Source organism: Companilactobacillus huachuanensis (assembly GCF_005404815.1).
GTDB lineage: Bacteria > Bacillota > Bacilli > Lactobacillales > Lactobacillaceae > Companilactobacillus > Companilactobacillus huachuanensis.
In genome coordinates this window covers 1-46,802 of the sequence record NZ_BJDF01000020.1, presented here as the reverse complement: position 1 = coordinate 46,802, position 46,802 = coordinate 1, and the positions used below count along the sequence as shown (strand labels likewise).

Genomic DNA, 46,802 nt, shown 5'->3' with positions numbered 1-46,802 from the left:
CAATGTAATGAAATAAACACAATCTGCCTAACTCCAGTAACTGAAAATCCCTTGGAATCAGTATTTTAAAAAGTGGCTAACTTGTTCTTGCAATTTGCGGATTAATTTCTATTTAGAAAACAATAAGTTATTGTGAATGAAAGAATTTACTTATCTTTTAATCAAAATATATCTTCTTTATTAAAATCAAACACCCTTCATGAAAAAATATAAAATTTTAAAAAATTTGTTCATTTACTGATTCAATGCGTTTTAGTTCTCAGTAATTAATTGATTTTTTTGGATAGAAATTAAAAGAACTCAATTGTCGGAATATTTGCATCCGGCGATTGGGTTCTTTTTCTTTTCTTAATCATATAGTAAATTACATTCGTTTTAAAAGATTCAAATTTATAGACGTTGCGCTGCATGAAGGGCACAACCCTGTAAAGCAATTAGATTAGCATCTAGATCTGAATTTTTAACTCCATATTTAACAAAACGCATTGTTGTGGGGTCTAAGTACCTCTGCAAGTGTTTTATATACCAACCTCCTGTAAGGACGCCTCCTCCAAAGCGAATTGCTCTAGGGTTAACAGCCTTTGTTAAATTCATAACCATGTTTGCAGTAGCCTTTAATGATTGGGAGACAACAGCTAAAGCAAGGGGATCATTAGAATCATAAGCATCGAATAATTCTTTACCGTTAACACGTTTTCCAGTTTGAATATCTAATATTGATTGGTACTTATTTTTTAATTCATGAGCTCTATTGGACATCCCTAATCCTGAAGCGAGTGGTTCTACACAACTGTAGCGTCCACAAATACATTGGACATCGCTTCCTGAGTCAACCACCATATGACAAAACTCACCGGCATCATAATCTTTCCCAAGAATAATTTGTCCGTTAAAAACGATTCTTCCAGCAATACCAGTACCAATACTTAAATAGATAAAGTTCTTTGTTTCTGTCCCTATCCCTAATTCCTTTTCTGCAACTGTGGCAGCAGCTAAATCATTAATAATAAAACAGGGAAGTCGGTATCTTTCTTTAATAAGTTTTGAGACATTGATAACCTGTGCATTTTCAGGATCAATTTCATACCATATTCCATCAAGATTATTAACCCTACCAACCATATCAATACCAATAGCAATAATATTACCTATTTGATGATTTTCTAAGTATTCGTCAATTACTTGATATATTTGTTTCATAGCATTTTCTTGGGTAGAGATATCGGAAGGACACTTGATTTTAGTCAATACATCGCCTGAAGGACTAACTTCACCTATAAGAATTTTAGTTCCACCAACATCTACAGTTAATATTGTATTTTCTTGCATTTAAATAGACCCCTTTTCATATAAAACGGATAACATTTCAATTAAATAAATTATTTGAAACGTATTTTAGCGACTCTTATGATCCAATTTGTTCCATAATTAAACCCTGAAGCATCAAAGGTTAATGCTCCAGTTTCGGTATCTTGCATAAATTTTAACTTCTCGTTATCGTCCATCCAAGTTATCGAAGAAATAGGCTTGTGTATATTGGTAAATGATTTTAAATGGGAGCCTTCACCACCCAAAACAACGTTATCATTTCCTACGTTTGTTAAACCATTAATAAAAGCATAAAGGTTACCTTGATTATCTTGGACCAATCCTAGATTTTCTTTGCTGGATTTAGTTTTTACCGGCCGGACATTATAAATTGAATTACCATATACGTTTATCCACTTACCAATGATATTCATATACATTGAGCTAATATTGGGAATTGACCCGTCACCATTTAATCCAATATTTATTAAGGTATTACTGCCCAGACATCGAGACTTGGCAATTGTTGTTATAATTTCACTTGGAGACTTGTAATTAATATCATTACTTGCAACACCCCAATGTTTATTTAAAGTAAGGGATATTTCACCTGCGACATATTTCTCACCGTTTCCCGTGTGATCGATATAACTTGGGTTGCCACGTTCGTAGGTAAGTACATCTACATTGCGGTTATCCAATTTTCCTTGTTTTTTTAAGCCAGTGTTGTTGATAATAATGGCATTTGGTTGATAATAATTGATGATATTGTAGAGCTTGTCTAGTTCCCAATCTGCGTTCTTTTTATTCCAATTTCCATCAAACCAAAAACCACTAATTTCCCCATAGTTAGTACAAAGAATCTTTACTGATTCTCTAAGGTATTCAAGATATTTTTTGAAATTCTTAACATAATCAGGATTATGCCAATCATATGTTGCCATATAAATAAAAGGCTTAATATTTTCATCCCGACAGGCTTCAACAAATTCTTTTATCAGGTCGCGCTTAGCTGGTGCGTGAGTGATATCAAAAGAGCTTAAGCCTTGTGTATTATAGAGAAAAAAGCCTTCGTGATGTTTAGCCGTTAAGACAATATACTTGGCACCCATTGATTTAGCTGCTTTTACTATTTTTTTAGCATCAAAACTTTTAGCATCAAAATCTTTTATTGTATTTTCATATTCTCTTTTATCGAGGTTATGGATCAGCTCCGTCCACTCTCCTTGCTGCTTTAATGAATAAAGACCCCAGTGAATGAAAAGTCCAAGTCCCATATCTTCATAGTTTTTAATTTTAATACTAGGAAGTAATTCTTCTTTTTTTAACATAATTAATGCATCCCCATCTGTAAATATATAGTTAAAGCATAGAAGGGTAATAGAAAGTATTTTTGACGAATTATAATGAGTCTCGACTTAAACTTTGAGCGAAAAGCTCTGGATTCATATAATCGGAAATAAATTCCAATATCTTACCATCTGGCAAAAATGTGGTTCTCTCTTGATAATATGAGTATTTTAAATACCCGTCCGGATCGAAAGATTTAATTAAAAAATCTTTTGGTAATACCTTTATTGAATTGACCTGTTTAAATGGGAGATTATATGCGTTGATTTTGAAATCTTCAAAATAGAGTTTATAAATTGATGAAAAATCATCAGGAGTTTTAAAATGATTAACTTTTATAAATTCCTTAGGAATATAGGAAAAATTCACATTGGAAATACTATCATTTCCTATGTGATAAATACGTGTGATTTTGTAATAAGAATCTTTGATATGTAATTTATCTAATATTTTAGGATTTGATTCTTCGCTTACAGATTGTATTTCTATGCGTTTGACCAATTCAGTTCTCAATGGTAGGTCTGAGACCATTAGTAATTCATTAGTGTTGTTCTTACTGACAAAGGTACCTTTGCCTTGGAATCTTTCAACTTTTCCAAGACGTACTAAATTATCCATTACTTTGACTGCCGTAGTCGAGCTAACATTATAGACTTGTCTTATTTCTGCTTCACTATAAAATTTGTCACCCTTCTCAAAGAAGCCGGTGGCAATTTTTTTTATCAAATCATCTGTAATTAATTTATATTTTGATTGAATGATGAACACCTTCTTTTTCTTGTTATCATAATAATAAGAGAATTAACGTGTTAAGTCAATGAATTTTATGATAACGCTTGCAATTCGACTAACCATGGTTTATATTAAAGCCATCAAGAGTTAACGCGTTAACACGTTAAATATGGGGGTGAGTTTTATTGAATTATATCGTAAGTTCTCATGGAGAATATGCAATTGAAGCAATAAAAAGTTGTGGAATGATTACAGGTAAAATCGATAATTTTTATGGGTATGCATTTGACGGTGAAAAGAATATACAAGGTGTTGAACATGATTATGAAGAAATTATTAAAAATAAAAAGTTAGATTATAAAGACGTAACGATTCTAACTGATCTTAAATCAGGAACACCTAATAATGCGGCCATTATGTTATCGGCTAAACATAGTATTAAAGACATCTATACAGGAACTTCACTGAGTGATCTGGTATTTCTTGCAATGGGTGAGAATATTGATTCTGTATTTCAATCAAAGCTTGATTATTCAGGCAAAGTTGTTATTGAGGAATCAAATGGGAATGATGAAGAGGAGGAAGACTAATGTCCAAAATGCAAGATTTAGGAATTATTAATATTCGTGTAGATGAGAGATTGATTCATGGACAGGTTGCAACAATGTGGACCAATAGTTTAAGAGCAAGTCGAATCATGATTGTTGGTGATGATATTGTTCATGATGATATTCAAAAAATGGCATTAAAAACAGCGGTTCCTGCTGGGGTTAGGTTAAGTATATTGACAGCTGAAGGTGCTGCAAAAAGAATTTTAAGTAGCAAATATTCAGATCAACGTGTATTTATGATTGTCCAGACACCTAAATATTTAAAAATGTTAGTAGAGAATGGTGTCCCATTAGAAACTGTGAATGTTGGAAATATGTCTACAAAGGAAGGGTCAAAACAAGTAAAGAAATCAGTTGCTGTTACTCCGGAAAATATCGAAGATTTTAATTATTTGAATGAACATGGGGTTTCTTTGATTGCACAGATGGTACCTTCAGAAAATCCTCAAAAATTTATGAAGTTATTGGAGGAAAAATAAATGCATATAGCAATTTGGCAAATTCTTGTTCTTACGGTATTAGCAGGATGGATGATTATTGATCAATTGACACTTGTATTGATTGGTAATTATCCACTCTTAGTCGGTCTCGTTGCTGGGATTATCATGGGTGATATTAAAACTGGACTAGCTGTCGGCGGTACATTACAACTCATGGTATTAGGTGTAGGTACTTATGGTGGTGCAAGTGTTCCAGACTTTATGACAGGGGCAATTGTAGGTACAGCATTTGCTGTAGCCTCGGGTAAAGGATTGAGCTTTGCGATTGGATTGGCTGTTCCGGTTGGTTTATTAATGGTTCAATTGGATGTTTTAGCTAGATTTACCAATACTTATTTTCAACATCGTGTCGATTCAAAAATTGCTGAAGGCGATGTTCCGGGAGTATCGAGAAATATATTGTATGGTAGTATTCCATGGTCATTATCTAGAGCAATTCCAGTTTTCATCATGTTAACTTTAGGTAATAGTGTTATCCAAATTATTTTGAAAGATATGCCAAAGTGGTTAACTAGCGGACTTAGTGTTGCTGGTGGTGTCTTACCAGTTGTAGGTATTGCGATTCTATTAAGATACTTACCAACTAAACAATATGTTAATTATTTGATTATCGGTTTTGTTCTCGCTGCATATATTAAGGTTCCAATGTTAGGTATTGCTTTAGTTGGATTGGCTATGGCAATTGCATACTATAAGAATAACGAAAAATTAAATGAACAAAAATTAGCAACAGCAACTAATAGTAATTCTGATGGGGTGAGTGACGATGACGACGACGAATACGAAGATTGATAAACAAAAAGTAAAAGAATTGCATCAAGCCAATCGTAGATGGCTATGGGGAAGTCAAATAGGTTGGAACTATGAACGTATGATGGCGTCTGGATATCTATATGCTATTTTGCCCGAGTTAACAAGATTATATAAAGATCCTGATGATTTGAAGACAATGATGGCAACACATAATCAATTTTTCAATACAAATCCATTTATCGGTCAATTGATAATTGGTATGGATATGGCCATTGAAGAGGATAAAGGAATTAGTTCCAAAGAGGCAGTTATTGGATTAAAAACAGGATTAATGGGTCCTTTTGCAGGTGTTGGTGACACTATCTTTGGTGTAATCCTTCCAACTATTTTCGGATCAATTGGGGCTTATATGGCCTTGTCAGGTAATGTCTTTGGCGCATTACTATGGTTGGCAGTAAATATTGGATTGCTATTCATGCGTTATCCACTATTAAAATTAGGATATGTTCAAGGTGCTAAATTAGTTGGTGAGTTTGGTGACAAACTTAATATGCTTACTAATTCTGCAATTTTATTGGGTGTTACGGTTGTTGGAGCTTTGATCCCTACAGTTGTAAAAGCAAATGTTCCATTTGTTTATAGATCAGGTAAGGTTACTTTGAAGATGCAAAGTATGCTTAATCAGATCATGCCAAGTTTAGTACCAGTTTTGTTAGTAGCCTTAGTATATTGGCTTCTAGGTAAGAAAAACGTAACTTCAACAAAGATGATTATATTCGTTCTTGTTTTATCAATTGTTTTGGGAGCATTTAAAATTTTAGGCTAATTAGGGAGATAGAGAGTTATGGAATTTTTTGATGAGATTAGTAAATTAGCAAAAGTACTTGAAAAAGACGAGGCTGAAAATATCCATAAAGCTGCTGAAATCGTAGCAGAAGGAATTATGAATGGAGGAGTTACTCAAGCATATGGTGGTGGACATTCATTCTCAGCAGCAGTTGAGATTAGTGGCCGTGCTGGTGGTCTTATTCCATCTAAAGTGATTCAAGATCCAGCTGGTGGAGATTATGAACAATGTGAAGGAGTTGGTACACTTCTTATGCACAGAGTTGATTTACGAAAAAATGATATTCTCTTTTTAATTTCAAATTCAGGACGTAATCCAGAAATTTTGGAAATGGCTGAATATGCAAAAAAGAGAGGCATTAAAATAATTGTACTTACTGCGCTAGAGTCTTCTAAAAAATCAACATCAAGATCATCACTAGGAACTTTGTTGTATCAATATGGTGACGTCGTTCTCGATAATCATTCCGTATTTGGCGATGCAGCCTTAACTGTTGATGGATTTGATTCCAAGGTTTGTGGTACATCATCAGTCGCTGCGGATTTATTGTTACAACAAGTTATTTATGAAGCTATTCAAACCATGGTATCTAAAGGATATAATCCACCAGTTTATAAGAGTGCAAATATTGATGGTGGTCCAGAGTTCAATGAGGCTCTTGAAGATAAATATGCAGATAGAATTTTCCATATCTAGATTTAATTTGAAGAATAGAAAATAACGTTAATTTTTAAGTGTTATCACAATGAATTTTAAAATATAAATCATAATAAAAGAGCACTTCATATTGAAGTGCTCTTTCTGTATAAGAAGGGACAAGAATTGATTGATAACAATGAAGCTATTGATAATTTAATAAAAAATTCTGTTAGAGAGATGAATATTCCAGGAGCTTCTTATTCTCTATTATCGGAAGATGAAATTAGTACCCATTATATTGGATATCAAGAAAATATGCCTAATCGAACCCCTCTCAGACCTGGGATGTTATATGATTTAGCATCTTTAACAAAAGTAGTAGGAACGACTACTAGAATCTTACAATTAGTGGAACAGGGACAGATAAAATTGACAGATCACCTGGATAAATATATTCCAGATACTACTTTTGGAGAGGTTACGATTAAGGAGTTGTTGATGCACAGCTCAGGATTACCGGCTGATATAAAAAATAAACATGATATGAATCAATCTCAATTAATAGGTGCAATTAAAAATAGTAAATTGATAAATGAATCTGGAAAAAAAATACTATATTCCGATATTGGTTATATTTTATTAGGTTTTATTATAGAAATAATTGATGGAAATCTTTCCGAAAGCTTAAGACAGAACGTTTTTTTGCCAATGGACATGATTCATACTACATATAAGCCGAACGCAACAACAAAAGAGTTAATCGTTCCAACTGAATATCAGAAGAGTCGTGGTGGATTACTTAGAGGAGAAGTTAGTGATTATAAAGCTTTTTCACTTAATGGAGTTAGTGGTCATGCTGGTTTATTTTCATCGCTTAATGATATGAATAAATTTGTACAAATGTACTTACACAATGGAGAGTTTAACCATAAAAGAATATTAGATTCTAAAACAATTAATTTGTTTAGTAAGAATTATCAAGATGGGAGAACATTGGGATGGAAACAATGGAATCCTAAGCATTTAGAACTGTGGCATACAGGATTTACCGGAACTTCAATTGCTTTGGATCTAGAACAGAAACGAGGGTTTGTATGCTTGACTAATAGAGTTTATCCGAATCGCCAAGATAAGAAGTGGTTAGATACAAGAAGATTAGCTATTGGCTTGTTTTTTAATCGTCCGGAGGTGATTGGACAATGAATACAATAGACAAAATAGATTGCAGTCTTATTAAAATAAAGTTGAATAAGCCCTTTGTTACAGCGTTACATGAAGTAGATAGTGTGCAAGCTGTTAAGGTAAAGGTGATTTTGGATAATGGGTTATCAGCTATTGGCTCAGGTACACCTAATGAGATGGTTACGGGGGACTCATTGAAAGGTATGCTTGATATTATCACAAATATAATAAGTCCCAAGATCATGGGCAATTCATTAGACAATTGGAATAATCTTATTGATGAATTACAAAATTCTGTTGAAGGAAATTATCCGTCTAAAGCTGCTCTTGAAATTGCATTATTCGATTTAAGGAGTCAATTATTTAAGACATCATTAACAACGTTGCTTGGTGATAAAGACAATTTACCGGTGAAAACTGATTACACCATAAGCATTGGCTCGAACCAGGAAATGATCAAAAATGCTAAGGAAAAAATCAAACAAGGTTTTACTTCGTTGAAGATAAAAGTAGGTGAACGTGAATATTATGACGATGTTAAATTAATTGAAAATTTATCTGAGTCATTGACTGATAATATTACCTTTCGTGTTGATGTTAACCAAGGATGGACAGTCAAGGAAGCGATTGAAGCAGCGAATGAATGGAAAAGTAAAAATATAAAAATTGATTTTATTGAGCAACCTGTAACCAGATATGATTTATACGGGATGAAAGAAGTGACTGAAAATTCACCATATCCAATTATGGCCGACGAGAGTGTTTTTTCATTGAAGGATGCCATAAATGTAATTGAGGCACATGCCTGCGACCTAATTAATATAAAACTGATGAAGACTGGTGGCCTTAGTGTAGCTGAAAGTATTAATAAGATTGCCGAGGCCTTTGGAATCAAATGCATGATTGGTTGTATGATTGAATCTCCAATAAGCATTGCTGCGGCAGTAGATTTTGCCTCGACTCATTCTAATGTTGTATACGCGGATCTTGATTCAATCTTTATGATCGATAATAAAAATCTTGAATTTAAAAAAGATGAATTATTACCAATGCAAAATGGACGTTGGGAGTGATGGACTTTGTTAAAGAATAACCTTATAAATAAGTTAGATTATAGAGTTGATTCAGCAGGTATAGATTGTTCAGTTCTGGTTACGGATAATCACGAGAATATATTGTATCAATATAATGCTGATAAAATTTTCCCCTCAGCTAGTTTGATTAAAATAATCATTGCTAGGTATGCATTGGAATATGAGAAAAGGGATTCCACATTTATGGATCAAATGATTTTAGTGGATCCTGACAATATTGAAAGAGGTGCTGGAGTCATTCGAGGGCTATGGAACCATAAGTGGAAGGTTCATGACTTAATGTATTTAATGCTAAATGCCTCGGACAATACGGCCACTAATGAACTTATCAAGTATTTTGGATTACATAATTTATCAAATTGGACAGAAAGTCATTATACAAATGTTGAAATTAAAAGATATATGATGGAGAGTTCACCAAAAGATAATTTAATAAATTTAAACGAATTTATAAGACCCTGGCGAGAGTTATTTGACTCCAATTCAAAGGTTAGCTATACGATAAAAGAGGCACTAAGACATTCGTTGAATAAGGATAAGCTTCCTGGTTTAATATCTGAAATTCCATTCTCCGGAATCACATACAATAAAACTGGTGAATTATCTAATGCAGAACATGATATTGCCAGATTTGTAAAAGATGACGTTTTTCTTGACTGTGCTGTTTTAACTGGCTTTAAATCAGAAAATGAACGTGTAAAATGTATAAACTTTATCCAAAATGTCGGATTGATTGTAGCAAAATCACTGTAAGATGTCGTGTTTCATCTTGTATCTAGGAGAGAGGGGATATTTATGATTATGGTTTTCCTCAAGGAAAGATAAACAGAATAACTTACTGTATTACTAAATGTATGTGTCCAAGTATAAAAGACTGATAAATTTAATAATAAGAGGATAACCTTAGCTAAAAAATCAACGGCCCAATAGTCGGCATATCTTATTTATTCCAAGTAAATTCCTTATTATCCAAATATTTTGATCTACCCACATACCCACCATCGCAGAAAATAATAGTAGCCAGTCCGTCCATATAAGTAGTTTTATCAAAATTTTTCCAACTGTCTGCTATTCTCAAGGTAAATAATTGGGCCTGATTAACAATATTCTCACGTTGGGTTGATTTTAATTTTTTAAAACTAGACGTAACGTAAACCTCAACTTGATTGTTATTAAGAAACTTGATATTCTTCACGAATTTGGACCAATGATTTGAATCATTGGCTTCAATTTGCTGTTGTTCATATAGTTGATGGCTTAATTTTTGATTAATTTTTCGTAATTTATTATAGGCCTTAACTAGCTTAACCTCATGGTTCGTGTCAGCTTTAACTGTTGTAGTATTGCTCATCGGTATAATTGTTAGAAGCAGTCCTAATAGTGGCATTATTTGTTTTTTCATTGGTCACTCCTCAATATTTGAGTACAGTATAGCCGAGAAGGGGCAAGTGATGCCATTCGAATTTGATATGACGAATTATTGAATGTTTAAAGAAAATTCACTGATAAACCAATAAAAATCCACTGCAATTGGGCAATGGATTTTTTCGTAGGTAGTTAAAGAATTATTTGTTTTGACGGTCATCAAGGTATTCTTTACCCTTTAATTCAATGACATCTTTTCTTAATTTACGATTTTCTTTCTCAATTTTATCTAATTTTAAAAGAATCTTATCAAGTTTATCCTCATTCTTAGCGGTTTTTTCAGTGGTTACGTAATTGGTAATTGTGCTGGTTAAGGTTCCAATGAAACCGATACCAATAATCATTAGCGAGATAGCAGCAAGACGACCAACGAGTGTTTTGGGCGCCACATCGCCATAACCGACTGTTGATGCGGTGACGATTGCCCACCAGAATGAATTACTCAATGACACTCCTTCAGCCAAAGAGTAAGTAATTGCAGCTGTGACCAGAATAATTCCACTGATGATTATCAGGTAAATAAACCCGTTGATTTTGAGAAATTTCTTAGCATTCTTCTGCATTTTTCCAGCAGTTCCAATAAAACGAACCAATGTAAAAATTTTTGTAAAGCGAATTACGTTGATGATTCGGAAAATTCTAAAGGCATTGAATAACGTATTAAAGGGCATGATTGCTAATAAATCGACAATATTGTGGCGGAAAAACTTTGATTTATCTTTTGCTAAATACAAGCGTCCAAAATAATCGAATGAGAATATTAATAATGTTGCAATATCAATCTCTAAGTAAGGTGTTCGAGAAACATTGAATCCAGGAATATAGCTCAGTACCAGAATAGTCAATGAAGCCAGTCCAGCAAGAGCAATTGTGACATAATAACCATTTGAATGAAAAAACTTGTGGAATTTGGACATTTTTAATCAACTCCGTTATTTTTCTTACTAATTTGTAATATAGCACTAACAGTTATGTTAGGTATATTTACATTTGTAAAAAATTTCTTAATAATGTGAATAATACCTTAAGGAGAGATTAATATATGCAGCAATTCACACCTGATAATTCATCGAAGGCGATGAATCGAGAAACGTTTAAAATCATTTTAATGGGGTTGATGGTTTTAGACCATATTACATTTTTTATATCACCATATTTAGCTGATTTCTTTCATATTATTACGAGAGTAGTAGCAGTTGGTTTTGCCTATTTAGTCGTTGAAGGGATGTTTTATACCCACAGCCGTAGAAATTATGTTGGTCGTTTAATTGGTTGGGGAATTTTCATGGCTCTTGGCAACTATCTAATGAATTTATTTGTTTTACGAAAGCAATATCTAATGTCTATTACGGGCGACAATATATTTTTGACCCTTGCAATTGGAGCACTGGTGATTTGGTTATGGGATAATCGACAAGAAGATGGGAAAAAACGTCGAAACTTGAGAATTCTGTCCATAATAGTATTAATACTTGGATGCCTACCTATTTTTGAAGGCAGTTTTGTGATTTTACCATTTATGTTGATCACACAGTTAACATATAAGAACGTGAAAAAACGTGACTTGTGGTATATATTCTTGGCTATTTTGATGGCTGTGGTTGAACTGCCTACAGTTTTTCAAAGTTCGGATCTCAGTCCACTAATGATTTTCGATGGTATTGCAATGAATGCCAGTAATATTTTCTTCATTTTGATTATTCCTATATTGCATTTTTACAACGGAAGAATTGGGAAGTATGGTGCGCAATTAAAATATCTATTTTATATTTTTTACCCGCTACATTTATGGCTGATCCATTTAATCGCTAATTTTCAATAAAAAACGGCGGTACAAGGATGCTAATTTTTCAAACGTTCAAAAAATAAGACAGGCGATCTAAGTTCTAGATTGCCTGTCTTATTGGATTTAAATTAGAGTTATTTTTACTTCATTACCATTATTTCTTAGATTTTTGATAACCAGCATTGATGGCATCTTGTTCGGTATTGAAGTAGACCACGTTTTTAACATTGATCTTATAGTTTTGTTGTCCGGGAAGATGATAAATTTTAGAATCCGAGTTACCGACGATTTTCCCATTGCTTGTGTTTACATTAGGAGTTTTAACTGGTGTTGTGACTGTGGCATTTTTGACAGTCACTTTACCTAAATAATTCGATGCGACCCATTCATTTGTAGCTACACGATAGTATTTCAATCCGTCAGCGCCAATCACTGTTTGATTGTAATACCAAGCTGTATTGGGTGCTAAACCACGATCAGTAATGTTCAAAAAGACATTTCCGTGCAGTCCATTGAGATAGGCCATTTTATTAGTCGTCACGACACCGGTTGCGTTCATATCGATATTACTAGTGGTGGTTGTGCTAGCTTGAGCAATGGCAGGAAAAATTGAGCCAATTAATATTAAACCAGATGCAATAATACTAGAAATAATTCCCTTTTTCATTATGAAATCCCCTTATAAAGATATTTTATAAAATTAATTATATCAAATTAAATTGTCATTTAATATAGAATTCTGCTGTCTGTGATAAACTAATTAGCGTGAATTAATTCTGGAGGGGAGATCATTATGAAACAAATCGTAGCGGGGATTGTAGCACACGTTGACGCTGGAAAAACAACACTTTCTGAGGCAATGCTTTACCGATCGGGCGAACTGCGAAAATTGGGTCGAGTTGATAAAGGCGATGCTTTTTTAGATCCCGATGAATTGGAAAAGAAACGTGGTATTACAATTTTCTCCCACCAGGCTAATCTTAAATATAACGATTTAAAATTAAGTTTATTGGATACTCCGGGACATGTGGATTTTGCATCACAGACGGAGCAAGTCATGAGTGTTCTGGATTATGCAATTTTAGTTATTTCCGCAACTGATGGTGTGCAAGGATATACCAGAACTCTTTGGCATTTGTTGGAATATTATCAAGTTCCGACGTTTATTTTTGTGAATAAAATGGATGCAGATGATGTTGATAAAACTGTAGTTATCAAGCAATTACAAACACAGCTTGCATCTGGATGTGTAGTTTTTAATGGTTCAGATATTGAAAAATCCTATGAAGAAATTGCCATGCAAGATGATGATGTTCTGGAGAGGTTTCTAGATGGAGGAAAAATCTCTGATGAAACTATTCAAAAGATGATTAAAAGCCGTCAAATTTTCCCATGTTACTTTGGTTCAGCCCTGAAAGTTGCAGGTGTCGATGATTTTCTAGCAGGTCTGGAACATTGGACGACTGAACCGGGTTATCAGGCGGATTTTGCGGCAAAAGTTTTTAAAATTTCACATGATGATAAAGGTGAACGATTGACTTGGGTGCGGGTGACAGGTGGGGTTCTGCCCAATAAAGCAGTTTTAGTTAAGAATCAAAAGGCCAATCAACTTCGAATTTACGATGGTGCTAAATTTACAACCGAGCCAAAAATAAAAGCAGGTGGGGTCTGTGCGATTACAGGACTAACTGATACTTATCCTGGCCTAGGACTTGGTCAAGCGCAGAATAGTTTAAAACCAACGATTCAACCGGTATTAAACTATGCCTTGAATCCTAAAGAAAATGATATTCATACTTGTTTAACTGCTCTACGCGAATTGGAAGATGAAGATCCACAGTTACATGTATCATGGTCAAGTCATTTACAAGAAATTCGAATTCAAGTTATGGGTGAAGTTCAGTTGGAGATCTTACAACAATTATTGTTAAAGCGCTTCAATTTAAACGTCGATTTTGGGGAAGGCAGCATCCTTTATAAGGAAACAATTACTCAAAATATTGAAGGTGTCGGCCATTTTGAACCATTACGTCATTATTCAGAGGTTCATCTACTCATGCAACCTTTACCAGCGGGGAGTGGATTAGTTTTTGATACTGATTGCAGTTTGGATGTCATGGCAAGTAATTGGCAACATCAAGTTTTGACGAATTTAAAGTCGAAAGAACATCTGGGTGTTTTAACTGGGTCTCCAATTACGGATATGAAAATCACGCTGATCAATGGCCGTGCCAGTAACGTTCACTCAGTTGGTGGTGATTTTCGTGAAGCAACCTGGCGTGCTGTGAGACAAGGATTAATGATTTCAAAGCAGAATAATGACTGTCAATTACTCGAACCTTGGTACCGTTTCAGATTAGAGGTAACCCAAGATCAGGTCGGACGGGGCATGAATGATATCCAGAAGATGAGTGGTGCTTTCGATGCTCCCAATATTTCTGGAGAACAGGCTGGATTAAATTTGACCACTATCACTGGCTTTGCCCCGGTGTCTGAAATGCAAGGCTACGCTCAGACGGTTAATTCATATACCCACGGGCAAGGTCAGTTAGAAAGCATTGTGGACGGATATCGACCATGTCATAATGCTGAAGAAATAATATCTGCAACGGATTATGATCCAGTATCAGACTTAGAAAATACTCCAGATTCCGTTTTCTGTGCTCATGGAGCTGGCTATCCAGTGGCTTGGGATGAAGTTCCATCGATGGCGCATGTTGGTTATATGAACTAGTATGCTATAAAAAAACTCACTATCCTTAATTGTTTACCTTAAGGATGGTGAGCTTTTTTGTGTCAGAGTAATTTACTTCACAATTAATAAAAATTATCTAATGCATATTCTTGACCAGCACAGTCGAGCATTTCTTGCCATGATGAAAAAATGGTCGATTTTTGGACATGAATTTCCCAAGCATCGATTGGCAGGCGTTCTAAAGCATTTTGACTTGTAACACCCACAGATTCGAAGAATTCTTCAATGCAAAAGAATTTGGTGTTTTTCTCCATGAATTGATTGGTAAAGTAGTGGGTGAATTGGATCTTGTTCAAGTCATTTCTAATTTGACATTCTTGTTCAATGAGCTCCAGTTTCTGTTTAGTCTGCATAATAACTAATCCCCTATAAAAATTATTTACTATTCACAGCTAGTATAACAAAACTTTATTAATTAATTGTCTAAATATTAACATATTTTTCCGTAACTTGGTAAAATTTAGGTAAAGGATACGAATAGGAGGAATTGTTATGTATAAAAAAATATTAGTGGCTATCGATGGTAGCCAAAGCGCTTACAATGCATTAAACTCAGCTATTGATTTGGCTAAGCAGTTTGACTCAGAACTCTATTTGGTATCGGTCGTTAATACAGAGAATTTGCCGATAAATGTTGGTGTTTCGTATGCACCAGGATTGATTGAAGATATGGAGAAAGCTGCCAACAAAGATTTGAAAAAGGCTCATGATGTTGTAAAGGCTACAGGGTTAACCGCAAAGGTTAATTTATTGAACGGTGAGCCTCGTGAGCAATTGGTTCGTTTTCCAAAAGCAAATGGTATTGATTTAATTGTCATGGGGAAGACCGGAACAAGTGCCTTTACCAGAGTCTTTGTAGGTTCAGTAACACGTTATGTATCTGAGCATACTGATATTAGTTTATTAATAGTTGTTTAATGATAGGAAGAGAGTGGAACAAGAGATGTTCAACTTTCGGGTATAAAAACAAATAAGACAGGTAATCCGTTGTTTGGGATCACCTGTCTTATTTGTTTTTGGGAACTTCGTTTAATTTTCTAACATTTTTGAAACTTCACGTTCATTGTGTGCTAACCAACCACAAGCTGCAGCTGCTATAGCACCAACTAAATCGTCCAAAAAGACATTTATTTTACCAGTAGATTTATCATTTAATTTACCAAGGATTCCATGTTTTAATTTATCGACATAGCCATAGTTGGTGACGGAAACTGAACCATAAAGACTGGCCAAAGTAATTGCCATGTTTTCATCAATACCATAAGTCGATTCATCAGTTTGCATAATACGTTGCATTGGGGCAGACAAAAGTCCCTTTTCAGCCAAAACATCGAGTTCAATTCCGGTCATAATAGCATTTTGAGCTTCCCGTTTGTGTAAGACTTTGTTAATTGCGTAGATTGAAACTTCCTCATTTAATCCAGCAACGTAATCTTTTTCCAAAAAAATGACGATTTCCGCAATATCTTTTAATTCGACACCACGGTCCTTAAGGTTTCTGAGAATATGTTCATAGTATTGTTTATCTTGATCTTCATATGATACCAAAATTAATTTCTCCCTCGTTTGTTATTTTTCTGCATCCCATTCAGCCTTGAATTCGTCGAGAAAGTCCAACATATATTGGTGCCGTTGCTCAGCAATTTTCTTAGCAGTAGGGGTATTCATCATAGCAGTTAATTTCAATAATTTCTCGTAAAAGTGATTGATAATTGTTTCATTATTCAAATTACGATATTGTGCCTTATTCATCTGTCGTCTAGGTTCAATATCCGGGTCATAAATAGTTTCAGAATGGGCGCCACCATAATAGACAGCGCGCGTGATACCAATTGCTCCAATCGCATCCAAGCGGTCAGCGTCTTGAACAATCTGACCAGCCAAAGATAATTTAGGAGGATTTTTCGATAGCGATTTGCTGAAGGATAAGTTATGTGTGATATAGATAACTTCAGCAATTTGCTCATTATTAAAATCGATACTCGTCAAAAATTCCTTGATTTCTTGTTCCAAAGCCGCCGGATCATCAACCAATTTGTCATCAGCGACATCATGCAAGTAGGCGGATGCCAGAGTAATTAGAGAATCAGCATTCTCAGTCTGTAAAATTCGTTTGGACGTTTTGATAACACGTTGGATGTGGTCAAAATTGTGTCCGGTAGCATCTCCAGACATTTTTTCAAAAGAGAACTTCTTAATCGCGGTGATTTGTTCGTCATAAGTCATAAAATCAATCCTTCTATATAATAGTAATGGGTTTTCGATAATCTATAATAGACTAAAAGTTGAAAGTTTAATTAAGTATGCCGTTTCCAGAGCTGAGAGTATTCAATTGCTGCGCGGAACGGCCCGAGCCAGAAGGCGGTCTCGAACCTCGGTTGAAGCCTCGCAAAAACCAGCGAGTCTTCAACTCGCCCGGTGGTGTAAGGACTAAAGTCCTAACGCCACTTTCGCTGCAAATGAATACTCTCAGCTCTTCCAACTTGTTGCTTTTTTACTGAAAGGAATAATAAAACAAAACTCCTGATTATTTAAATAAATTAACTCTATGCCAGTAACAACAATGGTTATATTAGTTTTTTACCTTTCAACTTTTAGATAATAGATTAAATAATGTATTCGTTCTTTATATTACATCACTAAAGGATGAAAGTTTAGTGAAGGATACCTATTTCTAGAGCGGTTTGTATTCATTTTTTTGTGGAATCGTCCAAATTAAATTGTAAAAAAAACTAGATCAAAAAGATTAGCTGGAGGTTGAAGAGGATTTGGGAGCAGCAGTGAAGGTGGCGTTATGGCTTTAGCCATTACACCACGGGCGACTTTTGAGACGTGGTCTTCGTCTTAAAAGCGAGGTTCGAGACCGTACTTTGGCTCGAGCCGGCCCTCACAGCAGCTTCCAAATCCTCTTCAACCGGAAGCGGAACAACAATTACACTAATTTTTAAAATTTGTTATGATAGAGTTGTGCAAACAAATCGCATAATATTAGCAATTAGAATATAATTAAGACATAATTTAGGGAGGCCTAATAAATGAACTATATTAATAAAGAAATACCAGACTTTAAGTTAGAAGCATATCAAACAGGCGAGCTGAAAGAAGTAAGCAAGTCTGATCTGCTAGGTAAATGGTCAGTTATCTTCTTTTATCCAGCTGATTTTTCATTCGTTTGTCCTACAGAATTAAGCGACCTACAAGATTCCTATAAGGATTTTAAGGCTGCTAATGCCGAAATTTATTCAGTTTCCGTTGATAGCCAATTTTCACACATGTCATGGGCTGAGACGACTGACACCATTGGAAAGATTGAATACCCAATGTTATCTGATCAAAAACATCAATTAACTGACTTCTTCAATATTTTGGATGAAGAGAGTGGTCAAGCCTATCGAGGCGTCTTTATTGTTAATCCTGAGGGCGTTATTAAGTCATATACTGTTAATGCCATGGGTATTGGTAGAAATGCTCAAGAAATACTTAGAACTTTACAAGCAGCCCAATTTGTTGCCGAGAATGGTGATAAAGTTTGTCCTACTAACTGGCATCCCGGTGAAAAAACTCTGAAACCTGGTGCTGATTTAGTTGGTAAAATTTAAATAATTAACTTTCAATTATTAAAACAAATAATGTTAGATTCTTTCTAGATTTTGGTTATAAAAATACTGTAATATCATTATTGAGTTAGAAATCAAAAAGAGAAGTCATTTTTGTACTTAGGAAAAAATATTTCTAAGCACAAAATGGCTTCTCTTTTTCCTTTGCCAATTATCTATCACATAGCAATATATTATGAAAAATTCTAGCCGTTATAACTATATATAGTGCTACAAAAATAAAAAAGACAACATATTGTATCAAATGATCAATTGTTAATGTGGTGGGTATAGTAAGCGTTTTACAGCGATATAGCGTCATTACATCTGAAATCATTGGTAACATTTATCATCCAATTGGTGGTATGATTTTAGCTGTCGATTAAATTGATATTTTTTCATAAATACAGTTTGAGGGATAAATACAGTTTGGTTGTTTCAGAGTATAAATGCCACAATCATACATTCTGATTTCAACCTAGAGGAGAAGAAACATATGAGTATTTTCGATCCAAGATGGTATGTTGAACAAATGAAACACTGGAGTTTCAGAAGTTACATGCTATTAATGTTTGGCTTGGGGGCCATTACAGCTTCAACAGTTTCACACGCAATTACACCCATCGCAATTTGGACATGGCTAGCTGCCGTGCTAGGTTTTACATGTACCATTGCTATTACCAACGCTAAGCCACTTAACGGTGTCCTAGGATTAGTTTCAGCACTTATTTACATCTTCGTTGCTATCAACGCTAAGAACTTCTCAGACGTTGTTCTACAACTTAGTTACATTATTCTTTTGGATATTCCAGTTTTGATCAGTCCACAATGGGCTAAGGATGCTGAAAAGCATATCCATGGTTTAACTGGTATGAAATGGCTCAATACCATTGCATTCTTCTTAGTTTCATGGGGATTATTATATTTGATGGATACACATTTGTTCATCAGTCCTCGTCCCATTACTGATTCTGTTGCTGCCGCTATTGGTTTCACAGGTGCTTTGTTATGTACATTGCGTTTCCGTGAACAATATTATTTCTGGACACTTCAAGGAATCATGTCAATCGTTCTTTGGGGAATCACTGCTTCACAAGGCGATGCTAGTCCTGTTATGTTCTTAACATACATTATGTATTTCATGAACGATATGATTGCATTCTTTGATTCACATATTCACTGGTTCCATAAGGATGCTAGTGCTAACCGTGCTCGTGATGAAAAGCTTTCTCAAGAAGAAGCCTAGACTTAATAGTTGCAATTATTTTGCTAACTACTTAGAATTATTACGCGATGAAATAATTTAAGTAGGGTAAATGATGCGAGTAAAAAAATATCTTAAAGTAGCTCTTTTAGCAACAATCGGGGTGGCAGTGGTAGCAGATGTTGCCGCTGGTGGTTATATGTTCAATTATGCGTTCAGTAAGAACGGCTATGCGACGCAGGCTAGTGGTCACTTACAGAAGAATGATCGGTGGTTGCTCAATCAGAAACAGGATATCTGGGAACAAACTTCTAAAGATAACTTGAAGTTAAAAGCCAGATATTTGCCAGCAAAAGGAACAACTGATAAGACGGTTGTTGTGGTTCATGGATATGGAAGTGCCAGTAAATTTATGGGTTCCTCTGTAAAGATGTTTCATGAAGCTGGATATAATGTTTTAGTTCCGGATAATCGTTCCTTTGGCATGAGTCAGGGGAAGTATTCTGGTTATGGTTGGAAAGACCGTAAAGATATGAATAATTGGATCAAGATGATCAATCAAAAAATCGGTTCAAAATCTCAAATTGGCCTATATGGAGTCAGTATGGGGGCATCTACCGTAATGTATACTTTAGGTGAGAAGCCTAAGAACGTTAAGTTTGCAGTCGAAGACTGTGGTTATTCCACTATTTCTGGTGAATTGGATTACCAGTTAAAAGAAATGTTTGGTTTACCTAGTTTTCCTATCGTACCAACAGCAAGTCTTTTCGCCGATGCTTTGGCGGGATACAACTTCTACCAAGCTAGCACTCAAAACACCTTGAAAAAGAGTAAGGTGCCACTTTACGTAATTCATGGTTCGAAAGACACCTTTGTTCCAACAAAGAATGCCTATCAAAACTATGATTATGCTAAAGGTCCAAAGAAACTATGGATCGTCAAGGGTGCAGCTCATGCGGGTTCAATGAAGGTCGCTGGCGATAAATACAAAGTTAATGTGCTTGATTTTGCTAAGAAATACTTTGATAATTAGATTTTTGAATTTACAGCTTATTTTCCGAAGAGGAGAATTAGCTGTTTTTTTCTATATTTATTATTTTTAAAATGAAATTTGCGAATGAAATTTAGGTCAATAGGTTGTCAATTATTAATTTTAGTAAATAAGTAAGCAACATAAATACAGGCAGCAATCAATTAACGATTACTGTCTGTATTTTTATCATCCAAGAATATGGATTTTATTTAGATTGATTAAAGAGCCAATCACGAACGGCAGGAACTGTATATCCATAATCGAACGATGCCATATGCTCCTGGCCTTTATTAGAATTCTCTAGTACCGTTCCAGCTTTCCAAGTAATGAAGTTGGCGTTAGTTTTTGAATTGATTAATTTATTAGCGGCGGTATTCTTCTTGGCTGCCGAGTCAGTTGCGTCGAGCGTTACTTCAGAATATTTCTTATTATCTTTCTTTAGCATACTCTTAACGTTACTTTGACCAGTTGAGGCATTTTCATCACCACCAGCAGCAATGTAGAAGAATTTTTGATTCTTCAAAGCAGACAATTGGCTAACTTCCCATTGTGATGAAACATATAATGTTGCGGCAAATAGGTTAGGGTGTGTTGAGTTGAGATAAAACATTGTCATACCACCCATTGATTGACCAGTGCCGTAAAGACGTTTGGAATTAATGTTGTATTTCTTTTGAAGTGACTTTAATAGATCTAAGTATGTATTAACGTTTTTCTTAACAACAGTAGATCCAAATTGACCCATTCCTCCGGAGACAGTTGAAGTTTCAAAGACGGGAATCAGGACGAAACTGGCATGCTTCTTTTGTTCAGAAGCCGTTGCCCAAATGCTACCACCATATCCTTGGGTGATACCTGTAGCGGTACTTTGTCCGGTTACTGAATCATCAGGAATAAATGTCAGTAAAGGATAGGCAGTCTTTTTGTCGTAATTCTTAGGTACATACAGAGCATAGCGTAGAGTCACACCAGTTTTTTTGTCGGTGTAAGAAAGTTGCTTGAACTCAGATTCAACTGAGCTAGTGACACTAGATAGTGATGGATCAGTCTTGGCGTCGTTAGTATTAGTTTTCTTAAATGATTTTGAACTTGTAGTTTTCTTTGACGAAGAACTAGAATTTGATGAACTGCTGGAAGACGAACATGCCGTTCCAACAAGAACCAATAGTAAAAGTATCGGGATAATGAAGAGTGACTTTTTCGATTTCATGTGTTTACCTTCTCTATTTAAATTAGAGCAAGTATACACTATTATTCTGATAATAAATATCACAAATATAATGTTCAAAACGATAACTTGGCATATCCGAACCGGGCGAGTTTGGATGTCAGAAAAAAACCATCGAACTCAATGTGTCCGACGGCTTCTGTTATTCATAAATTTAGTAATGAGAACAATAAGTAAACTGATGCCTAATGCGGAAATAAATATTATTTCCAAATATCTAGGAAAATAAATATCTCTTGGCAATTGTCTGAGAAAAATCATCCATGCTGACATTTTATTCACCTCTAATCAAGTTCGATTATGCCAGCACATTTTTTTAATATCAAAAAAACCGTCCATACATAATGGACGGCATTTCTAGTTACGGAGTCAACATAACTATTGCATGTACTTTTTTTATTTTTGATAAACATCACTGACATCTATCGAATACTATTATCTCTACTTGGCGATTAAATGTAAATAACTAATCATCTTTATAACTGAACCGTTAGTTTTATGTGACATAATTGTAAGATGAGTTGCACTGTGAAATACTATAGTTATAAAAAATTAGTGGAAGTGGTCAAAATGAGTTTTACATCACAAATGATTTTTAATATTACTATTATTTTTATTACAGTAACTTTGGTCGTTGGGGTTATTTTGAGTGGAATTGCATTGTTTCGAATTGCCGGGGCTTTGAAATTACGGAATAGGATGTTACGACAGGCTACGCGGCCTTATTTAATCTGTCAGCGCAACCATCAACAGTTAATGATCAAGAATCTCGGACCAGTATCGGTGACAATTGATGAAATAGAATCTGATTTTGACCTAACAAGCTTGAATCAACAATTGATTTATGCAAATCAAAGTCTTTATTATAATCTAACTAAACCTGATAAATTGACGCTTTCTGTTAAATATCACGATGAAATTGATAATTATCAGGCAGATTTCAACCTCTAGAACTAACACTTTTAGTTGCTGGATAACCTGATATAAACGTTTTTATACTGAAATACTTACGAACCTTACAAAACCGTTAGGACAAAAGCCATATCAGCTATGCTATCATTCCATTTAGGTAATGGAGGAATGATTATGAGCAAGAAAATTTTGGTTAGCTTAATAGCAATTATTATTTTATTAATACCATTGGCTGGCTATGAATTCTGGTTCGTGCCAAATTATGGTGGTGATGATTACTATACTTACGTCGGTGCGTCATACAAGGAAGTTATCGAGCAAGATGCTTCTGGAAATGATTATCGTGAATATTACTACAATCAAAATGGTTATGATAAAAATGGTACTGAAAAACTTCTCAAATTTGATAGTGCTTTAGGTCGACCCATAAAAGCTAATAACTATTTAAAAGTTACATACAATGATAAACGTCAACAAGTTATTTCGTGGGAGAAGGTTCAAAAGTCTTCAGTCCCTAGAAAATCAATTGAACAAATTCTAAAATAATAGTGAAACAACCAGCAGAAGCTGGGGTACAATATTTTTCCGTTCAAAAAAATAAACCAGTTAATCCAAGAAGGGATTAGCTGGTTTATTTTAATTGGTTCTTTAACTAAAGGTTGAAAGGTGAAAAACTAATATAACCATTGTTGTTACAGGCATAGAACAAATTTATTTAAATAAACAGAAGTTTTCATTTTATTTGTTCAGCAATTAAAAAAATAAAATAGTTGGAAGAGCTGAGAGTATTCATTTGCAGCGAAAGTGGCGTTATTGCTTCAGCAATTACACCACCGGGCGCGTTGGAGACTCGCGGGTTTTGCGAGGCTTCAACCGAGGTCCGAGACCGCACCTTGGCTCGGGCTGTTCCGCGCAGCAATTGAATACTCTCAGCTCTGGAAACGGCATACTTACCTAAACTTTAAACCTTTAGTTCTTTAAATTCGATTAGTTTTGTTCCAAGTCTGCTCACCAATCAATTCATGATAAATTGAAATCAGTAAGCTGAAGAACAAAATTATATATATATAGGAGATTAAACCAACAGCTAGAAATGCTTTTTTAATTTTAACTCGAAAGTTAAGCATATCATCGGATTTCATAATTTGTCCGATATGCTTGTGAAGCTTTAACTGATGCAAGTAAATCAAAGTGAACATAGTTCCGAAGAACAATCCCAATACGGCCAAAACGATAAAAACGACGGACATAAATTCGGGATTGTTTAAATGAATGAAAATGAATTTAGCAGTAAGATAAATAATACTGAAATCTGCCAATAGGTTCAAAATTGGTTGAAAGAAAAAGAAATAAGCATCAAATTTCTGAGCAGGTGACATTTTTCTGGAAGTAAAAATTTTTTTGAAATATTTCCAGCAATTAAAACCACCTTGAGCCCAGCGAGCCCGTTGGAGAATTAATTTTTTGACACTTAACAAGGCCTCCTGGTCAACATAGGCATTGCCAATATAATGAATCCTGATACCATTCAATTCCATCCGTAGGGTTAATTCATAATCCTCTAACAGGGCGTTACCCCAAGGGGCAGCTCCTAATCTTTGGGTTATACTAGAATATCTGAAAAATTGACCATTGCCACAAAGGGCGACAGCACCCAAATAACTCCGAAACATCTGAGTTAGATGATTAATAGTAAAGAATTCAATATCTTGAAAAATTTGAAGAATTTTTTTTGGAGCCTTCATTTTGACACGAAGTTGAACCGCGTCAGTTCTTGAATTACTAAAACTTTCATTTAATTTATCAATACTGTTATTACTCAAAACACCATCAGCATCAATGACGCCGACAATACATCGATTGGGATCCAAGTGATGACGGTGGATATAGACTTTAATCATAGGCATTGCAGTATTGAGTGAGTCACCCTTACCAGTTTGAGCTGTAGGAAGTTTTCTTTTAATAGTAGAAATAGGACCGGAAACACTATTAACTTTAATTAAAGTGTCGTCAACTGAGTCATCGTCTATGACAAAAATATGCTTTCGCCCAGGTAACCTTAAAACATTCTGCAATGTGTTCTGAATAACTTTTCCTTCATTTAAACAAGGAATCAAAATAAAGTAAAAGAATTCATCAGTAGGAACAGTCGATTTAGAATCGACAACAGAATCATGTTTGGGTGGTTTCTTCTCAGTAAGGTAAATGAAGAACATAATAAAACATTGAATCATAAAAACTGTGACAGCAATTAAATAAATAACCACATTTATCATCTCTTTAATAAGATTTCAATACCATGTTCTTCCTGTTTAAACATTTAATCAAATATAGCAGATGTCCGTTTTGTCTAATGAAAATGTGAGTATATATTAAAATTGGTCTAGTCTAAAATAATAGATATAATCTTTTTATATTTCTAGTTACTGGAATGATGATCACGTTATTATTGGAGTATTTAATCTGCAATTGACAATAATAATTAACAATTTTATAAAAATGGGTTTGAAAACGCATTAAATTGGTATAATTAGTTTGTGATATGGAGGGGAAAATGCATGACGACTTTAGTTGATGTGGCAAAGAAAGCCAATGTTTCAAAGATGACGGTTTCAAGAGTCATTAATCATCCAGATAAGGTCACTGACGAGTTAAAACAATTGGTTTATCAAGCCATGCGCGAATTGGATTACCATCCCAATATGATTGCAAAAGCCTTAGTAAATAAGAGCACCCGTATTATTAAATTGTGTATTTTGGAAGATATCGATACGACAGAACCATATTATATGAATTTAATGATTGGAATTGCTAAAACTTTGGATTTACACCAATATTCGTTGCAACTCGTAACACGCAAAAACTTCGATATTGGTAATTGCGATGGTTATATAATCACTGGTATGCGTGAGCAGGATGTTGAATGGATCAGGAATTTGAAGAAACCAGTAGTTATTTTTGGCGAAAATCGTTATGGCTTCGATTATGTTGATACTAATAATAAGACTGGAACCTATTTGTTATCACAGTTGGCCTTGAAAAAGGGTTATGAGCGTTTGATTTATGTTGGAATTGATTCAAAGGAATCATTTGAATATTCACGAGAAGCTGGCTATTTACAACAAGTTCAAGAAAAAAGAATGATGCCTGAATTACATCGATTTGGCAATCACAGTCATTTTGCTGAAGAGTTTATTCGTGACAATTGGAAAAGCATTACAAATAATACAGCCTTTATTTGTGCCTCAGACCGTTTAGCAATTGGTATAGTTCGAGGGATTACTCGCTGTGGTGGAAAAATACCTGATGACTATGGTGTAACTGGTTTTGATGGTGTATTTTTAAATCAGGTGGCTTCCCCTAAGATAACGACCATTAAACAGTCGATTATTGAGATGGGTAGTGCCTGTGGCGAAAATTTACTGGATAAGATTGATACGAATGACAAACAAGGAGCATTGGTCTTTGAACCTAAAATTAGTTTAGGTGGGACATTGCGCGATTAATTTGTTACCGATAACATTGAAGATAGCCTTGCTTACGTGAGGCTTACTTTTTTATACTGATGTGTAAGGGTTTACACGAAGGGGGCCGCTTATTGTGAATTGGTATGATAAAGCAATCATTTACCAAATTTACCCTAAAAGTTTTCAAGATACTAACGACGATGGCATCGGTGACTTACAGGGGGTTACAAAGCGTTTAGGTTACATTAAAGATATGGGGTTTAATACAATTTGGCTGAATCCTATTTTCGTCTCACCACAAGTTGATAACGGTTATGATGTTTCAAATTATTTCGCCATTGATCCAATATTAGGGGATACTGACGACTTTTCAGAGATGATTGAAGAGGCTCATAAGCTGGATTTACATATTATTTTGGACTTGCCAATCAATCACACATCAGATGAACATCCATGGTTTAAAGATGCAGTCAATAATGCTAATAGCATTTTTAAAGATTATTATATTTGGCACGATGCAGTTGATGGGCATGAACCAAATAACTGGGGTTCATTTTTTGGTGGCAGTGTCTGGGAGAAAAACCCCACAAAATCGGATGAATATTACTTCCATCTTTTTGATAAGAAGATGCCTGATTTGAATTGGAAGAATCCTGAGGTACAGAAGTCTGTCGCTGACATTGCAAAATTTTGGTTGGAGAAGGGTGTTGATGGTTTCCGTCTCGATGCATTTATTCATATTGCCAAGGCCAACTTAGATCAAAATTCATTGATAACTGACGAGAAGTTTCCTATTGATGATATCTTCTATGCAAAACTTCCAGCTGTGAAGGACTATATGGCCGGTTTTGTGAAGGAAATTAAGGAGTATAAGCCAGACGCTTTCTTATTTGGTGAGGCGTCCTCAGCCAAGGCTCGTGATGCTGCAGAGTACACACGTCCAAATGGAAATGTTTGTGATGTGGTTGTTAACTCTGATAATTATGGGGAAGTCTATGATGACAGCAATGCGGATATTCCAAAATTTTTTCAGGACCGTCGGTTGTCATTAGATTCTTTAAAACAGACATATGTTACATGGGAGAGTGTCCTAGATCACGTCAGTTTACCGACGCTGACTTGGGGTAATCATGATATTAGTCGAGTTTTGGATCGTTTGAATTTACCAGTTAAGGATGATAAAGTCACAAAATTATTAGCCATGCTTTTATTTTTACAACGTGGGATTCCCGTAGTTTATTATGGTGAGGAAATCGGTATGCACGGCCTGAAGTATCAAAAAATAGCTGATTTTGATGATCAGCGAGCTTTAGATTTGATTAAGAGTTTACATTTGAAGTCCTACGATGATGAGACAATCTTGAAATTTTTGAATAATCAAGATGAAATGACTGCCCGTGGACCAATGCAATGGGATGATTCACAATATTGTGGTTTTTCAACACAACAGCCATGGAATTGGGCTCAAACTGATGCTAATAATGTCGATCAAGAAATTATAGATGATAATAGTGTTATGACTTTTTATCGAAAACTTTTACGTGTAAAAAAACACGAATGTTTCACTGACGGCAATTATCAATTGCTAATTACCGACTCAAAGATTTATGCTTATCTTAGAAAAACAACTGAGTCAGAAGGACTAGTTGTTGCTAACTTTTCTGACCAAAAGAAGACTTTTGTATTGCCAAAGGCCGCTTGGAAGAGTGTATTAACAAATGAATCAATCAAAAAAACCGGCGGTACCATTGAATTAGGTCCCTGGGGATGTTGTGCTTTGGAATCGAGAAAATAGAGGGGTGTAATAATGGCAAGTCAGACGGATATAAAATTAAGAAAAGTTCAAATTTATTCCATTTTTGTTAGAAATCACACAAAAAAGGGTACTTTAATGGCGCTTGAACCAGATTTACAGCGAATCAAGGACCTTGGTACCGACTATATTTGGTTGATGCCCATTTATCCAATCGGCAAGAAAGACCGCAAAGGTAAATTAGGCTCACCATATTCGATTAAAGATTATCGTGCTATTGATCCTAAATTAGGTACTTGGCAGGACTTTTTGAAGATTGTTAAGTCAATTCATGATCATGGTATGAAAGTTATGATGGATATTGTCTATAATCACACATCACGTGACTCTGTCTTGCTACAGGTTCATCCAGAGTGGTTCTTGCATGATAAGGATGGCAATTTATAAAATAAGAATGAAGAGTGGTCTGACGTTGCAGAGCTAGATTATTCTCACAAGGCATTGTGGAATTATCAAATTGAAACGCTAAAGCGCTATGCTAAAATTGTTGATGGCTTCAGATGTGATGTGGCTCCACAAGTTCCAATCGAATTTTGGAAAGAAGCACGAAAAGAGGTTGCTAAGGTTAACCCTAAGACTGTCTGGTTAGCTGAATCAACAAGTAAAGACTACATTCAAAGTTTGAGAGTCAAAGGTTTCCATGTTTCTTCGGATTCTGAACTTTACAGTGCATTTGATATGACTTATGACTATGATATTGACCAAACATGGCGAGAATATGTCAAAGGGAATATTTCACTCAGAAAGTATGTGGAAGCTTTGAATACTCAAAGCGTCATCTATCCTAAGAATTATATTAAGATGCGTGGGTTAGAAAATCACGATCAACCTAGAGCGCACAGTATGTTCATCAATGAAAATGATATGTACAATTGGACTGCTTTCTCTGAATTTCAAAAGGGGTCAACCTTAGTTTATGCTGGTCAAGAGTATGGCTTCAAAAACACACCAAGTTTGTTTGATTCTGATAAGTTGGACTGGAAAGATACCAAGATGGATCTTTCTGCCTTGATTGAACGAATGCATGAGTTGAGTCAGAGTGATATCCAAGTTTCTGGTTCTTATAAGGTAACCGCTCTAGAAAATGATACAGTTGAGGTAACTTATCGCTACGGTAACATCATTAGAATTGGTCTATTCACATTGAAAGGGATGTCAAGCGAGGTACCGGTTGCTTTACCAAGCGACAGTTATACCAATATGCTTAATAATTCCTTGGTTCAAGTGAAAGATGGTATTATTCAACTTGATTATGATCCAATCGTTATTCAAGGAAAGACTAATGAATAAGGATTTATAAACAATTTAAGGCAGCTAATTGGTTTGTGAATTGGCTGTTTTTTTGTTGCCTAAATTTTTTAAGGAAAAAAAGCTGTTATCGGTAACATCACGAAAGCGGTTGCAAAGAAGCGGGTTTCGAAACATAATGGAAATCGTAATAAAGAAATATTATTTTTATAGGGGGCTTTGGTAATGAAGAAGAACTTCTGGAAGCGTTTAGGTAAACGCGTCGGAGTTATTGCTTTGGCAGCCGGTGCAGCATTTATGTTGGCAGCCTGCAGTAACAGTTCATCCTCAGGTAAGGATGTTAAGATTACAATTCTTCAAGGAAAGGTTGAAAATAATAAGCAATTTAAGCAAATTGCGAAAGAGTACGAAAAGAGTCATCCAAATGTAAAGATTGAAGTTACATCAATCGGTGGTGGTACTCAATACGATCCAGTTTTGAAGACAAGAATTTCATCTGGTAACGCACCAACAATCTTTAGTTTAGCTGGTCCAGCTGATGTTAAACAATTTAAGGCTCACGAAGCCGATTTGTCTGACACAAAGGCTGCTAAAGCAGCTCAACCAGGAACATTGGATGCTGTTAAGAATGACCAAGGTAAAGCCGTTGGATTACCATTCAACGTTGAAGGTTATGGATTCGTTTATAACAAGAAGGTCTTCGAAAAGGCCGGAATCGATCCAGAAAGCTTGACTACAGTTGATAAATTAACAGCTGCTGTTAAACAATTGGATGCACAAAAGGATCAATTAGGTATCAAAGGTGTCTTCGCACTTCCTGGTAAGGAAGCTTGGATCATGTCTGATCACTTGTTGAACCTTTATGTAGCACAAGATTACAACGGTAATGCTCAAAAACTTTACAAGTCAAAGACAATGGCATTTTCAAAGAATGCTGATATGAAGACAATGCTTGATCTTCAAAAAGATTACTCAATCAAGCCTGTAATGCAAATGGATTACTCAGCACAAGTTAACCAATACTTCTCACAAGGTAAGACAGCTATGATTCAACAAGGTGACTGGATTTACCCAACAGTTGAAGGTATTGATAAGAACTTCGCTAAGAACGATATTGGTATGATTCCTATTCCCGTACCTGGTGAAGAAGGCAAATTACCAGTTGGTACATCTCTATACTGGGCTGTTAATAGTCAAAAATCTACAGCAGAACAAAAAGCTGCTAAGAACTTCTTAGACTGGTTATACACATCTAAAGCTGGTAAGAAGGATGTTGTTGATACATTGCACTTCGTTCCTGCATACAAGGGTTACGATAACTACAAGATGAAAGATCCATTGACATCAGTAGTATTCAAGTACTCACAAAGTCACGAAACAACAGGCTGGGCATTCCCAGGATACACTGGTACTTCATGGGATCCAGATGTTGCACAACCAAATCTACAAAAGTACTTATCAGGCAAACAAAGCTGGGATAAGACAGTACAAAATATGACTGATGGTTGGGCAAAACAACAAAAATCAGCAAATAATTAAAAGTAACAAAAGAGGGCAATGAATATGAAAAACAAAAGTCTTTCATTCTGGTTATTTTTAACACCAACCCTCGTTGCGTTAGCTTTGGTAGTATTCATTCCTGTTCTAGAAGGTTTGTTCTACTCATTCACTAACTGGGACGGATTGACGTTTACCAAAGTAGTAGGATTTCAAAATTACATAACATTATTCCAAGACAAGGCGTTTATTAACGCCTTTTGGTTTACAGTGGGGTTTGTAATTGTCACAGTTATCATGCTGAACGTAATAGGCTTGGGATTAGCATTATTAGTTACACAAAAATTCAAGGGAAATAATTTCTTACGTACCGTATTCTTTATGCCAAATATGATCGGTGGTTTGATTTTAGGATTTATCTGGCAATTTATCTTTACACAAGGCTTTCAAGCTTTGGGTAATGCAATGCATCTATCATGGCTTCAAAACTGGTTAACAGATGAAACAACTGGTTTTTGGGGATTAGTTATTGTTACAGTATGGCAAATGAGTGGTTATATCATGATCATCTACATTGCTTACTTACAAAACATTCCTAATGAAATTATTGAAGCCGCAAAGATTGATGGAGCTACAGCTTGGCAACGTTTCACTAAGATTACGTTCCCAATGATCGCTCCAGCGTTCACAGTCTGCATGTTCTTGACTCTATCGAATGGGTTCAAGATTTATGATCAAAACTTGTCATTGACAAATGGTGGACCATATAACTCAACCCAAATGTTGGCTATGGATATCGTTAATACCGCTTATAACTCTGGTAATTTTGCTTTATCAGAAGCTAAAGCTATTATCTTCTTTATCATCGTTGCCGCTATTTCACTATTGCAAGTAGCATACAACCGTAAGAGAGAGGAGGATCTCTAATGGATAAAAAAGGTCGTGTTGGTTTTGGAATTGTCGGAATTTTACTAGGAATTCTTTGGTTATTCCCATTTTATCTAATCCTGACTAACTCATTTAAAACACCAAAAGGGATCTTCGCTTCTGTACTTTCGCTCCCACATCCAAGTACCGGTGATAATTATGTGAACTCCTTCAAGGCTTTGAACTTTATCGGTTCATTGACTAATTCACTAATTATCACAATCTGTAGTGTATTGTTGATTATTCTTTGTTCCTCAATGGCTGCATATGCTTTACAAAGAAATCATAGTAAATTGAGTGGCGCAATCTTGATGCTATTTATCTCAGCTATGTTGATTCCCTTCCAATCAGTTATGATTCCTTTGACAGCAAACTTTGGTGCTGTACATTTTCTTAACATGTGGGGCTTGGTTATTATGTATCTAGGATTTGACGCCAGTTTGTCAGTCTTCTTATATCAAGGTACATTATCAAGTATTCCTATTGCGATGGACGAATCAGCTGAAATTGAGGGAGCAAGTCGTTGGCAGATCTTTACTAAAGTTATCTTCCCAATGCTTTCACCAATCACAGTTACAGTTGCTATTTTGAACATCATTGCTATCTGGAACGATTATCTATTGCCATCACTTGTCTTGCCACAAGCGCAATACACAATTCCACTACAAATGTTCAATTTCTTCGGTGAATATACTAAGCAATGGCATTTAGCCTTGGCTGGTATTACACTTTCCATCATTCCAGTAATTATCTTTTATCTATTCGCTCAAAAGTGGATTATCAAGGGTGTTACTGATGGTGCTGTTAAGTAATTAAATAGAAGGGACAAGATATTGTGATCAACTTAAACTCTAAAAATGGACAGAGACTAATCGCGAGTGGGAACTGGTTGATGTCACTATTCACCATCAATTTCTCATTCTTCTTAATCAATTTTTCGGTTATCCTGACTGCAATAGTTTTGTTCAATCTTAAATTTTCAACTACGTATAGTATTGTTTTGATAATTCTTTGGTTAATGATTTCGGTCTTTACGATTCCTGGATTGGTTGCGAGCTTTGCTTCCGTTCAAGAATGGCAGACTAATGGTAGTGTGAGTTTCTTCAAATACTTTTTTAAACAATGGTTTGATTCTCAAAAAAACTATCGTATCAACTTTGGATTGGGTTTTATAGCAAGTATCTTCATTATGCTAAATAAAATAACAGTTGGTTCTCCCCAATGGCACATGGCAGTCTTGATTTTTACTTTCGTATATTTCATGGTTCTTGTAGCCACAGGATTTCAATTGGCAACACATAAATTTGATAGTATTTTGGCTTTATTTGTTGAAAAACCTTTACCAATTATTATCTCAGTAATAGTATTTTTAATCTTGATCTTAATGAATTTCATTTTGCAATTGGCTTTTCTAAGTGTCGTATGTAGCGTATCGCTTTCCACTTACGTTTCTTATCGGCTGTTAGGTGGTCAAATAGCCAAAAAGAATTGACAATAGGTGTGGTGGACACATCTAGATTAGTAAGATTAAACGTATTTGTTAGCTGAAAGTCGAAAATATAAGGAGCGTTAAAAATGGTAAAAATTAACTTGGAACACATTTACAAACGCTATCAAGGTAATACTGACTATTCGGTTAGTGATTTTAACCTAGACATAAAAGATGGTGAATTTATTGTCTTCGTTGGACCTTCCGGATGTGGTAAATCCACCACATTACGTATGATAGCGGGCTTGGAGAACATCACAAAAGGTGACTTTAAGATGGACGACAAGGTTATGAACGAGGTTTCGCCTAAAGATCGTGACATCGCTATGGTTTTCCAAAACTATGCTTTGTATCCACATATGACAGTTTTTGATAACATGGCTTTCGGATTGAATATTCGAAAGAATGATAAGGAAGATACTAAGAAACGTGTCGACAATGCTGCCGATATCTTAGGATTAACGCCATATCTAAAACGTAAGCCAGCTGCTCTATCTGGTGGTCAAAGACAACGTGTTGCTTTAGGTCGTGCAATCGTTCGTGATGCAAATTTGTTCTTGCTTGATGAACCATTGTCAAACTTGGATGCTAAATTGAGAGTGCAAATGCGTACAGAAATTGCTCAATTGCACCAACGTTTGGGACGTAATTTTATCTATGTTACCCATGATCAAGTTGAAGCGATGACTATGGCCGATCGTATCGTTATTATGAATGATGGTATGATTCAACAAGTTGGTACACCTTCTGAACTATACAGTAAGCCAACTAATAAGTTTGTTGCTGGATTCATTGGATCACCTGCTACCAACTTCTTCGATGTCAAACTTGTTGATGGAAAAATTGTTAATGATCAAGGTTTGAATATTGCTGTACCTGAAGGTCAATACAAGGTTCTTGAGAATAAAGGCTATGTTGGTAAGGAGCTTACATTCGGTATTCGTCCAGAAGATGTTCATGCCGAAGAAGTAGCTATTCAAGCTTTCCCTGATGCCGTAATTAATGCTAAAATCCAAGTTTCTGAATTATTAGGTGCTGAATCAATTCTTTACTCTAATCTCGGTGGAACCGACTTTATTGCTAAAGTTGATTCACGTGATCATCACAAGCCTGGTGATGACGTTCAAATGGCTTTTGAAATGACAAAAGCACATTACTTTGACAAAGATACAGACGAAACGATTCTTTAAGGATTATGAAAGGTAATTAGGTATTTTTACCTAATTACCTTTTTTTATAGGAGGTGTACTACTCGATGCAAAGAATTTTTGAAGTAGATCCTTGGAACGTTGTAACTCACAAATTAGACCGCGAGAACAAACGTCTTCAAGAGAGTTTAACCAGCTTAGGAAATGGTTACATGGGGATGAGAGGCAATTTTGAGGAGAAATATACAGGTGATAGTCTTCCCGGAATCTACCTTGCAGGTATTTGGTATCCCGATAAGACTCGTGTCGGCTGGTGGAAAAATGGTTATCCGAAGTATTTCGGAAAGGTTATAAATGCCGTCAACTTTATTAAAATGAATTTTCTAATTAATGACTCACAATTGGATCTAAACAAAGATCAAATCAGTGACTTCACATTAGACTTGAATATGAAAGATGCCACTTTAACACGTTCATTCATCGTTGAAAAAGATGGCAGTAAAGTTAAATTTAACTTTATTAGATTCTTGAGTGTTGCTCAAAAAGAACTTTCTGTTCAAAAAGTTAGCTTTGAAAATCTATCCGATAAAAATGTCGATATTAAAGTTATTTCGTCACTTGATGCAAACGTTAAGAATGAAGATGCTAATTATGATGAACATTTCTGGAATGTTCTTGAGATTACTAAGGATAGTTTGATTGCCGAAACTAAGCCAAACGACTTTGGTACACCGAGATTCACTTCTGGAATGCAAGTAAACTATGTAACTGACTTGGCTGAAACAGATCAAAATATCACTGACCTTGAGACAAGTAAGACTTTCGAAAAGGTGCTTGAACCTAACGAAGTTAAATCAATTGAGAAACGGGTTATCGTTCTTACATCACGTGATTACAAGGAATTGGACAATTTACGTGATGCCTTGGAAGGTATCAGTGCTAAGGTTTCAAAGGTTTCATATGAAGATCTTTATGTCGCCCATGAACATGTTTGGTCAGTTCGCTGGAATCAATCCGATATCAAGATCGATGGTGATACTGATGCTCAACAAGGCATGCGTTTCAACCTCTTTGGATTATTCACAACTTATTCTGGTGAAGATTCAAGACTCAACATTGGTCCTAAAGGATTCACTGGTGAGAAGTATGGTGGGGCAACTTATTGGGATACTGAAGCTTTCTGTATTCCAGTTTACTTAGGAGTTTCTAAACCAGAAGTTTCTCGAAATCTATTAATGTATCGTTACAATCAACTTGAAGGTGCGTATGTTAATGCCAAGCAACAAGGCTTGAAGGGTGCTTTGTATCCAATGGTAACCTTCAACGGTATCGAGTGTCATAACGAGTGGGAAATCACCTTTGAAGAAATTCATCGTAATGGAGATATAGCCTTTGCTATTTACAATTACACTCGTTATACTGGCGATAAATCATTCGTTCTCAATGAAGGTAGCAAGATTTTGACAGAAATGTCACGTTTCTGGGCTGATCGAGTTCACTTTAGCAAACGAAATGGTGAGTACATGATTCACGGTGTTACTGGACCAGATGAATATGAGAACAATGTTGATAACAACTGGTATACTAACTTCCTAGCAAAATGGACTCTTAAGTATACGTTGGAGATCATGGGTGAAGTTTCTAAGGAACAATTTGCTAAACTCGGCGTCACTGAAGCTGAAATGAAGCAATGGCAAGATATCGTAGACAAAATGTATTTACCATTCGATGAGGATTTGGGAATTTTTGTTCAACACGATGGCTTTTTGGATAAGGATATCGAACCTGTCAGCTCAATTCCAAGTGATCAGTTGCCAATCAATCAACACTGGTCATGGGATAAAATTCTTCGTTCACCATATATCAAGCAAGGTGACGTACTACAAGGAATTTGGGACTTTATCGATGATTTCAGCGAACGTGAGAAGAAACGTAACTTCGATTTCTATGAACCACTAACAGTTCATGAATCAAGTCTTTCACCTGCAATTCATGCTGTTTTAGCAGCAGATTTGCACTATGAGGAGAAAGCGGTTGCATTCTATGAGAGAACCGCTAGACTAGACTTAGACAATTATAATAATGACACTGCAGATGGTTTGCATATCACTTCTATGACTGGTGGCTGGTTGGCCATGGTTCAAGGATTTGCTGGTATGAGAGTTCACGATGACGGAACCTTGAGCTATAAGCCTTTCTTACCAAAGAAATGGAACAGCTATTCATTCAGACAGGTCTTTAGAGAACGAGTAATTGAAATTTCGGTTGATAACGAGGGACCACATTTCAAACTCATTTCTGGAGAGCCGCTTGAAATTAAAGTTTATGATAAATCAAAACTGCTTAAATAATTGTAAAACGAAGGTGTCTGGATAGTTATTCAGGCGCCTTTTTAATCAAAGGGGCAAACTAATATGGTTAAATTCGCACAGATTAAAGGATTTTTATTCGATCTAGATGGAGTTATCGCAAATACATCAGCATATCATTCTAAAGCATGGCACCAATTAGCCGATGAATTAGGCGTAACTTGGACAGAAGACTTGGGAAATCAACTAAAAGGTGTCGGTCGAATGGATTCCTTAAATCTCATCTTGAAGTATGGTCACAAGGAGAATGTTTATACTGAAGATGAAAAAGTTAAATATGCCGAAGAAAAGAATGAGAATTATTTGAAATTGTTGAATGGATTGGATAAGTCAGAAATTCTACCTGGAATGGAAGACTTTATAAAGGATCTTTCAGCACATCATTATTTGATTTCATTGGCATCATCATCCAAGAATTCACCACTAGTTTTGGAAAAATTAGATTTGAGAAAATATTTTGATGAAAAAGTTGATCCTGCCACTTTGAAGCATGGTAAACCAGATCCAGAAATCTATACTCGTGCTGCCGAAAGCTTGAAATTAAAGCCAGAAGAATGTATTGGATTGGAAGATGCCTCAGCAGGTGTCACATCAATCAATGGCTCTGGTGCAATTTCAGTTGGTATCGGTGACCCAACAGTATTGAAAGATGCTGATATTAACTTTAATAATACGTCAGAAGTAACTTTGGCTAATATCGAAAAAGCGATGGATAATAAAAAAGTATTAAATAAGTAAGGATCTGGTGGGTAAATGGTAGTTGTAAAAACAAAGTTTGGAGAGACTGATGGACAAGAGGTTTCTCTTTATAAAATAACTAATAAAAATCAAACGAGTATCAGTGTCTTGAGTTATGCTGCGACATGGCAAAATTTTGAAGTTGTTGAAGATGGCGAAAAACATTCCCTGATTGAACACTTTGATAATGTTGCAGACTACGTTAAAACTCCCTATGAAGTCGGTAAGACGATTGGGCGAGTTGCTGGTAGAATTGGCAAGGCTCACTTCAGTATTGATGACAAGGACTACCAATTAACACCAAACGACGGCCAAAATATTATTCACAGTGGTAACCATGGTCTGCAAATGCAAAACTTTGATGCCACAGTTGATGCTGACGATTCAGTATTGTTTACACGTACTGTCAGAGGTGAGGATGGCTTTCCTGGTGTCTTAAAAGTGAAGATTCGTTACACCTTAAACGATGAAGACGAAGTTTCAATCACTTACAGTGCACGGAGTAATCAAGATACTTTATTCAATCCTAGTTGTCACGTCTACTTTAATATCAATGATGGAAATATTCGTCAAACTCAATTACGTATCAATTCGAAACGCTTTTTGGATATGAATGAGGAAAAATTACCAACTGGTAAATTATTGGCAGTTACGAATGCTTATGATTTTAAAAACTTCAAAAAAATTGGTCAAGGTTTGAAACAGTTGAAACCTTTGGATAAATTTGAATTTGATGATGCCTATGTTGTTCATGACAAAGCTGCAACCTTAAAAGATGACAAACGAGCAATTGATTTCTATACTGATCGTAATGGGTTAGTTATTTTTACCGCCAATCCAGTTGATGCACAAAAGGCAAGTGTCCATGATCATAATTCAATTGCAATGGAGTTAATGACGTTACCTGATGCCATTAATCACACTGATTTTGGAAATACGATTTTGAATGCTGGTCAAAAGGTCAGCTATACCAATAAATTTAAATATCGAAAATTGAAATAGAGGGGTTTTTGCATGAAGATTGAACACGTTGGTTTATTTGTGAGGGATCTAGAAAGAACCGTTGAATTTTACGAAACTTTTTTTGAGGCTAAGTCTTCTGAGAAATACCATAATCCAGTAACAACTTTCTCATCACGTTTTTTAACATTTCCAGATGGTGCAAGATTGGAAGTTTGTACTAGAGACGACTTGAATAAACATCATGAACAAGGTTATCCATTAGGGTATATGCACCTTGCCATGTCACTTGGTTCAAAAGAAAAAGTTGATGAATTATCAGAAAAAATTACTGTTGCTGGTTACAAACATCTCAGTGGTCCTAGAACTACAGGTGATGGCTATTATGAGAGCGTCGTCTGTGATCCCGAGGGTAATCAAATTGAGTTAACAGTTTAAAACTAAAAAATTGGAATCCTAATGAAAGGATCCCAATTTTTTTATTCGTGATTAAAGGTTGAATGTTTAAGTAAGTATGCCGTTTCCAGAGCTGAGAGTATTCATTTTTTTATGATGGGAGTAATAGAACGAAGACTTTTTAGTATTTAAATAAATTAGCGCTAGGCCTATAACCATTGTTTTTACAGGCATAAGCAAATTTATTTAAATAAGCAGCAGTTTTCATTTTATTTGTTCCTGCCATTAAAAAATAAACTAGTTGGAAGAGCTGAGAGTATTCATTTGCAGCGAAAGTGGCGTTATTGCTTCAGCAATTACACCACCGGGCGTGTTGAAGACTCGCGGGTTTTGCGAGGCTTCAACCGAGGTTCGAGACCGCTTTCTGGCTCGGGCCGTTCCGCGCAGCAATTGAATACTCTCAGCTCTGGAAACGACATACTTTCAACCTTTAGCTTTCAATCTTTAGATTTGTGATTAATATTCTTGATTTCAAATACCTCTGAAGCGTAGGTGGTTCGTAGTGTTTGCCGTCCATGTCTAAATGTTTCTTCGATATATTCTGGCGTATCGTTACGATTAACTTCCAGTGATACTTCAGAAGAATCGTCTGGGTCCACAAATGTCACAATGATAAAATCTTCTGAGGACTCATCACCTCGAGCAAAACGCACTTCAAATTGTGAAAACTCCGGTTGTTCAAGAATGATATTACCGAAAAGGTTCATCATATTCGCGTAGAGGTTTTGGTTATTTATTTCGGGGTCAAGCGTGGGATTGGCACAATAAGTTGACTCGTTTTTGTAAAGTGAATCAAAATTGTTAACAAAATAATCAAAACAGTCAGTCGCATTAAGTTTAGTTACAATATCAACCATAATGTAGTAGCTCCTTTATTAAATTGCTTGTAAGTTAAGTATATCGTACTTCTGCGATTAATTGGTCTGAAAGCAGTAAACGGTTTCAATAATTTGCTACAATAGAGTAGATAATTATTTTATTAACACGAGGATGATAGCAATGCCAAAATATTTAGTATTTATGGATCTTGATGGAACACTTTTAGCTGATCACAAGCATATTTCTGTACGGACAAAGAGTACGATCGAACGCCTACAAAAGCATGACGTGATGTTTTATATCGCTACTGGTCGGATGTATGAATTGGCTAAGATTACTCAAGACCGTTTGAATCCAGATGTCCACATGATTACCTCAAATGGGGCAGTTTTTGATGGGCCTGCTGGTCAAGAAATTACACATTTGGGAAATGAGGCAGTTGAATTAGCATATCAAGTTACGCAGGTTGATAAATTGCCAATGATGTTATTTACATCTAAAAAAGCATATTTTACGGAAAAAATTCCGCACTTTATTGCGCAGAACGCTGGTAATTTTGATAATGCCTTTGGGTATAAAGAAATTCAAAATTTGGATGAATTAAAAGAAGTTGAATCCGAAATAACCAATGGGGTTGTTTTAAGCCGTGGTAATATAGCAGAATTGGATAAGGCTCGTGATCAATTGGCTGAAAGTAAATTGTTGCACTTGTCATCTTCTGGAGTTGATAATATTGAAATGATTCCACTGAAGATTGATAAAGGTACGGCCGTTAAGAGAATTCAATTAGAACAACATGTTGATGCTGATCATACTTTTGTTTTTGGCGATGGGATGAATGATCTTGGGATGATGAAAGAGGCTAAATATTCAGTTGCTATGGGCAATGCTCTTCCTGAAGTTAAGAAACAAGCTAATTATGAAACCAACACGAACGACAATGATGGTCTATCAAGATTTTTGGAACATTTCTTTAAGAATGAATTTTAAGTGGGTCTGTTTCCGTATAATTTCTTTAATTAGAATCTAAAGGTTGAAAGCTTATTTAAGTATGCTGCGCCGTTTCCAGAGCTGAGAGTATTCAATTGCCGCGCGGAAGGGCCCGAGCCAAGGAGCGGTCTCGAACCTCGGTTGAAACCTCGAAAAACCCGCGAGTCTTCAACACGCCCGGTGGTGTAATTTAAAGCACTAACGTCACTTTCGCTGCAAATAAATACTCTCAGCTCTTCCAACTAATTTTTTTTATGACAGGAACAATAAAATGAAGACTTTTGATTTGTTTAAATAAATTAGCTTTAGGCCTGTAATAGCAATCGTTAGATTGATTTTTCACCTTTCAACCTGAAGTTAGAATCTATAAAAAACTGAAGTAATCCAAATTTAGGATTACTTCAGTTTTTTGATTTTACATGTATGAATTTACTTTTTGACCGGTTTATTGACCTTGGCTGGTACTTTACTAATGAATTGGTGGAATAGAGTAATGAATTGAGGATTGGTTAGCATGTCCGAGTGTTCTGCATTGGTACCTGTAAGTGTAATAAACATGTAGTGTTTAATTTGATCCTGATAGATGTACTTTCCGGAGTCCACACTGCTTAGTGGCACGATACCGTCATTAGCATACTGTTTAGTTCCAGCGATTGAATAGTAACTCAAATTTTTCGGTAAATTTTTTCTGCCATCAATAAGTTGGTCGAGCATTTCCGTGTGGTCGCTAGATTTAGTTTCCTCAAGATTGAAGGGGGCGCCGATAGTCATTAAATGATTAATTTTGGTATTTGTCTGGTTGAAGTCGTCTTCAAGAAAATATGTCCAAATTAAACTACCATTTGAATGGCCGAAGGCGTTGAAGGTTTTGAAATGATACTTCCTTTGTAAATCGTGGAAGGCAATATTAAACCATTTGGCTTGTTTCTTAATATTTTCGAAACCATCCTGACTATTTTCAAAGCCAACAACAATGTAAGGATGTTTGTCCTTGGGCTGAATACGGCCACTGTAGGTCAAGGAGTTATCGGTATTAACTGTCACTTTGAGGACACTGTGATTCTCTTTGTATCTTTGATCCACCGCCGAAATTAAACCATCGAGAGCATTGTTGTCGGCACCACTACCAGGAATCATAATAATAGGAGTCATCGTAGTATCCGTATTTTTTGAGGCATTGGCCGCATTTTTTTTAGTCCACAGTAATGAAAAAGTTCCTAATAAAAGTAAAACTATAATAATTACAACTGGATACTTTTTAATTTTATTACGCTTATTATCTCTACGCATAAAATGCTACCTTCTTTGGGTAAGTATTATAATGCCAAGTAGATTATAACGTTAAATTAAATTTTTTTTGGGTAAAAAGACTCGAGAATTTTTAAAAGGTTATTGAGGATGGTCGTTGATGCTTGGTTGACTCTATCTAACTAAGGATAATGCATGCATGCATGTATGTATGTATGTATGCATGTGTGTTTGTATGCATATATGCACGTATGTTTGTATACAAATATACTTATTGTAAAATGAGCTGTTGACTGTCCGAGTGATTTTTTAACATCTTGATAAATTCTTCAAATGGACGATTAACAAAGTGATCTTTTCGATAAATAAAATCTAGTTGAACTGAAGAAAATTCTTTTGGTAATTCGGTCATATATAGTAGTTTTCGATCAACGTATGATTGCGCAATTTCTTTAGGAACGATACTGATACCCAGACCAGCACAGACACTTGCCATAATTGCATCCAAATAATTGAATTCGATTGGATGATGCAGATTAAGATTTTGTGAATGTAGCCAGTCTTCGGTAGTTTTTCGATAAACACAACCAACTGTGAACACTAGAAATGAAGCCGTTTTTAAGTCAGGAGTTTTCGGACTAGCCGATATCAGGCACAGCTCTTCGGTCACTAATGGAATTGAGATTAAATCGCGCTTGTCAATGTTCTCACCAACAATTGCGCCATCTATTTCATAATCAAGGACTTGTTGGACATTGTCTATGGGATTTCCGGTTTTGATTGCTAGACGAACTTTAGGGAATTTATGATAATATTTGGTCAAAATAGGTGGTAGAAAAGTTTCCGAGGCCGATTGCAATGTCCCGATACGCAAATTACCTTCGACCTTAGTGGGATGCTTCATTTGATTAATGGTGTCCTCAGTTAAGTCAACGATATTGCTAGCACGATTATAAAATTTTTTACCGGCGTCAGTTAAGATAACGCCACGATTAGTTCGATAAAAGATAGTTGTTCGTAACTCAGTTTCTAGTTGATGAACTCGGGCTGAAATATTTGATTGAGCATAGCCCAGTTGCTGCGCGGCACCAGAGATACTACCAGTTTGAACAATGGCGATAATCATTTTGAAGGTATCAATATTCATATTTATTTCTCCTGGTATCATTATTTGATATAGCTGCATTCGTATTCTCGTAGTTTATTATATATCAAATTGACCTTATACTGTGTTTGTAAGTTAAGAGAAAGAGAAAATCACAGGAGGAAATATTATGACAACAAAAATTGGTATTAACGGATTTGGTAGAATTGGACGTTTAGCATTTAGAAGAATTGCAACTTTACGTGATCAAGGTAAAACTGACCTTGAAGTCGTCGCAATCAACGATTTGACATCACCACATATGTTGGCCCACTTGTTAAAATATGATACTGGTCATGGCAACTTTAAGATTGATTCAATCACTAATGAAGATGATGCAATTGTCGTCGATGGTAAGAGAATTCCTGTTTATGCTGAAAAGCGAGCTCAAGATTTGAAATGGGTAAATAATGACGGTGTTGACATCGTCCTTGAATGTACTGGTTTCTATACGTCAACAGAAAAAGCTCAAGCCCATCTTGATGCTGGTGCCAAAAGAGTTTTGATTTCAGCTCCATCAGGTCAAATGCCAACCGTCGTTTATGGTGTTAATGAAGATATTTTGACAAATGATGTTCACATTGCTTCAGTCGGCTCATGTACGACCAACTGTATTGCACTTTTGGCCAATGCGGTGAATAAAGAATTTGGTATCAAAGCTGGTTCAATGACAACTATTCATGCTTACACAGCAACCCAAATGTTACAAGATGGTCCAGAACGTAATGGAAATGTTCGTGCTGCTCGTGCCGCTGCTCAAAATATTATTCCTCATTCAACTGGAGCTGCCAAAGCCTTAGGACTAGTAATTCCTGATTTGAAAGGTAAATTGGATGGACATGCTCAACGTGTTCCCGTAATTTCAGGATCAGTTACTGAATTAGTAACAACACTTGATAAAGATGTAACTGTTGATGAAGTTAATGCTGCTGTTAAGAAATATACCGAGAATTCAGAATCATTTGGTTTCAACGATGATGAAATTGTTTCATCAGATGTAATCGGAACAAGTTATGGTTCAATTTTTGACCCAACACAAACGCAGATCGTAGGTACAGGGGACAGTCAAGTTGTAAAGACAGTTGCTTGGTATGATAATGAATCTGGTTTCACAGCCCAAATGATTCGTTCACTTGAGAAGTATGCAAGCCTAGATTAATAGAAGTTTTCTTTAGATGTTTTGTCTCGATTTTTCCGACCGATTTGTTCATTAGTTCTCTAATGAAACTAATCAGTGGAAGAGCAAAAATGTTATAAAAACAAGGAATGAATTCGTAATTATGAATTCATTCCTTGTTTATTTTATTAATTAATAGATTATATTTTTACTATTTAGTTACATTTTAATAACATAACCATTACTGTTTTTATACAGGTGTGTGACTTTGACTTATTATCCAAAGGATAGTCCTATACTTTTATGTGTTGTTAAGGCAACAAAAGGGAGAGGGATTTATGGTTTTGAAGAGAAGATTTATTGTAGCTTTGACTACATTCATGTCTTTGTTGATTGTATTCTTTGGTGCTACAACGGTTGATGCAGCCCGAAGCGATATGGTTGATGTGTCGAATTACAATGGTGATATGACCGTTGCTAATTTTCAAGATATGAACAATAACTACGGCGTCAAAGCGGTAGTAACGAAGATCAGTGAAGGTACTTCGTATAAAGATAGTACTGCCGCTAATAACATTTCTACTGCTCAGGCGGCTGGAATGTACATTAGTGGTTATCATTATGCGCATTACAGCTCTGTCAGTGGAGCGATTGCCGAGGCTGATTATGCAGCACAAACAGCTCAAGCTGATGGCCTTCCTAGTGGAGCTGTTTTAGTAGCCGATGTTGAAAGTTCTGAACAGAGTGCTAGCTCTGAATCACAAAATGACGCTGATAACGCAGCATTTATGAATGAAGTAGCCAAGTACGGTTATCGTTCAACAATTTACACGATGGGTTCTTGGGTCGGTTCAGTTATGAGCGTCAGTCAAGGCTGGATTGCTTCATATCCATATGATCCAACTGACCAAGATTGGTATACTTCAAATCATGGCTGGCAATGGTCAAGTACATATACCTTTAGTGGTAGTTATGGAAACTTTGATGTTTCTGAATTATATGATAGTTTCTTTACAAGTTATCAGTCACCAACTGGTTCAACAACTACAACTGGTTCAACAACTACAAGTGGTTCAAGTTCAACCAATAGTGGTTCAACTTCTACAAGTAGCTCTTCTTCTTCCAGTTCATCATCTAGTTCTTCAACGAGTTCAACCGTCGTTAGTGGAACATCAGTTATCAATGTGAACAATGCTTCTGGTAGTTTTGTACCATTAGTTTCAATCAGTAGTGATGGCAGTACGGTTCAAACATTGAGTAGTCGTGCGTTGAGTAATAATTCTGCTTGGCAAACTGACAAAACCGAGACTGTTGATGGAGTGACATATTATCGAGTTGCTACTAATGAGTGGGTCGCTGCTCAATACTTAAAAGATAATAATTCAAGTGCCAGTCAAGGAAGTTCAACTAGTAGCATGAGTGTTATCAAAGTGAATAATAGCAATTCTAATTTTGTTCAATTGATGGCCTTGCAGGATGATGGAACTATGAAAGTTGTTACTAACCGTGCTTTAGGAAATAACACTTCGTGGCAAACAGATCAAACAAAAGTTGTTGATGGGGTGACATATTATCGTGTCGCTACAAATGAGTGGGTTGCCGGTAGTTATATTATCTAATTCCGTCTACAGAGCTGGAAAATATTCAATTCCACGGCACACAAATATTTTCTAGCTTTTCCGACTAGTTAATCGTTCCTAATTGAATAAAAATATTTTCAATTGTTTTTATATCCAACCTGTTCTAAACTTTAATTTTGAAAATATAATTGAAACGAATATTTATAATTAATTATCAACTAGCACCATGCCTAGAATTCATTTCAAGTTATATTTAATTGCATTTTTTATTTATTATTCTAAAGGTTGAAAGTTTAGTTAGGTATGCCGTTTCCAGAGCTGAGAGTATTCATATGCTGCGCGGAACGGCCCGATCCAAAGAGCGGTCTCGGACCTCGGTTGAACCCTCGCAAAAACCGCGAGTCTTCAACGCGCCCGGTGGTGTAATTGCTAAAGCAATAACGCCACTTTCGCTGCAAATGAATACTCTCAGCTCTTCCAACTAGTTTATTTTTTTAATAGCCGGAACAATAAAATGAAGATTTCTGATTGTTTAAATAAATTATCTCTAGGCCAGTAATAGCAATCGTTAGATTAATTTTTCAACTTTCAACCTTCAGTTATTATTGAAGTCATTTTTAAGAATAGATTGTTAATTGGCATAACGCGTTAGTTTAATCTTTTACTTAAGATGCGAGAGTTAAAAAAAGAAAAATTTATAGTAACTATTTGTCGTGAAAACTCTAGACATAATTTAATCGCAAATTGCAAGAACAAGTTAGCCACTTTTTAAAATACTGATTCCAAGGGATTTTCAGTTACTGGAGTTAGGCAGATTGTGTTTATTTCATTACATTG

General features: G+C 35.6%; 45 protein-coding genes and 2 pseudogenes. 33 read left to right on the top strand and 14 right to left on the bottom strand.

Annotated elements, in window-relative coordinates; translation table 11 throughout:
• Positions 1 to 390: 390 nt before the first annotated feature.
• The 3 genes from FFM71_RS10995 to FFM71_RS10985 form a co-directional block, all read right to left on the bottom strand.
• Positions 391 to 1,329 (bottom strand): ROK family protein, encoded by a 939-nt coding sequence (locus FFM71_RS10995; RefSeq protein ID WP_137612223.1) that lies wholly within the window; start codon positions 1,327 to 1,329, stop codon positions 391 to 393.
• Positions 1,330 to 1,379: 50 nt separating this feature from the next.
• Positions 1,380 to 2,639 (bottom strand): alpha-L-fucosidase, encoded by a 1,260-nt coding sequence (locus FFM71_RS10990; RefSeq protein ID WP_137612222.1) that lies wholly within the window; start codon positions 2,637 to 2,639, stop codon positions 1,380 to 1,382.
• 70 nt (positions 2,640 to 2,709) lie between these two features.
• Positions 2,710 to 3,426: a GntR family transcriptional regulator gene (locus FFM71_RS10985; RefSeq protein WP_137612221.1), complete on the bottom strand. Its 717-nt coding sequence runs from the start codon at positions 3,424 to 3,426 to the stop codon at positions 2,710 to 2,712.
• Between the two features lie 149 nt (positions 3,427 to 3,575).
• On the opposite strand from FFM71_RS10985, the gene FFM71_RS10980 reads away from it, so the two are divergent.
• From FFM71_RS10980 to FFM71_RS10945, 8 genes are all read left to right on the top strand, one after another.
• Complete coding sequence (locus FFM71_RS10980; protein WP_137612220.1) at positions 3,576 to 3,980, top strand: PTS sugar transporter subunit IIA domain-containing protein; 405 nt, start codon at positions 3,576 to 3,578, stop codon at positions 3,978 to 3,980.
• Positions 3,980 to 4,480 (top strand): PTS sugar transporter subunit IIB, encoded by a 501-nt coding sequence (locus FFM71_RS10975; protein WP_223876533.1) that lies wholly within the window; start codon positions 3,980 to 3,982, stop codon positions 4,478 to 4,480. The genes FFM71_RS10980 and FFM71_RS10975 overlap by 1 nt, the downstream gene beginning before the upstream one ends.
• Positions 4,481 to 5,293: a PTS mannose/fructose/sorbose/N-acetylgalactosamine transporter subunit IIC gene (locus FFM71_RS10970; protein ID WP_137612219.1), complete on the top strand. Its 813-nt coding sequence runs from the start codon at positions 4,481 to 4,483 to the stop codon at positions 5,291 to 5,293. It abuts the gene before it with no gap.
• Positions 5,268 to 6,080: a PTS system mannose/fructose/sorbose family transporter subunit IID gene (locus FFM71_RS10965; RefSeq protein ID WP_137612218.1), complete on the top strand. Its 813-nt coding sequence runs from the start codon at positions 5,268 to 5,270 to the stop codon at positions 6,078 to 6,080. The genes FFM71_RS10970 and FFM71_RS10965 overlap by 26 nt, the downstream gene beginning before the upstream one ends.
• An 18-nt stretch (positions 6,081 to 6,098) precedes the next feature.
• Positions 6,099 to 6,797 carry an SIS domain-containing protein gene (locus tag FFM71_RS10960; RefSeq protein ID WP_137612217.1) on the top strand — a complete coding sequence of 233 codons (699 nt, stop codon included), beginning with the start codon at positions 6,099 to 6,101 and terminating at the stop codon, positions 6,795 to 6,797.
• 126 nt (positions 6,798 to 6,923) lie between these two features.
• Positions 6,924 to 7,943, top strand: a complete 1,020-nt coding sequence (locus FFM71_RS10955) for a serine hydrolase domain-containing protein (protein ID WP_137612216.1) — start codon at positions 6,924 to 6,926, stop codon at positions 7,941 to 7,943.
• Positions 7,940 to 8,995 (top strand): dipeptide epimerase, encoded by a 1,056-nt coding sequence (locus FFM71_RS10950; protein WP_137612215.1) that lies wholly within the window; start codon positions 7,940 to 7,942, stop codon positions 8,993 to 8,995. Before FFM71_RS10955 ends, FFM71_RS10950 begins: the two co-directional genes overlap by 4 nt.
• 6 nt (positions 8,996 to 9,001) lie before the next feature.
• Positions 9,002 to 9,769 carry a serine hydrolase gene (locus FFM71_RS10945; protein WP_137612214.1) on the top strand — a complete coding sequence of 256 codons (768 nt, stop codon included), beginning with the start codon at positions 9,002 to 9,004 and terminating at the stop codon, positions 9,767 to 9,769.
• A 187-nt stretch (positions 9,770 to 9,956) separates the two neighbouring features.
• On the opposite strand, the gene FFM71_RS10940 is transcribed toward FFM71_RS10945, so the two are convergent.
• Entirely contained in the window at positions 9,957 to 10,418 is a 462-nt protein-coding gene (locus FFM71_RS10940) for a hypothetical protein (RefSeq protein ID WP_137612213.1), read from the bottom strand.
• Positions 10,419 to 10,581: 163 nt separating this feature from the next.
• Positions 10,582 to 11,358, bottom strand: a complete 777-nt coding sequence (locus FFM71_RS10935) for a potassium channel family protein (protein WP_137612212.1) — start codon at positions 11,356 to 11,358, stop codon at positions 10,582 to 10,584.
• A 125-nt stretch (positions 11,359 to 11,483) separates the two neighbouring features.
• On the opposite strand from FFM71_RS10935, the gene FFM71_RS10930 reads away from it, so the two are divergent.
• A complete protein-coding gene (locus FFM71_RS10930) occupies positions 11,484 to 12,263 on the top strand; it encodes a TraX family protein (protein WP_137612211.1) in 780 nt (259 codons plus the stop codon).
• Positions 12,264 to 12,381: 118 nt separating this feature from the next.
• On the opposite strand, the pseudogene FFM71_RS13920 reads toward FFM71_RS10930, so the two are convergent.
• Positions 12,382 to 12,528 (bottom strand): annotated as a pseudogene (locus FFM71_RS13920) (sunset domain-containing protein); the annotation flags it as partial.
• 492 nt (positions 12,529 to 13,020) lie between these two features.
• Between FFM71_RS13920 and FFM71_RS10920 the strand changes: the two are divergent.
• Positions 13,021 to 14,961: an elongation factor G gene (locus FFM71_RS10920; protein ID WP_137612209.1), complete on the top strand. Its 1,941-nt coding sequence runs from the start codon at positions 13,021 to 13,023 to the stop codon at positions 14,959 to 14,961.
• 83 nt (positions 14,962 to 15,044) lie between these two features.
• Here the strand turns inward: FFM71_RS10920 and FFM71_RS10915 are convergent, their stop codons facing one another.
• Positions 15,045 to 15,335, bottom strand: coding sequence for a hypothetical protein (locus FFM71_RS10915; protein ID WP_137612208.1), 291 nt, complete (start codon positions 15,333 to 15,335; stop codon positions 15,045 to 15,047).
• Positions 15,336 to 15,474: 139 nt separating this feature from the next.
• Here FFM71_RS10915 and FFM71_RS10910 point away from each other — a divergent pair, with 139 nt between their 5' ends.
• Entirely contained in the window at positions 15,475 to 15,900 is a 426-nt protein-coding gene (locus FFM71_RS10910) for a universal stress protein (protein WP_137612207.1), read from the top strand.
• Positions 15,901 to 16,011: 111 nt separating this feature from the next.
• On the opposite strand, the gene FFM71_RS10905 is transcribed toward FFM71_RS10910, so the two are convergent.
• Both FFM71_RS10905 and FFM71_RS10900 read right to left on the bottom strand, forming a co-directional pair.
• Positions 16,012 to 16,530 carry a phosphatidylglycerophosphatase A family protein gene (locus FFM71_RS10905; protein ID WP_137612206.1) on the bottom strand — a complete coding sequence of 173 codons (519 nt, stop codon included), beginning with the start codon at positions 16,528 to 16,530 and terminating at the stop codon, positions 16,012 to 16,014.
• A gap of 21 nt (positions 16,531 to 16,551) precedes the next feature.
• Positions 16,552 to 17,208 carry an HD domain-containing protein gene (locus FFM71_RS10900; RefSeq protein WP_137612205.1) on the bottom strand — a complete coding sequence of 219 codons (657 nt, stop codon included), beginning with the start codon at positions 17,206 to 17,208 and terminating at the stop codon, positions 16,552 to 16,554.
• Between the two features lie 809 nt (positions 17,209 to 18,017).
• Between FFM71_RS10900 and FFM71_RS10895 the strand changes: the two genes are divergently transcribed.
• From FFM71_RS10895 to FFM71_RS10885, 3 genes are all read left to right on the top strand, one after another.
• A complete protein-coding gene (locus FFM71_RS10895; RefSeq protein WP_137612204.1) occupies positions 18,018 to 18,581 on the top strand; it encodes a peroxiredoxin in 564 nt (187 codons plus the stop codon).
• 493 nt (positions 18,582 to 19,074) lie between these two features.
• Positions 19,075 to 19,824 (top strand): nicotinamide riboside transporter PnuC, encoded by a 750-nt coding sequence (gene pnuC, locus FFM71_RS10890; RefSeq protein ID WP_137612203.1) that lies wholly within the window; start codon positions 19,075 to 19,077, stop codon positions 19,822 to 19,824.
• A 70-nt stretch (positions 19,825 to 19,894) separates the two neighbouring features.
• Positions 19,895 to 20,815 (top strand): alpha/beta hydrolase, encoded by a 921-nt coding sequence (locus FFM71_RS10885; RefSeq protein WP_223876532.1) that lies wholly within the window; start codon positions 19,895 to 19,897, stop codon positions 20,813 to 20,815.
• A 205-nt stretch (positions 20,816 to 21,020) separates the two neighbouring features.
• Here FFM71_RS10885 and FFM71_RS10880 read toward each other — a convergent pair whose 3' ends face one another.
• Positions 21,021 to 22,025: a carboxylesterase family protein gene (locus FFM71_RS10880; protein ID WP_137612202.1), complete on the bottom strand. Its 1,005-nt coding sequence runs from the start codon at positions 22,023 to 22,025 to the stop codon at positions 21,021 to 21,023.
• A gap of 588 nt (positions 22,026 to 22,613) precedes the next feature.
• On the opposite strand from FFM71_RS10880, the gene FFM71_RS10875 reads away from it, so the two are divergent.
• Positions 22,614 to 22,994 carry a DUF8453 domain-containing protein gene (locus tag FFM71_RS10875; RefSeq protein ID WP_137612201.1) on the top strand — a complete coding sequence of 127 codons (381 nt, stop codon included), beginning with the start codon at positions 22,614 to 22,616 and terminating at the stop codon, positions 22,992 to 22,994.
• A 135-nt stretch (positions 22,995 to 23,129) separates the two neighbouring features.
• Entirely contained in the window at positions 23,130 to 23,501 is a 372-nt protein-coding gene (locus tag FFM71_RS10870; protein WP_171000554.1) for a YxeA family protein, read from the top strand.
• Between the two features lie 431 nt (positions 23,502 to 23,932).
• Here the strand turns inward: FFM71_RS10870 and FFM71_RS10865 are convergent, their stop codons facing one another.
• The gene (locus tag FFM71_RS10865) at positions 23,933 to 25,222 is read right to left on the bottom strand and encodes a glycosyltransferase family 2 protein (protein WP_171000553.1); all 1,290 of its coding nucleotides are present in this window, start codon (positions 25,220 to 25,222) and stop codon (positions 23,933 to 23,935) included.
• A 291-nt stretch (positions 25,223 to 25,513) separates the two neighbouring features.
• On the opposite strand from FFM71_RS10865, the gene FFM71_RS10860 reads away from it, so the two are divergent.
• The 14 genes and pseudogenes from FFM71_RS10860 (at position 25,514) to FFM71_RS10805 (ending at position 39,049) form a co-directional block, all read left to right on the top strand.
• Positions 25,514 to 26,461, top strand: a complete 948-nt coding sequence (locus FFM71_RS10860) for a LacI family DNA-binding transcriptional regulator (RefSeq protein ID WP_137612198.1) — start codon at positions 25,514 to 25,516, stop codon at positions 26,459 to 26,461.
• A gap of 94 nt (positions 26,462 to 26,555) precedes the next feature.
• The gene (locus FFM71_RS10855) at positions 26,556 to 28,217 is read left to right on the top strand and encodes a glycoside hydrolase family 13 protein (protein WP_137612197.1); all 1,662 of its coding nucleotides are present in this window, start codon (positions 26,556 to 26,558) and stop codon (positions 28,215 to 28,217) included.
• A gap of 12 nt (positions 28,218 to 28,229) precedes the next feature.
• Positions 28,230 to 28,622, top strand: a complete 393-nt coding sequence (locus FFM71_RS13670; protein ID WP_223876531.1) for an alpha-amylase family glycosyl hydrolase — start codon at positions 28,230 to 28,232, stop codon at positions 28,620 to 28,622.
• A 36-nt stretch (positions 28,623 to 28,658) separates the two neighbouring features.
• Positions 28,659 to 29,201: pseudogene (locus FFM71_RS13835) on the top strand (alpha-amylase family glycosyl hydrolase); the annotation flags it as partial.
• Between the two features lie 27 nt (positions 29,202 to 29,228).
• Positions 29,229 to 29,525, top strand: a complete 297-nt coding sequence (locus tag FFM71_RS13830; protein ID WP_306437284.1) for a hypothetical protein — start codon at positions 29,229 to 29,231, stop codon at positions 29,523 to 29,525.
• A gap of 183 nt (positions 29,526 to 29,708) precedes the next feature.
• Positions 29,709 to 31,022, top strand: a complete 1,314-nt coding sequence (locus tag FFM71_RS10845; protein WP_137612196.1) for an ABC transporter substrate-binding protein — start codon at positions 29,709 to 29,711, stop codon at positions 31,020 to 31,022.
• A 24-nt stretch (positions 31,023 to 31,046) separates the two neighbouring features.
• The gene (locus tag FFM71_RS10840) at positions 31,047 to 31,907 is read left to right on the top strand and encodes a carbohydrate ABC transporter permease (RefSeq protein WP_137612195.1); all 861 of its coding nucleotides are present in this window, start codon (positions 31,047 to 31,049) and stop codon (positions 31,905 to 31,907) included.
• Complete coding sequence (locus tag FFM71_RS10835; RefSeq protein ID WP_137612194.1) at positions 31,907 to 32,719, top strand: carbohydrate ABC transporter permease; 813 nt, start codon at positions 31,907 to 31,909, stop codon at positions 32,717 to 32,719. The genes FFM71_RS10840 and FFM71_RS10835 overlap by 1 nt, the downstream gene beginning before the upstream one ends.
• A 23-nt stretch (positions 32,720 to 32,742) precedes the next feature.
• Positions 32,743 to 33,399, top strand: coding sequence for a hypothetical protein (locus FFM71_RS10830; RefSeq protein ID WP_137612193.1), 657 nt, complete (start codon positions 32,743 to 32,745; stop codon positions 33,397 to 33,399).
• Positions 33,400 to 33,482: 83 nt separating this feature from the next.
• Positions 33,483 to 34,586 carry an ABC transporter ATP-binding protein gene (locus FFM71_RS10825; protein WP_137612192.1) on the top strand — a complete coding sequence of 368 codons (1,104 nt, stop codon included), beginning with the start codon at positions 33,483 to 33,485 and terminating at the stop codon, positions 34,584 to 34,586.
• 65 nt (positions 34,587 to 34,651) lie between these two features.
• Positions 34,652 to 36,895, top strand: a complete 2,244-nt coding sequence (locus tag FFM71_RS10820; protein WP_137612191.1) for a glycoside hydrolase family 65 protein — start codon at positions 34,652 to 34,654, stop codon at positions 36,893 to 36,895.
• A 63-nt stretch (positions 36,896 to 36,958) separates the two neighbouring features.
• Positions 36,959 to 37,651: a beta-phosphoglucomutase gene (pgmB, locus tag FFM71_RS10815; protein WP_137612190.1), complete on the top strand. Its 693-nt coding sequence runs from the start codon at positions 36,959 to 36,961 to the stop codon at positions 37,649 to 37,651.
• A 15-nt stretch (positions 37,652 to 37,666) separates the two neighbouring features.
• Complete coding sequence (locus tag FFM71_RS10810) at positions 37,667 to 38,653, top strand: aldose epimerase family protein (RefSeq protein WP_137612189.1); 987 nt, start codon at positions 37,667 to 37,669, stop codon at positions 38,651 to 38,653.
• Between the two features lie 12 nt (positions 38,654 to 38,665).
• Positions 38,666 to 39,049: a VOC family protein gene (locus tag FFM71_RS10805; protein ID WP_137612188.1), complete on the top strand. Its 384-nt coding sequence runs from the start codon at positions 38,666 to 38,668 to the stop codon at positions 39,047 to 39,049.
• 455 nt (positions 39,050 to 39,504) lie between these two features.
• Here FFM71_RS10805 and FFM71_RS10800 read toward each other — a convergent pair whose 3' ends face one another.
• On the bottom strand, positions 39,505 to 39,924 hold the full coding sequence (locus FFM71_RS10800; RefSeq protein ID WP_137612187.1) for a hypothetical protein: 420 nt from the start codon (positions 39,922 to 39,924) through the stop codon (positions 39,505 to 39,507).
• A gap of 142 nt (positions 39,925 to 40,066) precedes the next feature.
• On the opposite strand from FFM71_RS10800, the gene FFM71_RS10795 reads away from it, so the two are divergent.
• On the top strand, positions 40,067 to 40,876 hold the full coding sequence (locus FFM71_RS10795) for an HAD family hydrolase (RefSeq protein ID WP_137612186.1): 810 nt from the start codon (positions 40,067 to 40,069) through the stop codon (positions 40,874 to 40,876).
• A 429-nt stretch (positions 40,877 to 41,305) separates the two neighbouring features.
• On the opposite strand, the gene FFM71_RS10790 is transcribed toward FFM71_RS10795, so the two are convergent.
• Together FFM71_RS10790 and FFM71_RS10785 are read right to left on the bottom strand one after the other, a co-directional pair.
• Complete coding sequence (locus tag FFM71_RS10790; protein WP_137612185.1) at positions 41,306 to 42,166, bottom strand: alpha/beta hydrolase; 861 nt, start codon at positions 42,164 to 42,166, stop codon at positions 41,306 to 41,308.
• A gap of 229 nt (positions 42,167 to 42,395) precedes the next feature.
• Positions 42,396 to 43,271 (bottom strand): LysR family transcriptional regulator, encoded by an 876-nt coding sequence (locus FFM71_RS10785; RefSeq protein WP_171000552.1) that lies wholly within the window; start codon positions 43,269 to 43,271, stop codon positions 42,396 to 42,398.
• A gap of 127 nt (positions 43,272 to 43,398) precedes the next feature.
• Here FFM71_RS10785 and gap point away from each other — a divergent pair, with 127 nt between their 5' ends.
• Positions 43,399 to 44,427, top strand: coding sequence for a type I glyceraldehyde-3-phosphate dehydrogenase (gene gap / locus FFM71_RS10780; RefSeq protein ID WP_137612183.1), 1,029 nt, complete (start codon positions 43,399 to 43,401; stop codon positions 44,425 to 44,427).
• 296 nt (positions 44,428 to 44,723) lie between these two features.
• Positions 44,724 to 46,004 (top strand): GH25 family lysozyme, encoded by a 1,281-nt coding sequence (locus FFM71_RS10775; RefSeq protein ID WP_137612182.1) that lies wholly within the window; start codon positions 44,724 to 44,726, stop codon positions 46,002 to 46,004.
• Positions 46,005 to 46,802: the final 798 nt, after the last annotated feature.

Coding starts and splice junctions, on each gene's coding strand:
- gap (WP_137612183.1), top strand. CDS start 43,399: ATGACAACAAAAATTGGTATTAACGGATTTGGTAGAATTGGACGTTTA.
- FFM71_RS10995 (WP_137612223.1), bottom strand. CDS start 1,329: ATGCAAGAAAATACAATATTAACTGTAGATGTTGGTGGAACTAAAATT.
- FFM71_RS10825 (WP_137612192.1), top strand. CDS start 33,483: ATGGTAAAAATTAACTTGGAACACATTTACAAACGCTATCAAGGTAAT.
- FFM71_RS10885 (WP_223876532.1), top strand. CDS start 19,895: ATGATGCGAGTAAAAAAATATCTTAAAGTAGCTCTTTTAGCAACAATC.
- FFM71_RS10930 (WP_137612211.1), top strand. CDS start 11,484: ATGCAGCAATTCACACCTGATAATTCATCGAAGGCGATGAATCGAGAA.
- FFM71_RS10860 (WP_137612198.1), top strand. CDS start 25,514: ATGACGACTTTAGTTGATGTGGCAAAGAAAGCCAATGTTTCAAAGATG.
- pgmB (WP_137612190.1), top strand. CDS start 36,959: ATGGTTAAATTCGCACAGATTAAAGGATTTTTATTCGATCTAGATGGA.
- FFM71_RS10965 (WP_137612218.1), top strand. CDS start 5,268: ATGACGACGACGAATACGAAGATTGATAAACAAAAAGTAAAAGAATTG.
- FFM71_RS10970 (WP_137612219.1), top strand. CDS start 4,481: ATGCATATAGCAATTTGGCAAATTCTTGTTCTTACGGTATTAGCAGGA.
- FFM71_RS10845 (WP_137612196.1), top strand. CDS start 29,709: ATGAAGAAGAACTTCTGGAAGCGTTTAGGTAAACGCGTCGGAGTTATT.
- FFM71_RS10795 (WP_137612186.1), top strand. CDS start 40,067: ATGCCAAAATATTTAGTATTTATGGATCTTGATGGAACACTTTTAGCT.
- FFM71_RS13670 (WP_223876531.1), top strand. CDS start 28,230: ATGGCAAGTCAGACGGATATAAAATTAAGAAAAGTTCAAATTTATTCC.
- FFM71_RS10785 (WP_171000552.1), bottom strand. CDS start 43,271: ATGAATATTGATACCTTCAAAATGATTATCGCCATTGTTCAAACTGGT.
- FFM71_RS10775 (WP_137612182.1), top strand. CDS start 44,724: ATGGTTTTGAAGAGAAGATTTATTGTAGCTTTGACTACATTCATGTCT.
- FFM71_RS10900 (WP_137612205.1), bottom strand. CDS start 17,208: ATGACTTATGACGAACAAATCACCGCGATTAAGAAGTTCTCTTTTGAA.
- FFM71_RS10960 (WP_137612217.1), top strand. CDS start 6,099: ATGGAATTTTTTGATGAGATTAGTAAATTAGCAAAAGTACTTGAAAAA.
- FFM71_RS10940 (WP_137612213.1), bottom strand. CDS start 10,418: ATGAAAAAACAAATAATGCCACTATTAGGACTGCTTCTAACAATTATA.
- FFM71_RS10880 (WP_137612202.1), bottom strand. CDS start 22,025: ATGAAATCGAAAAAGTCACTCTTCATTATCCCGATACTTTTACTATTG.
- FFM71_RS10810 (WP_137612189.1), top strand. CDS start 37,667: ATGGTAGTTGTAAAAACAAAGTTTGGAGAGACTGATGGACAAGAGGTT.
- FFM71_RS13830 (WP_306437284.1), top strand. CDS start 29,229: ATGGATCTTTCTGCCTTGATTGAACGAATGCATGAGTTGAGTCAGAGT.
- FFM71_RS10800 (WP_137612187.1), bottom strand. CDS start 39,924: ATGGTTGATATTGTAACTAAACTTAATGCGACTGACTGTTTTGATTAT.
- FFM71_RS10950 (WP_137612215.1), top strand. CDS start 7,940: ATGAATACAATAGACAAAATAGATTGCAGTCTTATTAAAATAAAGTTG.
- FFM71_RS10875 (WP_137612201.1), top strand. CDS start 22,614: ATGAGTTTTACATCACAAATGATTTTTAATATTACTATTATTTTTATT.
- FFM71_RS10935 (WP_137612212.1), bottom strand. CDS start 11,358: ATGTCCAAATTCCACAAGTTTTTTCATTCAAATGGTTATTATGTCACA.
- FFM71_RS10975 (WP_223876533.1), top strand. CDS start 3,980: ATGTCCAAAATGCAAGATTTAGGAATTATTAATATTCGTGTAGATGAG.
- FFM71_RS10895 (WP_137612204.1), top strand. CDS start 18,018: ATGAACTATATTAATAAAGAAATACCAGACTTTAAGTTAGAAGCATAT.
- FFM71_RS10820 (WP_137612191.1), top strand. CDS start 34,652: ATGCAAAGAATTTTTGAAGTAGATCCTTGGAACGTTGTAACTCACAAA.
- FFM71_RS10835 (WP_137612194.1), top strand. CDS start 31,907: ATGGATAAAAAAGGTCGTGTTGGTTTTGGAATTGTCGGAATTTTACTA.
- FFM71_RS10915 (WP_137612208.1), bottom strand. CDS start 15,335: ATGCAGACTAAACAGAAACTGGAGCTCATTGAACAAGAATGTCAAATT.
- FFM71_RS10790 (WP_137612185.1), bottom strand. CDS start 42,166: ATGCGTAGAGATAATAAGCGTAATAAAATTAAAAAGTATCCAGTTGTA.
- FFM71_RS10805 (WP_137612188.1), top strand. CDS start 38,666: ATGAAGATTGAACACGTTGGTTTATTTGTGAGGGATCTAGAAAGAACC.
- FFM71_RS10870 (WP_171000554.1), top strand. CDS start 23,130: ATGAGCAAGAAAATTTTGGTTAGCTTAATAGCAATTATTATTTTATTA.
- FFM71_RS10990 (WP_137612222.1), bottom strand. CDS start 2,639: ATGTTAAAAAAAGAAGAATTACTTCCTAGTATTAAAATTAAAAACTAT.
- FFM71_RS10910 (WP_137612207.1), top strand. CDS start 15,475: ATGTATAAAAAAATATTAGTGGCTATCGATGGTAGCCAAAGCGCTTAC.
- pnuC (WP_137612203.1), top strand. CDS start 19,075: ATGAGTATTTTCGATCCAAGATGGTATGTTGAACAAATGAAACACTGG.
- FFM71_RS10840 (WP_137612195.1), top strand. CDS start 31,047: ATGAAAAACAAAAGTCTTTCATTCTGGTTATTTTTAACACCAACCCTC.
- FFM71_RS10920 (WP_137612209.1), top strand. CDS start 13,021: ATGAAACAAATCGTAGCGGGGATTGTAGCACACGTTGACGCTGGAAAA.